The following is a 55503-nucleotide window of genomic DNA, read 5'->3' as shown; positions in this document are numbered from 1 at the left end:
CGACGGCGATAGCACCAAGATTCGTCAACACACCTCGCTCGTATCCTTCCAGTGCTGGATTGAGCTCCTCCTGATACAGCGTATCGTAATCGGGGTTGTAAACGAGTTCCTGGACGTCGTGAATGCCATAAGCCTTGAGATCTTGCGAGGTTATACCTTTAACGCGCATGTCACTGCTCCTTAGCCAATATGTACTGCCTGAAATTGTAGGGTTTTTCTTAGGTTGTTAACCGGGACGGGGCTCATAGATTTACGTATCTGGACAAAACCCTTACTAACGGAAAACGCTGCGACTCCAGCCACAGGGCGGGCAGATTATCGCAGGAATCGCTTTTTGGTTGGGGAAAATGTTCTTAAAAGGTTAATTGTCGGTGAATTTATCGGAAGGAATGTGAATGTAATCGCATACATGTAGGAAAATTACGTAAGGGTTACAGTGTGAATACGATTCAGCTAATACGGGGGATTTGCCCTCCCCGGGAAGGGGAGGGCACGAGGGAATTAATGAACCTGCGGATCCGCCGGGGAGGCGTTATTGCGGATCTCCGCGATATCCATCGCGTTGAACACGTAATGCGTACCGCAGTAGTCGCAGTGCATATCAATTTCACCGTCTTCCGCCATGATGCTGTCGATCTCTTCATCCGGCAGGGTTTTCAGCGCGCCCGCGCAGCTCTCACGGGAACAGGTGCATTTGAACTCAACCGCCTGCGGGTCGTAAACCGTCACCTCTTCTTCGTGATACAGACGCCACAGCACGTCGGTCGCGGACAGGGTGAACAGCTCTTCGGCCTTAACGGTTTCGGTCAGGGTCGCCAGGTGCTCGAAGTCGTTCGTCTGTGCGTCCTGCGCTGGCAGAACCTGCAACAGCATACCGCCCGCCGCCGGCTGGCCGTCCACTTCACCGGTGCGGATGAACAGACGCGTCGGCAGCTGCTCGGAGCGCATGAAGTAATCTTCCAGGCATGCCGCCAGGGTGTCGCCTTCCAGACCGACCACGCCCTGATAACGCTCGCCCTCTTCCGGGGAGATGGTGATGACCAGATAGCCATTGCCCACCAGCGTTTTCAGATCCGCGTTTTCAGGCACGTCGCCCTGAACGCGCGCCACGCCGCGCATCTGCTGCTGGTTATTCCCGTTGATCACCGCCAGCGTCATCGGGCCGTCACCCTGCAACTGCACGGTGATATCACCGGCAAACTTCAGCGTCGCGGTCAGCAGGCTGGTGGCAACCAGCAGTTCGCCCAACAGGGTTTTTACCGGCAGCGGGTAGTTGTGGTTTTCCAGGATCTGTTTCCAGGTCTCGGACACGGTGACCAGCTCGCCGCGCACGGCGAATTGTTCAAACAGATAGCGGTGTAATTGGTCGTGTTGGGCCATAATAGTCTCTCGTGCGGGTGAGGGGTTAGTCGCTCTCACCGTGTTTAAATTTCATCAGTTCACGGCGCTCTTTTTTATCCGGACGCCGATCCGGGTGCGGCATGGTCAGCGCGTTCATTTTGCGTGCCAGTGCCGTCTTCTCGCGTTTTTCGACGCTTTCCACCGTTTCTTCATAGAGCAAAACGGCTTCGGTTGCGGGCCTTCGCTGTTCGGTAATGGCTTTGATCACCACCGTTTTTTCATCGTTGCCCTGACGCAGGGTTATCGTGGCATTCAGCTCAACCAGCTTGCTCGGCTTGCCGCGCTGGCCGTTGTAATGCACTTTTCCGCCGTCAATCATCTCCCGGGCAAGCGCGCGCGTTTTGTAAAAACGGGCGGCCCACAGCCATTTATCCAGTCTTACCCCGTCGGAGGGTTTTTCTTTCATGGCGACTCCTTCACGGTGAGTGAGGGGATCATCCGGCGATAGTCGTTCAGCCCCGGATGACGCAGATAGCTTTTTTCAGCCAGGCCGGAATCAGGGTTCGTCACGCCCACGCAGTAGCGAATGCCAAAGGTGGCGGCAGAATCCAGAATCGCTTCGCTGTCGTCAATGAACAGCGTTCTTTCCGGCTGTAAGTCGGTCTCTTCCGCCACGGCGTGCCACAACCGCTGATCTTCTTTCGGATAACCAAATGTGTGGGTAGAAAGTAATAAATCAAGGTGTGATGCCAGTCCGGTGTGTTCCAGCTTCACGGCCAGGTTGTGCGGGTGCGCGTTGGTCAGCAAAATCCGGCGCTTGCCGCTGGCTTTCAGCGCGTCCAGGAACGGCACGGTGTCTTCACGCAAAACGGCGCGCGGCCCCTGGGCAGTGGTCATGGCGCAAATATCCAGGCCGAGGCGCTCGCTCCAGTAGTCGAGACAGTACCAGTTTAGCGTATGCTGCACGGCGCTATACTGCGAACGGATGAATTCCTGCGCCTCTGCCGGGGAGATCCCCTGCTGTTTGCCGTAGGTTTCAGGCACCAGCGTTTGCCAGAAAAAGTTATCGAAGGCGAGATCGAGCAGCGTGCCGTCCATATCCAGCAGGACGGTATCCACGTCCTGCCAGGCGATATCAAGATGCATAAGGGGAACTCTTTAGCCAGAAGTTACGTGCGCGACAGGGTAGCATAAGTTGTCGCGCCGTGACGTTATCCGATCAGGCTCTCCGGGGAGGAGATGAGCTTAGGATTGAGGCAGTTTTCGTAGTATTGCTGGATCTCAGCCAGACGCGTGCGCGAGCGCTGGTAGCGGCGCACGGCCATATAGCCGTTCCAGAGCATACAGGCGAGCATGGCGATCATCAGCAGGGAAGTGCCGACGTAGCGCCACAGCCCCGCGCTGTCCGGCATCCGGTGCAGATCGATATGGCGCGTGCCGTTGGCGTCGGTCACGATCCGCGTAACGATCCCTTCGGCGCTGAACGGCGTTTGCATCAGCATTTGCGCCAGACGCTGGAACTCGCCCCACTGCTCCTGGGCCGGGTAATCATACAGCGCGACCTGCGGATACGGCTGATCGACCAGGTCGCTCCCCTCGTCGCTGGCAATCACAAACCCGCCCGGTGCCGGGCTGTTCAGCGACTGCGCGGCGCGGGTGGTTTCGCGCATCACGAACGGCGCGGTGGAGGTGGTGACCAGATTATCCAGAGATTCGGCGCTGACCGGGCGCAGCAGCACGTTCACGCCGTCCAGCTTGCCCGCGTTTGCGCGCTTCACCAGCGCTTCCCAGTCTTTGCTGTTGCCGAGGTTAACCAGCGCGTTCTTCAGGCGCACGCACTCGTCCGGTGCGGAGCACAAATCCTGGGTTTTCTGCACGATTTCACCGAAGTCGTCCAGCAGGATCATGCCGGATTTCTGAATGGCGGAACGCAGGGCCGGGCTAACGCGGGAATCATCATCCGCCTTCGGATGCAGCTGGCGGCTTACCGCCTGGCTAAGGGCGGCGGCTTTACCCACCACGTCAGACTCGGGCAGCGGCAGCGGCGGCGCGTCGTTCCAGATAATCTGCGAGCAGTCAAACGGGGCGAACGGCGAGTTTTGACGCATGTTCCAGCTGCCCGGCGCATGGATGTTACACATCCCGGTGCCTTTCAGGCGCAGCGTATCGCCCACCCGCACGCCGGCCTCGTCCAGCTCTTTTACGCTGGTGGCTTCGACGGTTTGCGCCCCTTTGATCCACGACAGGGTGAATTTGATGGGCATATCGAGCGGCACGAAGAAAATCAGCATTATCAGCACGGCGGCAGCGCCTCCGGCGATCACGCTGCTGCGCAGCCAGTGCTGGAGCGGGAAGTTCTTCACCTCGTCGTGCAGGGAGAGATACCGCCCCTGACGCACCACCTGACGGTCGAGATAGATATCGATATCCGTTTTATGACCCAAATCCTGGGCGATCCACGGCTGCCAGTGGCGCGGGTAAATCAGGTCGATAATGCCGAGGGAGATATTGTTGATATGTTCCTGATCGTTCTCACCGAACAACCCCCAGCGCTTCGGCGTGCCGCGCAGGCAGTGGATTTCCCGCAGGGCGGTTTTAGACGGTGGCGCAAACAGCCCCCACAGACCCGCAGCCAGCAGCAGCACCGCGCCGCCAGCCAGCCAGGGCACGAAGACGTCCGGGGAGAGCAGGCAGATAAAGAACAGCAGGAAGGCGGCGACGATCAGCACCGCCTCGCGGATGCCGTCCGGGCGGCTCAGGGCGTACTCTTCGTGCGTTTCCTGACGGATATTGAGCAGCTCAATCTGCTCAGTCTCTTCGCCACGAATAGACGCCTGCGTTGAACTCGCGCGCTCCAGCGCAAAGCGCGGCGCTTCCTGAACATACTCGTTCAGGGTGTGTCCGTTAAGGGTGATCACCAGCGGCAGAGAGTCGGTATGGATAAGCTCAACGCTGTTTTCGTCGTTGATATACTGCTCCCAGAACGGCGGAAGATGCACTTCAACGGAATCAAGATAGTAACGCCACTTGTTGGGATCGTCGGTGGTGATACCGTAGCGGGTAATCGAGCGCGTGACGCAAATGACGGTGTCGCTCTGCGCGTTAAGCGTCAGGGACACGGGCGCAGTGCTGGCGCCGGTTGGCCCGGGCGTCTGCTGCGAACGGTTTAGCGTGTCGAGGTAGCTTTCAACGGCGCTGCGTTCTTCCGGCGACAGTTTACGGGTGTTCGCACCGGCAAACGCGTTCAGGAAGGGCAACCGATATCGGCGCCGGGCGCGACCCCTGTATACCCACCCTGCAATCAAAGCGCAGGCCAGCATAGCAGCGAGAAAAATCAAAATGGTGCTCATGCTTTCCCCATCTTACTTATCTTCTTACAGGTGTATACCCGTCATACTTCGAGTTGTCTGTGGTTGGCTATCGGCAAGTATGGAGTCGAACTTGAGCGTTCTGAAGCGCATCCCAGTAATCGACGATGATAGCAAAGCCTGCCAACGCGCGATATCAGCAAATTCCTGGAGAGATTTCAACCTCTTGACTTTTGTTTTGAAATGAGAGTTTATTCTCGTAACGTTGCAAAAATGTAAATAAAGAACGATTGACATTGCCCAAACCGTGCGGCGTATCGCACAATAACCCCAGTTCACACAGTAAAGACCCATCAAGATGAGCAAACCATTACAAAAACCCACCATTCTGAATGTTGAAACAGTCGCCAAGTCGCGCCTGTTTAATGTCGAGAGCGTGGATCTGGAGTTCAGCAACGGTGTGCGTCGCGTTTATGAACGTATGCGCCCCTCTGCGCGCGAAGCGGTGATGATTGTACCCATCATCGACGAGCATCTGATTTTAATCCGCGAATATGCAGTGGGAACAGAATCTTATGAGCTTGGGTTCTCAAAAGGGCTGATTGACCCAGGCGAAACCGTGTTTGAAGCCGCCAACCGCGAGCTCAAAGAAGAGGTCGGGTTTGGGGCGAACGAGCTGTCGTTCCTGAAAAAGCTCAGCATGGCGCCCTCTTATTTCTCCAGCAAAATGAATATCGTGGTGGCGGAAGATCTCTATCCAGAAAAGCTGGAAGGGGACGAGCCGGAACCGCTGCCGCAGGTGCGCTGGCCGCTGGCCCACCTGATGGATTTACTGGAAGATCCAGACTTTAACGAAGCCCGTAACGTGAGCGCGCTGTTCCTGGTGCGCGAGTGGCTAAAAGGGCAGGGGCGTTTGTAGGCCATAAAAAACGGCAACCAGACGTTGCCGTTTTGCGTTGACGTTGTAGGCCGGGTCAGGCGAAGCCGCCACCCGGCTTTTTTGTGCCCATCAGAACAGCTCGTGCGTTTCGCCGTTATCAATCAGCTCCGTACCCACCTCTTGCACCGCCTGCGTGGTAGGCTGCGTACCTTCGATGAAATACTCCGCACGGCTATTGCCGCCGTTGGCTAACTGCCCGGTGCTGCGATCGATATTGACCGTGACAATACCCGGCGGTGGCGTCAGCGGCTGTTCAGGCACGCCGTCCAGCACCGCTTTCATGTAGGCATCCCAGGCCGGTTGCGCACTTTTCGCGCCGCCTTCGTAACCGGAAATCTGATCTTTAATCGCGCCAGACGCCGTGGTGCGGCCTAAATCACGGCGGTGATCGTCAAAGCCGATCCAGACCGAAGTCACCACGCCAGGACCGTAACCCGAGAACCAGGCATCTTTCGAGCTGTTGGTCGTTCCGGTTTTGCCGCCGATATCGTGGCGCTGCAAATCACGCCCTGCGCGCCAGCCCGTGCCCTGCCAGCCCGGCTCGCCGAAGATGTTGGTGTTCAGCGCGCTCTTGATCAGGAACGACAGCGGGGTGTTGATCACATGCGGTGCATACTCCGGCGCGCCGCTCTGCGCGACCAGCGCCTGATTCGCCTGCTCCAGCTGCGGCTGAGGCACGGTGGAGTTCTGCTGCTCCTGGGAAATCGCAACGTCCTCCATGTCCTTGTTCTCAAGCACGTTGGATTTTGGCGTATCGCCGTAAATCACCGGAATATCGCATTCGGCACAGGCAATTTTCGGATTCGCTTCAAACAGCACGCCGCCCTGGTCGTTCTCGATTTTACTGATGTAGTACGGGTCAACCAGGAAGCCGCCGTTGGCCATTACCGAGTAGCCGCGCGCCACCTGCAACGGCGTAAAGGAGGCCGAGCCGAGCGCCAGCGATTCGGTATGCACGATGTTCTGCGCCGGGAAGCCGAAACGCTGCAAATATTCAGCCGCGTAGTCAACGCCCATTGCACGCATCGCGCGTACCATCACCACGTTCTTCGACTGCCCCAGACCCTGACGCAGACGAATTGGCCCCGCGTATTGTGGCGGAGAGTTTTTCGGCTGCCAGTCTGAGCCCGCACCCGCATCCCAGCGCGAAATCGGTACATCGTTAAGAATGCTGGCGAGCGTCAGCCCTTTGTCCATCGCCGCGGTGTAGAGGAACGGCTTGATGTTCGAGCCCACCTGGCGCAGCGCCTGGGTGGCGCGGTTAAACTTGCTCTGGTTGAAATCAAAGCCGCCCACCAGCGCCATCACCGCCCCGTTTTGCGGGTTGATGGAGACCAGCGCGGAGTTCACGTCCGGCACCTGCGCCAGCCACCAGGCGTCGCCGACCTGGCGTACCCAGATCTGCTCGCCGGTCTGGATCGCGTCGGTGACCTTACGCGGCGTTGGCCCTTGCAGGGTGTCAGAGCGGTACGGACGCGCCCAGCGAACGCCGTCCATGCGCAGCGACACCGAGGTGCCATCTGCCAGCATCACTACCGCTTCCTGCGGGCTCGCGCTTATCACCGCCGCAGGCAACAGCGGCCCGTAGGTCGGCAGCGACTTCAGGGTCGAGGTGATTTTTTTGCTGTCCCACGCGCCTTCGCCCACTTTCCACAGCACGTTCGACGGGCCGCGATAGCCGTGACGCATATCGTAATCCATCACGTTATTGCGTACCGCCTGCTGCGCCGCCTGCTGCACTTTGCGGGTGATGGTGGTGTAAATGCGATAGCCGTCTTCATAGGCGGTCTCACCGTAGCGGCTGACCATATCCTGACGCACCATTTCCGTGAGGTACGGCGCGGAGAAGGCGATTTCAGGGGCGTGATAGTTAGCGTCAATCACGTCGTTACGCGCCTGCTCGTACTCGGTCTGGCTGATGTAGCCTTCGCTCAACATACGCGACAGCACCACGTTGCGACGCGCCGTGGCGCGATCGAGCGAGTAGAGCGGGTTGAACGTGGAAGGCGCTTTCGGCAGACCGGCGATAGTCGCCATCTCGCTTAAGGTGAGCTGCTCGACGGGCTTACCGAAATAGACCTGCGCCGCCGCCCCCACGCCGTAGGCGCGGTAGCCGAGGTAGATCTTGTTGAGGTAGAGCTCGAGGATCTCGTCTTTGCTCAGCAGCTGCTCGATGCGGATCGCGAGGAACACCTCTTTGATCTTACGCATCAGCGTTTTTTCCGGGCTCAGGAAGAAGTTACGCGCGAGCTGCTGCGTAATGGTACTCGCCCCCTGGGACGCATGGCCGGAGAACAGCGCCACGCTGGCGGCGCGGAAAATACCGACCGGATCGACACCGTGGTGCTCGTAGAAACGGCTGTCCTCGGTGGCGATAAAGGCGTTCACCATCACGGGTGGGATCTGTTTTAAGGTCAACGGGATACGGCGCTTTTCGCCATATTGCGCTATCAGCTCGCCATCGGCGCTATAGACCTGCATTGGGATCTGGAGTCGAACGTCACGAAGCGTGGCGACATCAGGTAGCTGCGGCTCAATGTACTTGTACAAACCATAAATCGAGCCTGCTCCCAGCAGAATGCAACAGACTGCAAGGATCAATAAATACTTTACGAACTTCACCGGAGATTTCCCATTTGGTTCCACTTGGGCAGTTTATAAACAATCGCGCGGTAGTATAAAGGCAAGCCTGATGCATTGATATAGCCGTCAACCCGATGGTCGATAAGGAGATCGTGACTCATGGCTTTCAAAACCTGGCATACGGGCGTTCATATTCAACAAGATAGGGTGCAGATCGTCGCCCTCACCAAAGAGAAGCTGGCCTGGGGGCTACGCTGCTGGTGGTCGATTCCGCTGGCGGAAGGCATTATCCGCGACGGGCAAATTCTTAAGCCCGACCTGCTGGTCGTTGCCCTGCGCGGCTGGCGGCGGATGCTGCCGCTGCATCATCGGGTTTTCCTCGCCTTCCCGGCGGCGCGCACCCTGCAAAAGACCCTGCCTCGCCCGGCGATGACCCTGCGCGATAGCGAGCAGGTGAGTTGGGTCAGCTCCGCGCTGGCGCGCGAGCTGGAGATGCCCCCGGAGTCGCTCTGCTTCGACTACGCGCAGGACACCTTCAGCCACGCTTACCACGTCACCGCCGCGCAAAACAAAGAGGTCGCTACCCTGCTGTCGCTCGCCGAAACCCTGCGTCTGCGGCTGGTGGCCGTCACCCCGGATGCGGGCGCGCTGGTGAGCTTACTCCCGTCCATCGCCCCGGCCCGGTGCGTTGCCTGGCGCGATAAAAACCAGTGGCTCTGGGCGATGCGTCACCAGTGGGGGCGGCGCTTAACCTGCGAAGCGGACAATGTTGCTGAGCTGGCGGCGCTGCTGGCGCTCTCTGCTGACGATATCGTCCTGTTTGACGATGACGACCGCGATCCCTTTGCGCTGCTTTCACGCTGCCAGCCGCCGCTGCCGGAATGCGGCGCGGCCTTTACCGTTGCGCTGGCGCTGGCCATGAGCGAGATGCCCGTATGAGCGGCGTCAATCTTCTGCCCTGGCGAGCGCAGCGCCGGGCGCGGTGCATACGCTTCTGGGCCGTTCTGCTGGCGGGATGGCTGGTGCTGATCCTCGCGATGACGTTCGGCCTGCGCGCGAGCCAGACGCTCGCCGTGCGTGCGCTACAGCTGGAGTTAACGGCGATCGCCACCGTTCAGCAGGCGCTTGACGCGCGTCGGAAGCAGGCACCGCAAACGCCGCTTGTGATGCCGCAAACGCCCGCAACGCCGTTATGGCAACCGGCGCTGGTGTCGCTGGCGCAGGCGTTTCCGCCGCAGGCATGGCTCACGGCGCTGCGCTATCACGCGTCCACCCTGACGCTCACCGGGTACGCCGCCACGCTGCCCGCCCTGACGGAAATGGCGGGTGCGCTCTCGCAGGTGACGGGGCTTACGCCGGGGCCGGCAGGGGAGTTGCAGCAGGATGAGCAAGGCCGGTGGATGTTCACTTTCAGGCTTAAGAGTCAGGGGTAGACGGTGAATATTCTCGTTGAACGCTGGTGCGCGAGTCGTGCCAGAACGCGTGCGCTCATTGCGGGTCTGCTGGCGGGCATTATGGCGCTGGCTGGCTGGGGGCTGCTGGTCAAGCCGGTGCAGAGGCAGCACGTCGCGCTCGAAGCACGGCGCGCTGAGGCAATGCAGGCGACTTCTTCGCTCTGGTCTGCGGTCAGACGCTTTCCTCCGGTCGTAACGCCAGACGCGCCGCAGATAAAAGCGCCTTTTTCACCGCTGGATTTTCAGGGCAGCGGCACGCGGCTGGTTCACTGGAAGCCCGCCGGGGGCGGTGGCGCGCTGACGCTGGAGGCGGACTGGGCGCAGATCCCGGTGGTTTTTGCCCGGCTGGCACAGCGGGAGGCCGTCGTGGGGGAGTTTGACATCCACCCGCACGGCGCGCGGCTGCGGTTGAATCTTCAGCTGGAGCTGCCCCATGCACGGTAATTTGCGCCGTTTGATCCTGTGCTCCGTATTGATGCTGACCGGGATGCGCGATCCCTTTCAGCCGCCGGAAGACCGCTGCGCGAGCAGGCAACTGGCGCAGTGGCGGTATCAGGGCACGATTAACCAGGTCGGTCTTTTGCTGGACGGGCAAAAGCGCTGGCATCGCGTGAAAGCGGGAGATGCCCTGCCGACAGGCTGGCAGGTGGTGTCTGTGAATGAAAAGGAACTGATCGTCACGCTGGATAAGGCCTGTGAGCCGACGCAGTGGCGATGGCAACGACAAGGAACGAAGAATGAAAACAGGGATGACGCTTTTACTGATCCTGCTCAGCAGCCTGGCCCGGGGCGCCGCGCCAAAGCCGGTCACGCTGGTGGTGGATGACGTGCCCGTGGTTCAGGTGCTCCAGACGCTTGCCTCGCAGGAGGGGCGCAATCTGGTGGTGTCGCCGGACGTCAAAGGCTCGCTCTCGCTCAATCTTACCCGCGTCCCCTGGCGGCAGGCGCTTCAAACGGTGATCGCCAGCGCCGGGCTGGTGGTGCACGAGGATCGCGGGATTTTTTACGTCCACACGGCGGCGTGGCAGCGTGAGCAGCAGACGCGTAAAGCGCAGGAGCAGGAGAAGCGGCGGCTGGAGGCGCCGTTGATATCGCGAAGTATTGCGCTCTCGTGGGCGGATGCCGGTGAACTGCAAAAGGCGGCCGAGAAGCTTCTCAGTCCAAAAGGCAGTTTGTCGGTGGATAAGCGCACCAATCGCCTGCTGGCGCGGGATAACAAGGCGGTGCTTGATGCCCTACAGCACTGGGCGACGCAGATGGATATCCCCGTTGAGCAGGTCGAGCTGGCGGCGCATATCGTCACCATCACCGAGAAAAGCCTGCGCGAGCTGGGTGTGAAGTGGAATCTCGCCGGGGCAGCGCAGGGCGGCAGCGTGGGGCAGGCGAGCACCCTGAGCGCCGGGCTGTCGGCGCTACAGGCGACGACGCATGTCGGTTTTAACATCGGGCGGATCAACGGCAGGCTGCTCGATCTGGAGCTGTCGGCGCTGGAGCAAAAACAGCAGGTGGAGATCATTGCCAGCCCGCGCCTGCTCGCCTCGCACATGCAGCCCGCCAGCATCAAGCAGGGGAGCGAAATTCCGTATCAGGTCTCCAGCGGCGAAAGCGGTTCTACGTCTGTGGAATTTAAAGAGGCGGTGCTCGGCATGGAGGTGACGCCCGTGGTGTTACCGGGCGGGCGCGTGCGGCTGAAGTTACACATCAGCGAAAACATGCCGGGGCAGGTATTAAAGCAGGCCGACGGCGAAACGCTGGCGATAGATAAGCAGGAGATACAGACGCAGGTTGAGGTAAAGAGTGGGGAAACGCTGGCGCTGGGCGGTATTTTCTCGCAGAAAAACAAAACCGGGAGCGACAGCGTGCCGGGGCTTGGAAAAATCCCCTGGCTCGGGCAACTTTTTCGCCATAACGGAAAAGATAATGAAAAGCGCGAGCTGGTGGTGTTTATCACGCCGCGTCTGGTCAGCGTTCAATAATGGGTAACGATCCCCGCAATGATTTTGCATTCAGTTTGTTGCAGATGTTTGACGTGGGACATGAATTAGCATACAAGGAGTACCGATTTGAGTTGGACTTGCGTGTTATTGCCCTATGCACCTGGCGCGGTGATTTAATCAGTTGCCAAACAAGCCGGAGTATTGAGATAATTTTTAGTCTGACTCTCGCTCAATTGCATATGAGGTTTCAGTTCATGTCCTGCTACGCCGGGTGTCTGCGAAGCGGGGATTACCATTAACGAATAGTCTTAGTAGTACCGAAAAAATGGCAGAGAAACGCAATATCTTTCTGGTTGGGCCTATGGGTGCCGGCAAAAGCACTATTGGGCGTCAGTTAGCTCAACAACTCAATATGGAATTTTACGATTCTGATCAAGAGATTGAGAAACGAACCGGAGCTGATGTGGGCTGGGTCTTCGACGTAGAAGGCGAAGAAGGTTTCCGTGACCGAGAAGAAAAAGTGATCAACGAACTCACGGAAAAACAGGGCATCGTTCTGGCGACAGGCGGCGGCTCCGTAAAATCTCGCGAAACCCGCAACCGTCTTTCCGCCCGTGGCGTGGTGGTCTATCTCGAAACGACCATCGAAAAACAGCTTGCCCGTACGCAGCGTGATAAAAAACGCCCGTTATTGCAGGTTGAAACGCCTCCGCGCGAGGTTCTGGAAGCCCTGGCCGGTGAACGCAATCCTCTGTACGAAGAGATTGCTGATGTGACCATTCGTACCGACGATCAGAGCGCTAAAGTGGTTGCAAACCAGATTATTCATATGCTGGAAAGCAACTGATTCTGGCTTAAAATACACTCGCCTGCGGGTAAAAGTAATAAAGGTGGATGTCGCGTCATGGAGAGGATTACCGTTACTCTCGGGGATCGTAGTTACCCTATCACCATCGCGGCTGGTTTGTTTAACGACCCAGCTTCCTTCTTACCACTGAAAGCGGGTGATCAGGCGATGCTGGTCACCAACGAGACATTGGCTCCGCTTTACCTCGATCGCGTTCGCCACCTGCTTGAACAGGCGGGCGTGAAAGTTGACAGTGTGATTCTTCCCGATGGCGAGCAGTATAAAAGCCTGGCGGTGCTCGATACCGTCTTTACCGCATTACTGCAAAAACCTCATGGTCGCGATACGACGCTGCTTGCCCTCGGCGGCGGTGTTGTCGGCGATCTGACGGGTTTTGCGGCCGCGAGTTACCAGCGTGGCGTTCGCTTTATTCAGATCCCGACCACGCTGTTGTCGCAGGTCGACTCCTCTGTTGGTGGCAAAACTGCCGTCAACCATCCGCTTGGCAAAAACATGATTGGCGCGTTCTACCAGCCCGCTTCGGTGGTGGTGGATCTCGACTGTCTGAAAACCTTGCCAAAACGCGAGCTGGCTTCTGGTCTTGCAGAAGTCATCAAATACGGCATCATTCTCGACGGTGAATTCTTCCAGTGGCTGGAAGAGAATATCGATGCGTTGCTGCGTCTTGACGAGCCTGCGCTGGCGTACTGCATTCGCCGTTGTTGTGAACTGAAGGCAGAAGTGGTTGCCGCAGACGAGCGTGAAACCGGCTTACGTGCTTTACTGAATCTGGGGCATACGTTTGGTCACGCCATTGAAGCCGAAATGGGTTATGGCAACTGGCTTCACGGCGAAGCGGTTGCCGCCGGTATGGTGATGGCTGCGCGTACATCTGAACGTCTTGGCCAGTTCACCCCGGAAGAGACCCAGCGCATTATCACGCTGCTTGAGCGCGCTGGCTTGCCGGTGACCGGGCCGCAGGAAATGTCTGCACACGCGTATTTACCCCACATGATGCGTGATAAGAAAGTATTGGCAGGTGAGATGCGACTCGTACTCCCGCTTGCAATAGGGAAGAGTGAAGTGCGCGGCGGAGTTCCGCACGATGTCGTTCTTGGCGCTATCGCTGATTGTCAGCAGGCGTAACAACTAGAAAGGTCAGGCCACCGTTAAACGTGGTCGTTTAGCTTCAGGTGAAATGCAAAGTCGTTGGCATAAGCCTTTGAGTGGGGTGTTAAATGGATGAATTCAAACCAGAAGACGAGCTGAAACCCGATCCCAGCGATCGTCGCACTGGTCGTTCTCGTCAATCTTCAGAACGTGATAACGAGCCGCATATCAACTTTGACGAGGTTGAAGTGGACGCAGACGATCGTCGCCCTGCGCGCAGCCGTAACGTGCGCGATGAGCGAGAAGAGGATTATGAGTCCGAAGAAGATTCAATGGACGAAGAGCCTGTCGTAGAGCGTCGCCCGCGTAAGCGTAAAAAAGCGGCGGCTAAACCGGCTTCCCGCCAGTACATCATGATGGGCCTGGGCGTGTTTGTTCTGCTGCTGCTGATTATCGGCATCGGTTCCGCGCTGAAAGCACCGTCTACAGATTCCTCGTCACAGACCGCGTCTGCTGAGAAAAGCATTAACCTGTCCGGCAACGATGCCGCTGACCAGGCGAACGGTGCGCAGCCAGCGCCGGGCACCACCTCCGCAGAGCAGACCGCCGGTAACCCTAACTCGCCGCAGGATATCTCTCTGCCGCCAGTCTCTTCTACCCCGACCCAGGGTCAGACGCCAGCGACGCCAGACGGCCAGCAGCGTGTGGAAGTGCAGGGTGACCTGAATAACGCGCTGACCCAGCCGCAGAGCCAGGAGCAGGTCAACACTGCCGTCGCGAGCTCTACGCTGCCAACCGAACCTGCAACCGTGGCGCCGATTCGTGGCGGCAACGCGCAGCAGCAAACTGCTGCGACGGAAACGAAGCCGCACAATACGCAGGCTGCGCCTAAGCAGGAGCGTAAGCAGGCCGTGATTGAGCCGAAGCGTGAAACCAAACCGCAAGCGGTAGTGAAAGCGCCAGAATCAAAACCGGTCACGCAGCCGAAACGCACTGAAACCGCAGCAGCGAAAGAGCCTGTGAAAGCGCCAGCCGCGACGGCAGCACCGAAAGCAACGGCGACCACTGCGGCTCCGACCACAACGGCACCTGCGGCGACAACCTCAGCGCCTGCTGCAACCGCAGCGGCATCCGGTGCGGCGTCAGGTAAATCGGCGGGTAACGTCGGTTCTCTGAAATCTGCGCCATCCAGCAACTACACCCTGCAACTCAGCAGCTCGTCTAACTACGACAACCTCAACGGTTGGGCGAAGAAGTCGAACCTGAAAAACTACGTGGTCTATCAGACGACCCGTAACGGGCAGCCGTGGTATGTGCTGGTCAGCGGTGTGTATGCCTCTAAAGACGAAGCGAAGCGTGCCGTAGCGGCGCTGCCAGCGGATGTTCAGGCGAAAAACCCGTGGGCGAAGCCGATTCATCAGGTTCAGGCCGACCTGAAGTAATGTTTAAAGCGCAGGATGCTGTCGGAGCTTTCTCCACAGCCGGAGAAGGTGTAATCAGTTAGTCAGCATGAAAAAAAATCGCGCTTTCCTTAAATGGGCAGGGGGGAAATACCCCCTGCTCGATGATATTAAAAAGCACCTGCCAAAGGGCGAGTGTCTTATCGAGCCTTTCGTAGGCGCTGGATCGGTATTCCTGAATACCGATTTTTCTCGTTATATCCTTGCGGATATCAACAGCGATCTTATTAGCCTCTACACCATCGTAAAGCTGCGTACCGACGAGTATGTCGACGAGGCGCGCAAGCTGTTTACGCCAGAGCACAACGATCCGGACGTTTACTACCGACTGCGCACCGAGTTCAACCAGAGCCAGGATCCGTTCCGTCGCGCGCTGCTGTTCCTCTATCTCAACCGTCATGGCTACAATGGCCTGTGTCGGTATAACCTGCGCGGCGAGTTCAACGTGCCTTTTGGCCGCTACAAGCGCCCGTATTTCCCGCAGGCCGAGCTGTACCATTTTGCAGAGAAAGCGCAGAACGCCGAGTTCCTTTGCCTCTCCTATGAAGAGTGTATGGACAAAGCAGACGCCAGCTCGGTGGTCTACTGTGACCCGCCCTACGCGCCGCTGTCTGCGACGGCGAACTTTACCGCCTATCACACCAACAGCTTCAGCCCTGCCGAGCAGGCACGGCTGGCGGAAATGGCGGAAAAGCTGGTCAGCAAAAGAATTCCAGTGTTAATTTCGAATCACGATACGCCGGACACGCGCGAATGGTACAAGGCCGCGGAGCATTTCCAGGTCAAAGTACGGCGCAGCATCAGCAGCAACGGCGGCACACGTAAAAAGGTGGACGAACTTCTGGCTCTTTATCGACCCTGAGCCGTTTTGCCCGCCGGTAAACACATTTCAAGGAGATGCGGATGAAACAGTTTTTGATTGCCCCCTCAATTCTGTCGGCCGATTTTGCCCGCCTGGGTGAAGACACCGCGAACGCGCTGGCCGCGGGTGCGGATGTCGTCCATTTCGACGTTATGGATAACCACTACGTTCCCAATCTGACCATCGGCCCGATGGTGCTCAAAGCGCTGCGCAACTACGGCATTACCGCCCCGATCGACGTGCACCTGATGGTGAAACCCGTCGATCGCATCGTGCCGGATTTTGCCGCGGCGGGTGCCAGCATCATTACCTTCCATCCTGAAGCCTCCGAGCATGTGGATCGCACCTTACAGCTCATCAAAGAGCACGGCTGTAAAGCGGGTCTGGTGTTCAACCCGGCCACGCCGCTGAGCTACCTCGATTACGTGATGGACAAGCTCGACGTGATCCTGCTGATGTCCGTAAACCCGGGCTTTGGCGGCCAGTCGTTCATTCCGCACACGCTCGATAAACTGCGTGAAGTTCGCCGCCGTATCGACGAGTCGGGCTACGACATTCGTCTGGAGGTGGATGGCGGCGTGAAGGTGAGCAACATTGGTGAGATTGCGGCGGCGGGTGCAGACATGTTTGTCGCCGGCTCGGCTATCTTCGACCAGCCGGATTACAAGAAAGTGATTGATGAAATGCGCAGTGAACTGGCAAAGGTAAGTCATGGATAAATTTCAGGCAATTCGGGGCGTCGCATTCGACCTTGACGGCACGCTGGTGGACAGCGCGCCGGGCTTAAGCAGCGCGGTCGATCGGGCGCTGTACGCTCTTGAACTCCCGGTGGCGGGCGAAGAGCGCGTCGTCACGTGGATCGGTAACGGTGCGGATGTGCTGATGGAGCGCGCGCTGACCTGGGCGCGCCAGGAGCGTGCGGTGCAGCGTTCCGCGCAGGGCAAGCCGAGCGTGGATCACGCGGATATCCCGCAGGACGAGCAGCTGCGTATTCTGCGTAAGCTGTTTGACCGTTACTACGCAGAGACCGTAGAAGAGGGCAGCTTCCTGTTTCCGGAGGTTGCCGACACACTGAGCGCGCTGCATGCCAAAGGCATTCCGCTGGGGCTGGTGACCAACAAGCCGACGCCGTTTGTGGCGCCGCTGCTGGACGCGCTCGGTATCGCTAAATTCTTCTCGGTGATTGTCGGCGGCGATGACGTGCAGAATAAAAAGCCGCATCCGGAACCGCTACTGCTGGTGGCAGGAAAATTATCCTTAACGCCTGCGGAGCTGCTCTTTGTCGGTGATTCCCGCAATGATATTCTGGCCGCCAAAGCGGCAGGCTGTCCTAGCGTGGGATTAACCTATGGCTACAACTACGGTGAAGCCATTACGGTCAGTGAGCCGGACGTCGTGTTCGATCGCTTCAACGATATTTTGCCCGTCCTCGGGCTTTCGCACAGTGAAAATCAGGAATTGAAAAATGACTAAGCCCATCGTTTTTAGTGGCGCACAGCCTTCAGGTGAACTGACCATTGGTAACTACATGGGTGCGCTGCGTCAGTGGGTCAACATGCAGGATGACTACCATTGCATCTACTGCATCGTGGATCTTCATGCCATCACCGCACGTCAGGATCCTGAGAAGCTGCGCAAGGCCACGCTGGATACGCTGGCGCTCTATCTGGCCTGCGGCATCGACCCGGAAAAGAGCACCATCTTCGTGCAGTCTCACGTGCCGGAACACGCACAGCTTGGCTGGGCGCTGAACTGCTACACCTATTTCGGCGAGCTGAGCCGTATGACCCAGTTCAAGGATAAATCCGCGCGCTACTCTGAAAACATCAACGCCGGTCTGTTTGACTATCCGGTGCTGATGGCGGCGGACATCCTGCTGTATCAGACCAACCAGGTTCCCGTGGGTGAAGACCAGAAGCAGCACCTGGAGCTGAGCCGCGATATCGCCCAGCGCTTCAACGCGATTTACGGCGACGTGTTCAAAGTGCCTGAGCCGTTCATTCCGAAATCCGGCGCGCGCGTCATGTCGCTGCTGGAGCCTACCAAGAAGATGTCCAAGTCAGACGATAACCGCAACAACGTGATCGGCCTGCTGGAAGATCCAAAATCGGTGGTGAAAAAGCTCAAGCGCGCGGTGACGGACTCCGACGAGCCGCCGGTGGTGCGCTACGACGTGCAGAACAAAGCGGGCGTGTCTAACCTGCTGGACATTCTCTCTGGCGTAACGGGCCGTACCATTCCTGAGCTGGAGCAGCACTTCGAAGGCAAGATGTATGGTCACCTGAAAGGGGAAGTGGCGGAAGCCGTTTCCGGCATGCTGACCGACTTGCAGGAGCGTTATAACCGCTTCCGTAACGACGAAGCCTTCCTGCAAAAAGTGATGAAAGACGGCGCGGATAAAGCCAGCGCACGCGCGTCTGAAACGCTGAAAGCGGTGTACGAAGCGATTGGGTTTGTAGGTAAACCTTAACCCTGCTTTGCCGGGTGGCGCTAACGCTTACCCGGCCTACGGGATCGTGTAGGTCGGGTAAGGCGCAGCCGCCACCCGACAAAAAACCGATACAAAAAAACCGGGAAATCCCCGGTTTTTTTACGCCTGAAAATCGCTTACTGCTGAGCCGCCGGGCCGCAGCCACCGATGATCTTGGAAATAGAGATCGCCGGGTGCAGCAGGTAGTCGTAGCTACAGTTGTTTTTGGTGTTCTCTACGCGACCGGTGCAGGCAGTCAGGGTGGTTAATACGCCGACCAGAACGGCGGCTTTTGCCAGTTTGAACATACTCATTCCTTGTAATGAAATTCGACATTTACGGTGAAACACGAGGGAATAAATGGAAAAGCTCCATTTTTGCGAGCGGTATGTTATCGGCGAGTGGTGCGGGGGAGTAGTCCGGTTAAGGACTACTCCGGGAAGGGATAGTGTGCGTTAGTGATGGGAGAACCAGTTCAGCTTTTCACGCAGTTCAACCACGCGGCCGACGATAATCAGCGCCGGGCTTTCAACCTGCTGCGCCAGCTCGCCAAGCTCCGTCAGCACGCCGTCCACCACGCGCTGCGTCACGGCGGTGCCGTTTTCCACCAGCGCCACCGGCATGGTTTCTTCCATGCCGTGCTCCAGCAGCTTGGCCTGAATGGTCGCCGCCTGATTCAGCCCCATATAAAACACCAGGGTCTGCTTTTCCGCGGCCAGATTGTGCCAGTCCAGTTCGCGACCGGTTTTCAGATGGCCTGTGACCAGACGTACGCTCTGGGCGTAATCGCGATGAGTAAGAGGAATACCGGCGTAGGCTGAACAGCCGGACGCGGCGGTAATGCCCGGCACTACGGAGAACGGAATGCCCGCGTTGCACAGGGTTTCCAGCTCCTCGCCGCCGCGGCCAAAGATAAAGGGATCGCCGCCCTTAAGGCGCACCACGCGTTTCCCTTTTTGCGCTTCGCGCAGCAGGATCTGGTTGATCTCCTCCTGCGGCACGCAGTGGTAGCCCGCGCGTTTGCCCACGAAGACGCGATCCGCGTCGCGGCGCACCAGGTTCATGATGTCATCGGACACCAGACGGTCATACACCACGATATCCGCCTGCTGGATCTGCTGAAGCCCTTTAAGCGTCAGTAACCCCGCGTCGCCCGGCCCGGCACCCACCAGCACCACCTCGCCGCGATGCTCCAGCGGTTCAGCCAGCAGCTGTTCGGTGGTTTCTTCGACGGCGCGGCGATCCTGATTCGCCAGCGACTGCGCCAGCCTGTCGTTCACGAAGAATTTTTCCCAGAAGCGACGACGTTCCCCCACGGTGGCGAAGGTTTGCTTCACCCGCGCGCGCAGCTGCCCGGCGTAGCTTGCCACCTGGCCGAGGTGCTGGGGCAGGATCGCCTCCAGCTTTTCACGCAGCAGGCGCGCCAGCACCGGGGAGCGGCCGCCGGAGGACACCGCCACCATCAGCGGGGAACGGTCGATAATCGACGGCATGATAAAGCTGGCCTCTTTCGGCGCGTCCACCACGTTACAGAAGATGCGGCGCGCTTCGCAGGCGTCGCTGACGCGCTGGTTCACGGCGTCATCGTCGGTGGCGGCGATGGTCAGCCAGCAGGTATCCAGCAGCGCTTCGTTAAATTCGCCCTTCGCCAGGGTCAACATGCCTTCCTGCGCCCAGACCTCAAACTGCGGGGCGAAGGCGAGGGCGTTTACCGTGAGCCGCGCGCCAGCCTCTAACAGCAGACGCGCTTTACGTTCAGCCACGTCGCCGCCGCCTACGAGCAGGCAGTCGCGATGGCGTAATTGACAGAAAATCGGCAGGTGATCCACGGCTTTACCTCACAGCATTCATGGCGGGGGAGAAGAATTGACGTCAGGATAACAGCAGGAAATGTACAGAACATACGGTTTTTCCTGCCGTTACCCATAAGGGGTCATAAGCCTTTCATATTGATAAGGCGGGGGCTAGCCTCTCAGCTGCACCTGGCCGTCCTTCACGCGGGCGTCGTAGTGCTTCACGGACACGCTGGCGTCTTCCAGGCAGCGCCCGTCGGTTAAGCTAAAACGCTGCTTTTTCAATGGGCTGGCCACCCATAGCTCGCCCTGATGTTCCGCAATCAGCCCACGCGACAGCACGCTGGCCTCAAAGAACGGGTCAATATTGCTGATGGCAAAAACCTGTTCGTCGTGGCGAGGACGGAAAATCGCGACCTGCTCGTTGCCCAGCAGCGCACAGACGCCGGTGGCGGGCAGGATGTCGTTAATGTTGCAGATATTCACCCACTGGCTCATGCGTTTTCCTCCACCAGAGTCACCGGAATACGTTCATACGGCGTTGCCGGACGATGCTGCTCGCGCTCAGGCACAACCTGCACGTTCGGGTCGCGCTGGTCGCTGTTGATAAAGTGTCTGAAGCGGGTTTGCGCCGCCGGAGTGTTCACGGTTTCGGTCCACTCACAAATCACCGCGTCGCGCAGGCGGGCCATCTCTTCTTCCAGATGGGCGTTCAGGCCCAGCTTGTCGTCGATGATGACCGACTTCAGGTAGTCGATGCCGCCTTCCAGATTGTCCAGCCAAGAGGCGGTACGGGTCAGCTTGTCGGCGGTACGGATGTAGAACATCATGAAGCGGTCAAGATACTGAATCAGCGTATCGCGATCGAGGTCGGCGGCCAGCAGGTCGGCGTGGCGTGGTTTCATCCCGCCGTTACCGCACACGTACAGGTTCCAGCCTTTTTCGGTGGCGATGATGCCCACGTCTTTCCCCTGCGCTTCCGCACATTCGCGGGTACAGCCGGACACGCCAAACTTCATTTTGTGCGGGGTACGGATGCCTTTGTAGCGGTTTTCCAGCTCCACGCCGAAGCCCACGCTGTCGCCCACGCCGTAGCGGCACCAGGTGCTGCCCACGCAGGTTTTCGCCATACGCAGCGCTTTGGCATACGCGTGGCCGGTTTCGAAGCCCGCCTCAATCAGCTGACGCCAGATTTCCGGCAGGTCGTCTTTCTGCGCGCCGAACAGGCCGATGCGCTGGGAGCCGGTGATTTTGGTGTACAGATTAAATTCACGGGCGATACGGCCCACGGCAACCAGCCCTTCCGGGGTGATTTCGCCGCCGGCGGAGCGTGGAATGACGGAGTAGGTGCCGTCTTTCTGGATGTTCGCCAGGAAGTTGTCGTTGGTGTCCTGCAACGGCGTGTGTTCCGGCTTGAGCACGTACTCGTTCCAGCAGGAGGCCAGCAGGGAGCCGACGGTCGGTTTACACACTTCACAGCCGTAGCCCTGGCCGTGTTTTTCCAGCAGCTCGTCGAAGGATTTGATCCCTTCCACGCGGATCAGGTGGTAAAGCTCCTGGCGAGAGTAGGAGAAGTGCTCGCACAGGTTGTTGTTCACTTCGATGCCCTGTTTCGCCAGCTCGGCGTTCAGCACCTGCGTGACCAGCGGGATACAGCCGCCGCAGCCGGTCCCGGCTTTGGTTTCCGCCTTCAGCGCCGCCACGGTGTGACAGCCCTTGTTGATGGCGGAGATCAGCATTCCTTTAGTGACGTCGAAGCAGGAGCAAATCTGGGCGCTGTCCGGCAGTTTATCCACGCCGATGGACGGCTTGCCGCTGGAGGCGTGCGCCGGGAGGATCAGCGCGTCCGGGTTTTCCGGCAGTTCGATGGCGTTCAGCACCAGCTGGAGCAGGTTGCCGTAGTCGCTGGTATCGCCGACTAGCACCGCGCCGAGCAGGGTTTTGTTGTCCTGGCTGACGATCAGGCGTTTATAGACCTCTTTGCTCTCGTCGAGATAGACATAGCTTCGGGCGTTCGGGGTGCGGCCGTGCGCATCACCGATACCGCCCACGTCCACGCCCAGCAGCTTCAGCTTGGCGCTCATGTCCGCGCCGGTGAAGACGTTTTCGCTGCCGAGGATATGGTCAACGGCGACCTGCGCCATTTTGTAGCCAGGGGCGACCAGACCGTAGACGCGGTTGTTCCAGCTGGCGCATTCGCCGATAGCGTAGATATCCGGGTCGGAGGTCTGGCAGGCGTCGTTAATCATGATGCCGCCGCGCTGGGCCACGGCCAGACCGCACTGGTTGGCCAGCTTGTCGCGCGGGCGAATACCGGTGGAGAAGACGATAAAGTCGACCTCCAGCTCGCTGCCGTCGGCAAAACGCATGGTTTTGCGCGCTTCGGTGCCTTCCTGGACGATCTCTTTGGTGTTTTTGCTGGTGTGAACCTTCACGCCCATGCTTTCGATTTTACGGCGCAGCTGGTCGCCACCCATGTGGTCAAGCTGCTCTGCCATCAGCATCGGGGCAAATTCGATAACGTGGGTTTCCACGCCGAGGTTTTTCAGCGCGCCTGCGGCTTCAAGACCCAGCAGGCCGCCGCCAACCACCGCGCCGCGCTTGCTGCGACGCGCGCAGTTTTCGATCGCTTTGAGATCTTCGATGGTACGATAGACGAAGCAATCCTGAGTTTCAGAGCCCTTGATCGGCGGGATCCACGGATAAGAGCCCGTCGCCATAATCAGCTTGTCGTAAAAAACCGTGCGTCCGGCGCTGGAGTGGATCACCTTTTCCTGGCGGTTGATGGTGATGGCGCGTTCGCCCACCAGCACGTTGACGCCGTGCTTCTCGTAGAACCCTTCGCGCACCAGAGAAAGCTCTTCGGCGGTGTGGTGGGAGAAGTAGGAGGAGAGGTGGACACGGTCGTACGCCCTGCGGGGTTCTTCACAGAACACGGTAATATCGAACCGGGCAGCGTCGGCTTTATCGAGAAGGTCCTCAATAAAGCGGTGGCCGACCATGCCGTTACCGATAATGGCGAGTCTGATTTTGCTCATTTTTGCCTCGATTTCTTTTCTATTACTGCCTACCTTAACGATTCAGCACGGGGGGTTATTGATGCAAATCAAATACGCCTTCGCCTACTCCTTAGGTGGTATATGACTGATTTGTCAGGATTTTTATAAGTTCTGGAAATCACTCGCTTTTCGTCGCCGTCGATTTTGTGTACAAATTAGATGGCTATTTTTTAAAAACGCGTACTCCTAAAGTGCAGCCGCGTTTTTCGGGGGAAGATATGTCTACAGCACCACTTTGGCTCGTTCAGAATGTCCGCTTACCGGGTCGCGAAGGGCTATGGCAAATCGCGATTGAAAATGGCCGCTTTGGCGACATCACGCCGATGAATGACGGCCACGCTGAAAGCTATGAAGTCTTAAACGGCCGCGGCGGCCTGGCGATCCCGCCGTTCATCGAGCCGCATATTCACCTCGATACCACCCAGACCGCCGGGGAGCCGAGCTGGAACCAGTCCGGGACGCTGTTTGAGGGCATTGAACGCTGGGCGGAGCGCAAGGCGCTGCTCAGTCATGAAGACGTCAAGGCCCGCGCCTGGAAGACGCTGAAGTGGCAGATCGCCAACGGCATTCAGTTTGTGCGCACGCACGTGGACGTTTCCGACCCGACGCTCACCGCGCTAAAAGCGATGCTTGAAGTCAAACAGGAGGTCGCGCCCTGGGTGACGCTGCAAATCGTCGCCTTCCCGCAGGAGGGGATTCTCTCTTATCCGAACGGCGCGGCCCTGCTGGAAGAGGCGCTCAAGCTGGGCGCGGACGTGGTCGGTGCGATCCCGCATTTCGAATTCACCCGCGAATACGGCGTGCAGTCGCTGCACATCGCCTTTGAGCTGGCGAAGAAGTACGACCGTCCGCTGGATATCCACTGCGATGAGATCGACGACGAACAGTCGCGCTTTGTCGAAACGGTCGCCACGCTGGCCTATGAGGCGGGGATCGGCCCGCGCGTGACCGCCAGCCACACTACCGCGATGCACTCTTACAACGGCGCCTACACCTCGCGCCTGTTCCGCCTGCTGAAGATGTCCGGCATTAACTTTGTCGCCAACCCGCTGGTGAATATCCACCTTCAGGGGCGCTTTGACGACTATCCGAAGCGCAGGGGCATTACGCGGGTCAAGGAGTTGCAGGAGGCGGGCATTAACGTCTGCTTCGGGCACGATGACGTCTTCGACCCGTGGTATCCGCTCGGCACCGGAAACATGCTTCAGGTGCTGCATATGGGGCTGCACGTCTGCCAGATGATGGGCTATCCGCAAATCGACAGCGGGCTAAACCTGATCACCCACAACAGCGCCCGCACCTTTGGCCTGAGCGATTACGGCATTGAGCAGGGCAACCCGGCGAACCTGATTATTCTGCCTGCGGAGAGCGGATTTGAAGCGGTGCGCTGCCAGGTGCCGGTGCGCTGGTCGATTCGTCAGGGGCGGATTATTGCGACCACGCAGCTGGCGCAGACGTGGATCCAGATGGACAGCGGAGGAGAAGAGATTAGCTTTGCCAGAAACAGCCCCTCTGCATAGCGCAAAGGGGCGTGGGGATTAGTGAGAGGTCGCCGCCACGTTGTGCTGGCGGTGGCGGGTCACGAAGCCCAGAACGAAGCACATGATGAACACCACGGCGTACAGGCCGTTAGCGGTGTGCAGCGCCGCCAGCGGGCCGCTGTGCGCTACGATCGGGCCGGTCACCACGAAGGTCAGCATGGTGCCGATGGTGCCGCAGGTCAGGACGAAGTTCACCAGCTTCGGTGACGCCACTTTGGTTTGCAGCGAACCCAGGGTGATGATTGAGGTGTAGATCGCGCTGGAGAAGAAGCCCAGGGTCAGAATGAACCACGGCATATGCTCCGGCGAACCGTTGATAAACAGGTACATCAATACCGTCGCCAGACCCGCCAGCACGGTCAGAATGCGCTGAAGGTCGAAGAAACGCAGAATAAAGCTAAACGCCCACATGCCGAACATGTACGACATCCAGAAATCGCTCACCAGCTGGCCCGCGTCGTTCAGGCTCATACCCAGACCTTTCGCGTATTCCGGCACCCAGGAGATAAAGCCCAGCTGACCGAGGATGTAGCACAGCGCCGCGATAGAGAGGAACAGTACGCCGATCCCCCATTTTTCCTTCGTCACAGGCTCCGCAACGGTCTGCGCCTTTTTGCCCAGCACCGGGAACTCACAGCCGAAGGTCAGAATGAAGATTGCCACGTACACCAGACCGATGCAGGCATAAACCCAGTACCACTCGATGCTGCGCGCCAGCAGCGCGGCGGCGACCATCGGGAAGATCATCCCGGCCATGCTGAAGAAGGAGTCGGTGAACAGCAGACGCGCGCCGCGCTGGCGGCCTTCATACATGTGGGTGATCAGGAACGTACCGATCGACATGGTGATCCCGCTCACCAGACCGAGCACGAACATGGCGGCAGAGAACAGGGCGATGCTGTGGCTCAGCATCAGGCCCGCCACGGCGGCGACCATCAGCACAAAGCCAAAGCGCAGCTGGGTTTTCAGCGGGACGATTTCCATCAGCCAGGCGTTAAGGAAAATGGAGATCAGAATACCGGCGTTGAGGAAGGTAAAGGTGTTACTCATGCTGGAAACGGGCAGCTGGAAGTAGTCTGCGATATTTCCCATCACCATCCCGGTGACGATCACCAACGCGCCGGTCAGGGCGTAGGAGAAAAAGCTGATCCATGTGAGCTTAATGCGGTTGCTGTTAGTCATGTCTGGCCTGTTCAAAGTAAAGTAAAACGCATTGACTGCGTTCGAGCGGGCAGATTTTAGACTTGTACGTGATCTATTTAAACGTTTTCGGAAAATTTCGCGTCAATTTGCAGAGTTTAGTGTGATCTAAATCACATAAAGCGGGGCTAAAACCAATCGTTTGCGTCGTTACAACTGTTTCAATTTCGTAAAATTAGGTAAAAGGCTGGCCTCGGTCCATACTGCTCTTTAGAATCAAGCCACTCGCTCTTCTTTACTGCGCTTTGTTAAGGAATTCTCATGCTCAAATCAACGCTGGCGGCTGTCGCAGCTGTGTTTGCTCTTTCTGCCGTCACTCCTGCTGCGCTGGCAGCAAAAGGCGATCCTCACGTTCTGCTGACCACCTCCGCCGGGAATATTGAGCTGGAACTGAATAGCCAGAAAGCTCCCGTTTCTGTGAAAAACTTCCTCGACTACGTGAACAGCGGCTTCTATAACAACACCACCTTCCACCGCGTGATCCCAGGGTTCATGGTGCAGGGCGGCGGCTTCACCGAGCAGATGCAGCAGAAACAGCCTAACCCGCCAATCAAAAACGAAGCGGACAACGGCCTGCTGAACACCCGTGGCACCATCTCAATGGCGCGCACTGCGGATAAAGACAGCGCGACCAGCCAGTTCTTCCTGAACGTAGCGGACAACGCCTTCCTCGACCACGGCCAGCGCGACTTCGGCTATGCGGTGTTCGGTAAAATTGTGAAAGGCATGGACGTGGCTGACAAGATTTCTCAGGTCCCAACCCACGACGTCGGCCCGTACCAGAACGTGCCGTCAAAACCGGTTGTGATCCTCTCCGCGAAAGTCCTGCCGTAACTCCCCCCGCGCGGGTATCTTCTGCCCGCGCTGTTGCACCCTCCCTGCGAAAGCGCGTTTTGCCGCTTATACTTGTGGCAAACGGATATTTCAGGGAGGCATTACGTGAAAAAACTGACCGACAGGCAAAAAACGCGTCTTTGGGAGCAGCAGCGAGAGGCGAATTTCGAGGCCAGCTGTCTTCTTGAAAAAGGGCGAGGTCCTTCTGACCCCGAGATCGACACGCTGGAGCTTGGGCCATCGGCGCCCGGTTTGCCGCATCTGAGCAAGCTTCACCGCCATCTTTATCGCAATCAGATGAAAGAGGCGGGTGAGTTTCGCACGGACGATATTTCTAAAGGCGACATTCCGTTCTGCCACTTCGAGTACATCGAAAAAGTGGGCAATGAAATCATGGCGGAGCTGGAGAGCGAGCGCTATCTGGCAGGTCTTGAGAAAGCGGAATTTATCGAGCGGATTAGCCATTACTACTGCGAAATCAATATGCTGCATCCCTTCATAAGCGGTAACGGCATCGCCCAGCGCGTATTCTTCGAGCAGCTGGCGATCCACGCCGGTTATCTACTGCGCTGGAACGATATCGACCCAGCCGCCTGGGCCGAGGCCAACCGCAGCGGGGCGACGGGGGATCTCACCGCCCTGACGGACATCTTTAGCAAAGTGGTAAGCGAAGCGCGCGAAACTGAGTAGAATAGGGCGGCCTTTTTGTCCTGGAGCCGCCATGATCCTGCTGATTGATAACTACGATTCCTTCACCTGGAACCTGTACCAGTATTTTTGCGAGCTGGGAGCGGAGGTGGTTGTCCGCCGTAACGATGACATCACCCTCGACGAGATCGCGGCGCTGGCTCCGCAAAAAATCGTGATTTCGCCGGGGCCGTGTACGCCGTCCGAGTCCGGCATTTCGCTGGACGTTATCCGCCACTACGCCGGAACGCTGCCGATCCTCGGCGTCTGCCTGGGGCACCAGGCGATTGCTCAGGCGTTCGGGGCGACCATCGTGCGCGCCGCCCAGGTGATGCACGGCAAAACCTCCCCCGTGACCCATAGCGGCATGGGCGTCTTCAGCGGGCTGAATAATCCGCTGACCGTCACGCGCTACCACTCGCTGGTGATCGACCCGCCGACCCTGCCCGACTGTTTTGAGGTCACCGCCTGGAGCGACACGCGGGAGATCATGGGCATCCGCCATCGCGAATGGGATCTTGAAGGGGTGCAGTTCCACCCGGAAAGCATCCTCAGCGAACAGGGGCACGCGCTGCTGGCGAATTTCCTCAATCGCTGAATATCTATTGCCTTGCTGTGATTTTTTATGCATATTTTGTGATTATATTTTCACAATCAATGTGACATGAAATGGATGGGCATGAGATGGCAACTGAACAATCAGCAATTACCCGCGCGACTTTCGATGAAGTGATCCTGCCGATTTATGCACCGGCTGAGTTTATCCCGGTTAAAGGGAAGGGCAGCCGCGTGTGGGATCAGCAGGGCAAAGAGTACGTTGATTTCGCGGGCGGTATTGCGGTGACGGCGCTGGGCCATTGCCATCCTGCGCTGGTGGAGGCGCTGAAAACCCAGGGCGAAACCCTGTGGCACACCAGCAACGTTTTCACCAACGAGCCGGCGCTGCGCCTGGGTCGTAAACTTATCGATGCCACCTTCGCCGAGCGCGTGCTGTTTATGAACTCCGGCACCGAAGCCAACGAAACTGCCTTCAAGCTGGCGCGCCTTTACGCCAACACGCGTTACAGCCCGTACAAAACCAAAATCATCGCCTTCCATAACGCCTTCCACGGGCGCTCGTTCTTCACCGTGTCCGTGGGCGGCCAGCCCAAATATTCCGACGGCTTCGGCCCTAAACCGGCGGATATCGTCCACGTGCCGTTTAACGATCTTCACGCGGTAAAAGCGGTAATGGACGACCACACCTGCGCGGTGGTGGTCGAGCCGATTCAGGGCGAGGGCGGCGTGACGGCGGCGACGCCGGAATTCCTTAAAGGGCTGCGCGAGCTGTGCGACGAGCATCAGGCGCTGCTGGTGTTTGACGAAGTGCAGAGCGGGATGGGGCGCACCGGCGACCTGTTCGCCTATATGCACTACGGCGTGACGCCGGATATTCTGACCAGCGCCAAAGCCCTCGGCGGCGGCTTCCCGGTCAGCGCGGTGCTGACCACCCAGGAGATCGCCTCCGCGTTCCACGTCGGTTCTCACGGTTCGACCTACGGCGGGAACCCGTTAGCCAGCGCCGTGGCCGGGGCCGCGTTCGATATTATCAACACGCCCGAGGTGCTGAACGGCGTGAATGCGAAGCGCGAGCTGTTTGTGAAGCACCTGCAACAGATTGACGCGCAGTTCGACGTGTTCAGCGAGATCCGCGGGATGGGGCTGCTGATTGGCGCCGAGCTGAAGCCGCAGTACAAAGGCCGCGCGCGCGATTTCTTCCACGCCGCCGCCCACGAAGGGGTGATGGTGCTCAACGCCGGGCCGGACGTGATGCGTTTTGCGCCGTCGCTGGTGGTGGACGAGAAGGATATTGAAGAAGGATTAACGCGGTTTGCGGCGGCGGTCGCCAGGGTTGTTCGCGGGTAAATTAGTACGGCGTTCGCTTTAAAATCCGCGTTAACCACACGCCGTGATGCGGGCGCTGTCGCCATGCCACCGACGAAATGGTGTGCATGGTGCTCAGATGCCCGAGAATGCGCTGCAAATGCTGCTCCAGCGTGCTCATCGGCCCGTGGGTCAGCGTTTCCGGCGCTTCCAGAATGTTCGAATCCCCCGCTTCCCCCGGCGCATCGTACTCCAGACGCTGCTGACACCGCTGCAACGCAATCTCGCAGGACTGTAAATAGCGCTGCGCCAGATCCGGCGTCAGCATCGTGTGCTCGCGCGCCAGCGTGGTCATGGCGTTAATGTGCTCGACGATAAACTGGCTGTGCGTCACCCACAGCCTCATGTCTGCCAGATAGTGCGAGTTAAAGCCCGGCTCCTGCATCGCCTGGTTGAGCGAGTTAAACAGGGCGTTGTGCGCCTGGTTCACCTTCATGCGCTGATACGCCAGCGGGGAGGGCTGCGGATCGTCGCTCAGGATCAGACGAATCGCCTGCTGATCTGCCTCCAGCGCGTCGTGGGCGTTCTGGCGCAGCAGCCCGCTCTGCCACTGCGGCCACAGCCAGACCATGCCGCCAAAGGCAATCAGGCAGCCAATCAGCGTATCCACCAGCCGGGCGACAATAAACTGCTCGCCGTTGAGGGTCAGCAGTTGCAGGGTGTACACCGCCGTCACCGTAAAGCCCACCATCGCCCAGCCGTAGTTCTTGCGGATAATCAGGTAGCTCACCACCGTCACCACCAGCATTCCCATCAGCGTGTACCCGTCCGGGACGTGGAAGTGCAGCGTTATACCGGCAATGATCAGCCCCGCCATGGTGCCGCCCGCCCGGTGCAGAATGCGCACCCGCGTGGCGCCGTAGCCGTTTTGGGTCACGAACAGCACGGTCATTAAGATCCAGTAGGGCTTAGGCAGGTGCAGCGCCATCCCCATCAGGCTGGCGATGCTGAGCATCACGCTTATCCGCGCGGCGTTGCGCAGGGCGGCGGACTTAAGGGACAGATAGCTTTTCAGCGCGGGCAGCAGCGGCAGACGTTTTTGCTTGTCGGCCATCAGATCGCGCGGATAGAGCGGACGCTGGGTGCGCAGCACGCGCGCAATGCGGCTGAAGTGCCACGCGGCGAACTGCCCGACCGGGTTATCCGCGTGCTGACGGGCAATTTTCTCCAGCGCGCCAAGCTGTTTGTCCATGTTAAAACGCGTGGGGTAGCGGTGATAAAGAATGTCGTCCGCCAGCGTGCGCAGGCGTGCGGAAACGGTCTGGGCGTTCCAGCGGATCACCGCTTCGGCGTGGCTGCGCTCCACCAGCTTTTGCACCTCCTGCGGATGGTGAAGGCTGACGGAGATATGCTCCTGGAGATCGAGCCCCACCTGGAAAATGCGCAGCAGGCGCTTGTAGTCCTGGTTTTTATTGGCGGCGAGCATATGCAGCTGCTGATAACACTGGCTGATGAGATCCACCACCTTCTGCTGGCGGGTGAGCAGCGGCGGCAGCGACTTTTCCGGATCGGCGTGCTGGGTGAGCAGGGTATATTTCGCCTCGCAATAGTCCGCAAGCTGAACGTACAGCAGGCTCAGGGATTCGCGCAGCGGCTGTTCGCGCCACAGCCAGAACCAGAACCAGTTAAACAGCCCGTACCACAGCGTGCCGAGCGCGTAGATCAGCAGCGGCTCCCATATCGGCATGTTCCCGGCGAGGCTCAGGGTGAAGATGGCGGCAATCAGCGAGGCGGGCAGCAGCCGGGCGTGCAGCGAGCTAATTTCTGCCGTCACGCCGAGCGTCATCGCCAGCACGGTTAAGATCAGCGGGAGCGGGATATCGCGGGCCAGCAGCAGCTGCACGGCGAGGCTACAGCCTGCAAACAGGCAGCCGCCAATAATCAGGCGTTTGAAAAAGCGTTTGTGCGGCGTGTCCAGACCGGCAATGTTGCAGCAGGCGGGAACGAGGGAGAACAGCAGACCTTGTTGCAGATGGCCGAGCATCAGCCCCACGGCCACGGGAAGACATAACACCAGCGTTTGTCGCAGTGCATAGTTAACTTCCGGGTGATAGATCAGCCTGCGCCACATGGGGAATAGAGACAAAAACGGCGTGGCACCTCGCGATGCCACGCCGTTTGACCGGAATTAACGGGTCCCGTAAACCACGATAGTTTTACCGTGGGCGGAAATCAGGTTCTGGTCTTCGAGCATTTTCAGGATACGGCCAACCGTTTCACGAGAACAGCCGACGATCTGACCAATTTCCTGACGCGTGATTTTAATTTGCATACCGTCAGGGTGGGTCATGGCGTCTGGCTGTTTCGCCAGGTTCAGCAGCGTCTGTGCGATACGGCCTGTCACGTCCAGGAAGGCGAGGTTACCCACTTTCTCGGAGGTCACTTGCAGACGGCGCGCCATCTGGGAAGAGAGACGCATCAGGATGTCAGGGTTAACCTGAATCAGCTGACGGAATTTCTTGTAGGAGATTTCAGCCACTTCACACGCGGTTTTCGCACGAACCCAGGCGCTACGTTCCTGGCCTTCTTCAAACAGGCCCAGTTCACCGATGAAATCGCCCTGGTTCAGATAAGAAAGGATCATTTCTTTGCCTTCCTCATCTTTGATCAGCACTGCCACCGAGCCTTTAACGATGTAATACAACGTTTCCGCTTTTTCACCCTGGTGAATCAGCGTGCTCTTTGATGGATACTTATGAATATGGCAATGAGACAAGAACCATTCAAGTGTCGGGTCTGTTTGCGGTTTGCCAAGCACCATGCGCTGTTATCCTCTGTTATAAGCTGTCACCAGAGTCATAAGATGCATCCAGACTCTGGGGTTGCAATCGAATTCTTACCCATACCCTGGGAAGTCGGCTGTCGTAACATTATCGCAGCCAGTAAAGTTTGATGTCCTCTGCATACATGTGTAACGTCAATGTATTACTGTAGCATCCCGAGTGTTTTAGCATAGCTTTTGCCGCGTGTCTCCTGGTGTCTCGCTTCAGCATGATGCATGTCGCCTTCCGTTGCGAGAAATGTAACGCACGCGTAATCTGTCACCAAAAATGCAACGTTGGAGTTAATGAATATGCAAGCGCGTGTGAAATGGGTTGAAGGTTTAACGTTCCTGGGCGAATCCGCTTCCGGACACCAGATTTTGATGGACGGCAACTCCGGCGATAAAGCCCCAAGCCCAATGGAGATGGTGCTGATGGCGGCGGGCGGTTGCAGCGCGATTGACGTGGTGTCGATTTTGCAAAAAGGGCGTCATGACGTCACCGATTGCGAGGTAAAGCTTACTTCAGAACGTCGCGAAGAGGCTCCACGCTATTTCACCCACATTAATCTGCATTTTATCGTGACCGGAAAAGCGCTCAAGGACGCGGCGGTATCGCGCGCGGTTGACCTTTCTGCGGAGAAATACTGCTCTGTGGCGTTAATGCTGGAGAAAGCGGTAAAAATTACGCATTCGTTTGAGGTGATCGAAGCGTAACAAATTGGGCATCGTGCGCGTTGATGCCCTCACCCTGGCCCTCTCCCACAGGGAGAGGGAAAATGATCACTCGATCTGCTTCCCTTCCATCAACCGCTGCACCAGCGGGGTCATGATCAGCTCCATCGCCAGCCCCATTTTCCCGCCCGGAACCACTAAAGTATTCATATGAGAAATGAAAGAGCCTTGCAGCATCGCCAGCAGCCAGGGGTAATCGATGTTATCCAGATTGCGGAAATGGATGACCACAAAGCTCTCGTCCAGCGACGGGATGCCTTTGGCGGCAAACGGGTTTGAGGTGTCCACCGTCGGGACGCGCTGGAAGTTGATGTGGGTGCGGGAGAACTGCGGGGTCAGGAAGTTGATGTAATCTTCCATGGAACGCACCACCGAATCCATCACCGCCTCGCGGGAGTGCCCGCGCTCGCTCATATCGCGCGTCAGCTTCTGGATCCACTCCAGGTTCACAATCGGCACCACGCCCACCAGCAGATCCACATGGCGCGCCACGTCGTGTTGCGCGGTCACCACGCCGCCGTGCAGCCCTTCATAAAACAGCACGTCGGTCGGCTCAGGGAGCGGCTGCCACGGGGTAAAGGTCCCCGGCACCTGGTTCCAGGGCACCGCTTCATCGTAGGTGTGCAGATACTTGCGCGACTGGCCAGTGCCGCTTAAGCCGTACTCGCGAAACGTCTGCTCCAGCAGGCTAAAGTCGTTGGCGTCAGGGCCGAAATAGCTGATGTGCTTGCCGAGATCGCGCGCCTTGCGAATCGCCATATCCATTTCAGGACGGGTGTAGCGGTGAAAGCTGTCGCCTTCGACCTCTGCGGCCCGTAAATTCAGCTGGGCGAAAATCTTGCGAAAGGCGAGGCTGGTGGTGGTAGTGCCCGCACCGCTGGAGCCTGTAACGGCAATAACCGGATGTCTGGCAGACATAGCAACTCCCTGACTGAAAAGGTTTAAGGGTCAGCCGTGAAAGGCATTGCGGGGCATGATATTGACCGTTTCGTGCAGCTCAGACCATACCAGCACCACGTCGCCGCTTTTAAGCTGGCGCTTCACATCGTTGACCTTTTGTTCGAGCGAACGCTCCTGCTCACCATAATCGGTGCCTTCGCGTAATACAAAGCTTTCAATCAGATTATCGAGCGTTTCGGGAGACAGATCCTGCCAGGGAATAATCATTTTGCACCGTCCAGGAAAGCGGTTAGCCAGTCGGGAATGCGCGTTTCCAGCCACATCTGCGGGCGTCTTAAGGTGCCGCCCACAAAGCCAACGTGGCCGCCGTGCTCGGTCAGCTGGTACGTCACGTTTGCGGGCAGAAACGCCTGCGCGGGGATGGAGTGATGATCCATAAACGGGTCATCTTTCGCATGGATGATAAGCGTCGGTTTGGTGATTTTGCTGAGCAGCGGCATGGCGCTGCACTGGCGATAGTAGTCGATCGCATCGGCAAAACCGTGAATTTTGGCGGTGATCAGATCGTCGAACTCGCGGATGCGCCGCACTTTTTTGAGCTGTTGCAGGCTTACCGGCAGGGTATCCGGGTAGGCCTTCAGTTTGCGCGCGGCGTTGGCTTTTAGCAGGTTCAGCAGATAGCGCTGATAGACGCGTGAAAAGCCCTTTTCCATGTGGTTGCTACAGTGCTCCAGCATAAACGGCGCGGAGACAATCACCGCAGCGTCCAGCGGGATGGTGTCGCCCTCTTTCGCCAGCAGGCAGGCCAGCATATTACCGCCGAGGGAGTAGCCCACCGCCGCCGTCGGCACGGTGCCGAACTTCTCGTTCAGCCAGCGCAGGAACCAGGTGCCGTCTTCGGTTTCGCCGGAATGATAGATACGCTTCTGGCGATTTGGCTCGCCGCTGCATCCGCGAAAATGCATCACCACGCCCAGCCAGCCGCGCGCTTTCGCCGCCTGGATCAGACCGTGCGCGTAGGGGCTGTGCAGACTGCCTTCCAGACCGTGAAACACCACCAGACGCGGCTTGTCTTTGGCCTGCTCGGGATCTTCGCTCCAGGCGAGATCCACAAAATCACCGTCCGGCAGATCCAGGCGCTGCCAGTGTGGGGTGAACTGTAGCCTGCGGCGAATAAGGCGCGGCAGCATGGTTTGCAGGTGGCGGTTAGCCACGCCGCGCATGGGCACGAACGCTGCGCTCTCTTCGGCGGCAATGTCGAAGTCTGATGGGATGATTTGGGTCATAAAGGCGAAGCTAATTATTGTCTGTTATTTACGATACCTTCCTGATTGTACCCCGTTTAGTCCGCTTTTCCGAAACATGAACTGATCCCGATCACATTTTCTTACGTTGATTATTACTCTCAGGCTAACGATCACGCACTACGCTTAATTGATGCCTTTCTCGCCAGCGTGCAGACTTTACTCAACGTTAAGCAAATCAGAATGATTAGCTGAATCAGGAGGTTAATAATGTTATCTGGGCAAACACCGACCCGGCAATGGAACACGCGACGCACCGAAAAAGCGCGTCGCCTGGCTTCCGTACCGGTGCAGGGCAAGGTACTGCCAACCGGCGACCTTGTCGCCATGCTGGAAAAACTGATTGCGCCGGGCGATAAAGTCGTTCTGGAAGGCAACAACCAGAAGCAGGCAGATTTTCTTTCCCGTTCGCTTGCTGAAGTGAACCCGCAAATCGTTCACGACCTGCATATGATCATGCCAAGCGTGGGCCGCAGCGAGCACCTCGATATCTTTGAAAAAGGCATCGCCCGCAAACTCGACTTCTCCTTCTCCGGTACTCAAAGCCTGCGCATTTCGCAGCTGCTGGAAGACGGACAGCTCGAAATCGGCGCCATCCACACCTACATCGAACTTTACTCCCGCCTGTACGTCGATCTCTCGCCAAACGTGGCGCTGATTGCGGGCTTTAAAGCCGACAGCAAAGGTAACCTTTATACCGGTGCCAGCACCGAAGATACCCCAGCGCTGGTGGAAGCCGCCGCGTTCCACGACGGAATTGTTATCGCCCAGGTCAACGAGCTGGTGGATGACGAAACCGATCTGCCGCGAGTGGACATCCCTGGCTCCTGGATTGACTACGTGGTTGTCGCCGACAAGCCGTTCTTTATCGAACCGCTGTTCACCCGCGACCCGCGTCTGATCAAGCAAGAACACATCCTGATGGCGATGATGGCCATCAAAGGCATCTACGCCGAGCACCAGGTGCAGTCTCTGAACCACGGGATTGGCTTTAACACGGCGGCGATTGAGCTGCTGCTGCCAACCTACGGTGAACAGCTCGGCCTCAAAGGCAAAATCTGTAAACACTGGACGCTCAACCCGCATCCAACGCTAATCCCGGCGATTGAAAGCGGCTGGGTCGAAAGCGTTCACTGCTTCGGCGGCGAGCTGGGGATGGAAGAGTACATCCGCGCCCGTCCTGACATCTTCTTTACCGGGGCCGACGGCTCCATGCGCTCTAACCGCGCCTTCTGCCAGCTGGCAGGCCAGTACGCGGTAGATATGTTTATCGGTTCGACCTTGCAGGTGGACGGCTACGCCAACTCCTCTACCGTAACGCGCGGTCGTCTGTCCGGCTTCGGCGGTGCGCCAAACATGGGTCATGACCCGCACGGTCGCCGTCATGCAACGCCAGCCTGGCTGAACATGATCACCGAGCCTGACCCAATGCAGCGCGGTAAAAAACTGGTCGTGCAGATGGTCGAAACCTTCCAGGCGGGCGTGAAGCCAACCTTCGTCGAAAAACTCGATGCCGTTGACGTTGCCAAAGCCTCCGGAATGCCGCTGGCGCCGGTGATGATTTACGGTGACGACGTGACCCACGTGCTGACGGAAGAGGGCATTGCTTACCTCTACCGTGCGAAAGATCTGGAAGAGCGTCGGGCGATGGTCGCCGCCGTAGCGGGTATCACCGATATCGGCCTCGGCGTTGACGCCAAACGGGTGGCGGAACTGCGCCAGAGCGGCAAAGTGGTCTACCCGGAAGATATGGGCATTCGCCGTACCGACGCCACCCGCTCTCTGCTGGCGGCCGGTAGCGTGTCGGATCTCGTGGAATGGTCCGGCGGCCTTTACAACCCACCTGCGAAATTCCGGAGCTGGTAATGAAACTTCTGCCCCAGATTCAGGTTGAAGGCGGTGCCGAATGGCTGGCGCGAACCGCCACGCAGTGTCTGATTGACGAAGCACGTTTAAGCCCGAAACCCGGTCTGGTGGACAGTCGGGGGAACGGCGCGCACCACGATCTCACGCTTGCGTTGATGGAGCGTTCCGCGCACAGCCTCACCCCTACGTTTCAGGCGCTGGCGCAGCAAAGCTGGCAGCGTCCGGCGGATATCTCTCTGCGCCAGACCGTCGGTCGACTGGGCCGTGAAGGCGAACAGCAGATGATGGCCGCCACCAGCGGGGTTAACACCCACCGTGGCGCAATCTGGGCGCTCGGGCTGCTGGTCAGCGCCGTGGCGATGCAGGGCGGTAGCGCAACCGCGCAGGCCGTCGCGCAGACCGCCGCAGGGCTGGCGAAGCTGCCGGACGACGCCGCACCGAAAGTGTTCAGCAAAGGGCTTCGCGCCACCCACCGTTATCGGGTGCCGGGCGCGCGCGAAGAGGCGCAGCAGGCGTTTCCGCACGTAATGCAGCGGGCGCTGCCCCAGCTTCGTCTGAGCCGCCTCAACGGCAGCAGCGAAACCCACGCCCGGCTCGACGCGCTGATGGCCATCATGACCTCGCTCACCGATACCTGCGTGCTCTCACGCGCCGGGATGGAGGGGTTAGACGCCATGCAGGACGGGGCGCGTGCGGTGCTGAGCGCCGGCGGGTGTGCCACGCCGGCAGGCCAGCTTGCGCTGGCGGCGTTAGACCGTCAGATGCTGGCGCTCAACGCTTCGCCGGGCGGTGCCGCTGATTTGCTCGCCGCCACGCTGTTTCTCGACCGTATCGAGATGCCTAATTCAAAGCATTAAGAGGATGTTATGGAAAAAATTACTTTGACCGTGCCAGCCAGCCGCGCGTTAAGCGGCAGGGCGCTGGCAGGGGTTGTCGGCTCCGGTGATATGGAGGTGTTATTCACCGCCGAACCGGGCGAGACCTTAACCATTGATATCACCACCTCCGTAGACAACAGCCGTGGTCGCTGGGAGGCACTCTTCAACCGCCTGGAAACCGTCAGCAGCCTGCCCGCAGGCAAACTGACCATCCACGACTTCGGCGCAACGCCGGGCGTGGCGCGCATTCGTATCGAACAGGTTTTTGAGGGGGTGAATCATGCGTGATGACAGCAGCTTTATTGAACTGAAAGCCCGCCAGCGTGCGCAGGCGCTGCTGGACGACGGCAGCTACCGCGAACTGCTGGATCCGTTTGAAGAGATTGTCTCCCCGTGGCTTGGGCCGCAGGGCATCGTTCCTCAGGCCGACGACGGCATGGTGGTCGCCAAAGGCACCATCAACGGTCAGCCTGCGGTAGTGGTAGCCATCGAAGGCGCGTTCCAGGGCGGCAGCATGGGCGAAGTGTCCGGCGCCAAAATGGCGGCGGCGCTGGAGCTGGCGGCTGAAGACAACCGCAACGGTATTCCAACGCAGGCGGTGCTGTGCCTCGAAACCGGCGGCGTGCGTTTGCAGGAGGCCAACCTCGGGCTGGCGGCGATTGCCGATATCCACGCGGCGATTGTTGACCTGCGTCGTTACACCCCGGTGGTCGGGATTGTGGCGGGCACCGTGGGCTGCTTCGGCGGTATGTCTATCGCGGCGGCGCTCTGTAGCTATCTGATTGTGACCCGCGAAGCGCGTCTGGGTCTGAACGGCCCGCAGGTTATCGAGCAGGAAGCGGGGATTGAAGAGTACGACTCCCGCGACCGTCCGTTTATCTGGAGCATGACCGGCGGCGAAGTGCGCTATGAAAGCGGGCTGGTGGATGCGCTGGTGGGCGACGGCGTTCACGCGGTGAAATCGGCGATGAACGAGGCGATTGCCAAAGGCGTTCCGGCGAAACATCGCACCGATAACTACGACGATTACCTGAACCGTCTGACCAATTTCGACACCCGCAAGCAGGCCGATGCCGAACAGATTAAAGCGCTTTTTGCCCGGGAGGTGAAATGATGAGTAATTCAATAAGCCGTGGCGAACTCTGGCTCGAAACCCTCGCCCCGAACGCCAAACGTCTGGAGGGGTTATGCCCGTCCGTGCAGGCGGCAGACGGTGAGCTCAACGGTGAAGCGGTGCGATTTGTCGCCGTGGTGCCGGATGCCAACAACCACTTCCCGCGCGCGGCGCAGGGTGAAGTGGGTCTGCTGGAAGGCTGGACGCTGGCAAAAGTGGTTAGCGAAACCGTGGCTGCCGATGCGGACAAAGCCGTGAAGCGCCCGATTGTGGCGGTGATTGACGTTCCAAGCCAGGCCTACGGTCGTCGTGAAGAGGCGTTCGGTATTCACCAGGCGCTGGCCGGTGCGGCGGCAGCCTATGCCAACGCGCGTCTGGCGGGCCATCCGGTGATTGGTCTTATCGTTGGTAAAGCGATGTCCGGCGCGTTTCTGGCGCACGGCTACCAGGCTAACCGCCTGATCGCCTTCAACGACCAGGGCGTGATGATCCACGCGATGGGCAAAGAGTCCGCCGCGCGTATCACCCTGCGTACCGTTGACGCGCTGGAAAAACTGGCGGCGACCATTCCGCCAATGGCCTACGACATCAGCAACTACGCCACGCTGGGGCTGCTCTCCGACCTGCTGAACATCAGCAACCCGGATGCCCCATCAACCGCCGACCTGGCGCAGGTGACTGCCACTCTGCAACGGGCCATCAGCGATGCGCGCCAGGATGCCACCCTGAAAAACCGTCTGGGTGCCGACAACCGCCGCAGCTCAGCCCTCGTACGCGAACGTATGCGAGCAAGCTGGTAAGAAAACATAAGACCTGCCAGAAGATGTACACCCCGCGGGCGCGCACGCTGCGTCCGCGAGGGGCGATGCATCCTGAAAAATTATAAACATCGCGCCAGTGCTTAAACTTTTTTACTACAGGTGAATTTATGACTTACGTAATTGTTCATGCTCTTGCTCCGATTTTCGTCATCATGCTGCTGGGATTTTGGGCCGGTAAAGCAAAGATGGTTGATAACAAAAATGTCTCCCTGCTCAATATCTTCGTAATGGACTTTGCGCTTCCGGCTGCGCTGTTTAGCGCCACCGTGCAAACGCCCTGGACCGGTATCGTGGCGCAGTTGCCGCTGATCCTGGTGCTGACCCTGGCGATGTGGATCACCTATGCGGCCATCTACTTCCTCGCCACTAAAGTCTTTAAAAAATCTCCGCAGGATGCGGCCGTGCTGACGCTCACCGTCGCCCTGCCAAACTATGCGGCGCTCGGCCTGCCGATTCTGGGCAGCGTGCTGGGTGAAGGCCCGTCTACCTCACTGTCCGTGGCGGTCTCTATCGCCTGTGGTTCAGTGCTGATGACCCCGTTCTGCCTGCTGATCCTGGAGCGCGAAAAAGCGCGCGCCGACGGCAACAACACCGGCTCTACGCTCTCTATGCTGCCGGTGCTGATGTGGCGTTCTATTAAGAAACCGATCGTGATGGGCCCGCTGCTGGGTGTGATTTTGTCCGCTATCGGCATCAAAATGCCGGAACTGGTACTGGCGTCTATTAAACCGCTGGGGCTGGCTGCGACCGCGGCAGCGCTGTTCCTGACCGGGGTGATCCTCTCTGCCCGTAAGCTGCAAATCAACACTATGGTTATCACGTCGACCATTGCCAAACTGCTGATCCAGCCTGCGATTGCCTGGGGTATCGTTTTGATCTTCGGTCTGCACGGCTCCGTGGCGATCACCGCTATCCTGATGATTGCGCTCTCTGCGGGCTTCTTCGGCGTGGTGTTCGGTAACCGCTTTGGCGTGCAGTCGCCGGATGCTGAAGCCGTGCTGCTGTTAAGCTCCGTACTGTGTATCCTGTCGCTGCCGCTGTTTATCTCGCTGACTTCAGGAATGTAATTATGACCACAACGTTACGCCCCCACGACCTAATCTGGCTGACCGCGCGCGATGCGCTGGAAGGGATAACCGAATCCTGGGTCGATGCCGTCTGGCATAGTGGCCTGCCGGTAGTGGTAAGGCGTGATGTTGATAACGCTGGCCGAATCCCCGTTGGCGTGCGCGGTTTACGCCGCGACCAGCGGGCGGCCGGATGGGTGAAGCCCGAACATGTTGTGCGCGTGGTTTCACCGGAAGATTTGAGCGTCACCGCCGTCCTGCTGCGCTCGCCGTTTGTGACGCAGCCACCGGTGCAGGTGGCGCTTCAGCTTTCTCAGCAGCCCTGGCCGTGGACGTGGGGCATTACCGGCAGCACCGGCTACGCGCTGGCGACCGGGATCCCGGTGATTCACGCCGACAGCGATCTCGACCTGCTGATCCGCGCGCCACTGCCCGTTTCCCCCGACGCCTTCGCTGCGTGGCAGTCTCAGCTGAGCCGCGCCCTGTGCCGTGCCGATACCCAGGTGGATACGCCGGAAGGGGGGTTTGCGCTGGCGGAGTGGCTGCGCGACGGCAAAACGCTGCTGAAAACCCGCCGCGGGCCACGTCTGGTGGCGGATCCGTGGCGCAGGGAGGAGTAATGAAAATACTGTTTACCTTTCCGGGGCAGGGGACGCAGCACGCAGGTATGCTGCAAAATCTGCCGGGGAACGAACTGACCCAGGCGCGCGAGGTGCTGGGCGATGAGGTCGATCGTCTGGATACCGCCGCCGCCTTAACCCACACCCGGGCGGTGCAGCTTTCCCTGCTGATTGCAGGCGTGGCCTGGGCGCGCGAGCTTGAACGCCGCGGCGTGTCGCCGGATATCGTCAGCGGGCTGTCCATCGGTGCGTACCCGGCGGCGGTTGTCGCAGGCGCGCTGGACTTTACGGACGCGTTAAACCTCGTCGCCCTGCGCGGCGATCTGATGGAGCAGGCGTATCCGCACGGCTACGGCCTGACGGCGATTATGGGGTTGACCCTGCCGATGGTGGAACAGCTTATCGACGGCACCGGAACCTACATTGCGAACCTGAATGCCGAAACGCAGATCGTGATTGCCGGATCCGATGACGGCATGGCGGAAGTGGCGAAACGCGCGCTGGCGAAAGGGGCGAGCAAGGCGAAACGGCTGGCGGTCAGCGTGCCGTCGCACTGCGAACTGCTGGCAGAGCCTGCGCAAAAGCTGGTGGCCGCGTTTGAGTCGGTCACGCTTTCGCGACCGCGCCTGGCCTATTTGAGCGGCAGCACCGGGCGCGTGCTCTGGCAGCCGGAAAGAATTGCCGACGATCTGGCGCTGAACATGGCGCGCACCGTGCGCTGGCAGGAGGCGGTGATTTCCGCCAACGAGCGCGAAGCGCGGCTGGCGATAGAGATGCCGCCCGGCGGCGTGCTGACCTGCCTGACGCGTCAGGCCGCGTGGGAAGGGGAGACTATTTCGCTGGAGCGCAGCGGCGTGGACGTGGCGGTGCATTTAGCACGTCGACTTCGTGCGTGAGTTTTTTGCCGGGTGGCGGCTTCGCCTTACCCGGCCTACGGGTTCGGTTGTCTTGTTTTGTATCACGCACCTTCTCGCCTTACCCGGATTACGGCCAACGTGTAGGCCGGGTAAGACGCAACGCGTCGCCACCCGGCACGGCATTACGCACCTTCCTGCAAACTGCGCGCATACATCCGCCCCTCGGCGGCTAACGCCCGCAGGCTCGGATCCTGCTCGCGGTTGCGGGCAAACACAATCGCGATAAGCTGCTGCATCTGATACGGCTGCGCCAGCTTTAACAACTGCACCGAATTCTCATACACCTTCTTCATCCTGCCCGGCATCAGCGTATACCCCACGCCCGCCTGCACCAGGCTCAGCATCGAGAAAATATCGTTTACGCGGGTGACGATCTCCGGCTCGAATCCGGCGATATGAAACGCCTCCTGGAACCCGGCGTAGGTGGCAAACCCCTCCGCCAGCGCGACAAACTTCTGATGCTTATAATCGCGCAGATCCGCCGGGCCGGAAGTATCCAGCGTGGCAGAGGCGGGGGCGGCAAGGAAAATATCGTCGTGGAACAGCGGCAGCACTTCCAGGCTGTTGCGGTCGATATCGCTCTCGGAAATGGAAATCAGGATCGCATCCAGCGAGCCTTCGTCCAGCATGTGTAGCAGGGTGTCGTTTGAGCCCATCGTCAGATCCATCTCCAGATCCGGACGACGCAGCTTCATGCCCATAATCAGGCGCGGCACCGTTTCCAGGGTCAGGGAATAGAGCGTGCCGACGCGCAGACGGCCCTGGCCGATCCCGGCGATTTTGCGCGACTCTTCCAGCCCGCGCTCCATCACCTGCATCACCTCCTGGCAATACTCCAGCAGCGTCCAGGCGGAGGGGAGCGCAATCAGGTTGCGCCCTTTATGGGTAAACAGCGGGCAGCGCACGTTCTCTTCCAGCGTATGCAGCGCGCGGTGAACGCTCACGCCGCTCAGGCCCAGCGCTTCGGCGGTGCGGGCGATATTGCCCTTCTCCATAAACGTCATGAAGATGCTGAGCTTGCGAAACGTAATCTCGCTCGTGATATCGAAACCCATAACCCTCCCGGTGGTTTAGTCGGCCTGAAGCATCGCTTCCAGCTGCTCCTGCGCGTCCAGCCACGCCATTTCGCACTCTTCCAGGCTTGATTTTGTTTTGGCCTGCGTTTGCAGGCAGTCAGTCAGCTCAGCCTTGCGGCTCTGATCGTACAAATCGCTGTCGCCGAGCTTCTCTTCAACGGTCGCCAGCGTCGCGTTAAGTTTTTCCATCTCTTTTTCAAGGCGGGCGATCTCTTTACGCAGCGGCTGCGTCTGGGTGCGCAGCTCGGCTTCACGACGCTTCTGATCTTTACGCGACTGCGCGCTGTTGGCGTTCTCTTTCGCCGACTCTTCCGGCTGGTTTTCCTGCTTTTGTACGTCCGTCAGCCACTGCTGGTAATCTTCCAGATCGCCGTCGAACGGCTCCACTTTACCGCCGTGTACCAGATAAAGATCGTCGGTGGTGGAGCGGATCAGGTGGCGATCGTGCGAGACCACCACCAGCGCGCCTTCGAACTCAATCAGCGCTTCGGTCAGCGCCTGACGCATGTCGAGATCCAGGTGGTTGGTCGGTTCATCGAGCAGCAGCAGGTTCGGGCGCTGCCAGACGATCAGCGCCAGCACCAGACGGGCCTTTTCGCCGCCGGAGAAGCGCTCGGTGTTTTCCGTCACCTTGTCGCCCTGGAAACCAAAGCCGCCGAGATAGTCGCGCAGCTTCTGCTCCATCTCCTGCGGGGCCAGGCGCGCCAGATGCTGAATAGGGGATTCATCCGCGCGTAAAAATTCCAGCTGATGCTGGGCGAAGTAGCCAAGCTTAATGCCCTTCGCCAGCCCGATTTCGCCGCTAACCGGGTTAAGCTCGCCCGCCAGCAGCTTGATCAGCGTGGATTTACCGGCACCGTTACGCCCGAGCAGGCCGATACGTGAACCTGGCACCAGGTTGAGTTTAATCGAGTCGAGAATAGTGCGATCGCCATACCCGGCGCTGACCTTTTCCATCTTCAGCAGCGGGTTCGGCAGGCTCTCCGGCGCGCGGAAGCTAAAGTGGAACGGGTTATCCACGTGCGCCGGGGCAATCATCTCCATGCGCTCCAGCATTTTGATGCGGCTCTGGGCCTGCTTGGCCTTCGAGGCTTTCGCCTTGAAGCGGTCGACGAAGCTTTGCAGATGCGCCACGCGCTGCTGCTGGCTTTCATACATCGACTGCTGCTGGGCCAGACGCGTCGCGCGCTGGCGCTCGAAGGAGCTGTAGTTGCCGGTGTATTCGAACATCGTCTGCTGTTCGATATGAATGATTTTATCCACCACCGGATCGAGGAAGTCGCGGTCGTGGGAGATCAAAATCAGCGTACCCTGATAGCTTTTCAGCCACTTTTCCAGCCAGATCACCGCATCGAGATCGAGGTGGTTGGTCGGTTCATCAAGGAGCAGTAAATCGGAGCGGCAGATCAGCGCCTGCGCCAGGTTGAGGCGCATACGCCAGCCGCCGGAGAAGTCGCTGACCGGGCGTTCGAGCTGTTCGTTGCTGAAGCCCAGACCGTGCAGCAGGCTGGAGGCGCGGGAGCGGATGGTCCAGGCGTCGATGGCGTCGAGCTTGCCGTGAACGGTGGCGATGGCGTTACCGTCGTTGCGCTCGTTGGCGTCGTTCAGCTCACGCTCCAGCTTGCGGTATTCGCGGTCGCCGTCAATCACATAGTCGAGCGCGGGTTCGCTCAGGGCGGGCGTTTCCTGGTTCACCCAGGCGAGCTGCCAGTTACCGGGGAAGGTAAAGTTGCCGCCGTCGGCGCTAATCTCGTTTTTCAGCAGCGCGAGCAGGGTGGATTTACCACAGCCGTTTTTGCCGACCAGACCGACTTTCTGGCCTGGATTGATGGTGGCCGTTGCGTTGTCCAGCAGGACGCGCACGCCGCGACGAATTTGTAACGAGGAGAAAACAATCATAGAAGCGCCGTATGTTCCGACTATGTTAATTTGTCATTATGATAATGTAAGGTGCGGGCCGTTTTCCGTACCGGGCCGCCATGGTAGCCCAAAACCGCAATCAGACACAAAAACAGAAACCGTACCGGGAGGGAATTGATGTCTCAGACAGCAAAGGTGCTGCTGCTGTATGCCCATCCGGAATCTCAGGACTCGGTGGCGAACCGGGTGCTGCTTAAGCCGGCAACACAGCTCAGCAACGTGACGGTGCACGATCTCTACGCGCACTATCCTGATTTCTTTATTGATATTCCTTACGAGCAGGAGCTGCTGCGTCAGCATGACGTGATTGTGTTCCAGCATCCTCTGTATACCTATAGCTGCCCGGCGCTGCTCAAAGAGTGGCTGGACCGCGTCCTGAGCCGGGGGTTCTCCAGCGGGGTGGGGGGCAACGAGCTGGCGGGAAAGTACTGGCGTAGCGTCATTACCACCGGCGAGCCGGAAAGCGCCTACCGCTACGATGGCCTGAACCGCTATCCGATGAGCGATATTCTGCGCCCTTTTGAACTCACCGCCGCCATGTGCCACATGCACTGGATGAGCCCGATTATTGTCTACTGGGCGCGCCGCCAGGAACCCCGCGAGCTGGCGAGTCACGCCAAAGCCTACGGCGACTGGCTGGCCTCGCCGATCCCGGCGGGAGGCCGCTAATGGAAGGATCGAATTTACTGCTGGCCGGGGTGCTGTTTTTATTCGCGGCGGTTGTCGCGGTGCCGCTGGCCGCGCGTCTTGGTATTGGCGCGGTGCTGGGCTATCTGCTGGCGGGGATCGCCATCGGGCCGTGGGGCTTAGGCTTTATCAGCGATGTGGACGAAATCCTCCACTTCTCCGAGCTGGGCGTAGTGTTCCTGATGTTTATCATCGGCCTAGAGCTGAACCCGTCCAAGCTGTGGCAGCTGCGCCGCTCTATTTTTGGCGTCGGGACGGCGCAGGTGCTGTTTAGCGCCACCCTTCTCGGCGGGCTGTTGATGCTCACCGACTTCGCCTGGCAGGCGGCGGTGATTGGCGGGATTGGTCTTGCGATGTCGTCGACGGCGATGGCGCTCCAGCTGATGCGCGATAAAGGCATGAACCGCAACGAGGCCGGGCAGCTGGGCTTTTCGGTGCTGCTTTTCCAGGATCTGGCGGTGATCCCCGCGCTCGCGCTGGTGCCGCTGTTGGCCGGGTCGGGCGATGACCATTTCGACTGGGTGAAGATAAGCATGAAGGTGCTGGCCTTTGCCGGGATGTTGATCGGCGGGCGTTTCCTGCTGCGCCCGGTGTTCCGCTTTATTGCGGCCTCCGGCGTGCGCGAGGTCTTTACCGCCGCAACGCTGCTGCTGGTGCTCGGCTCCGCGCTGTTTATGGATGCGCTGGGGCTGTCGATGGCGCTCGGCACCTTTATCGCTGGGGTGCTGCTTGCCGAGAGCGAGTACCGTCACGAGCTGGAAATTGCCATCGATCCTTTTAAAGGGCTGCTGCTGGGGCTGTTCTTTATCTCCGTGGGGATGGCGCTGAATCTTGGCGTGCTCTATACCCATCTGCTGTGGGTGATTGTCAGCGTGGCGGTGCTGGTGTCGGTGAAAACGCTGGTGCTGTACGGGCTGGCGCGCATTTACGGGCTGCGCAGCTCGGAGCGAATGCAGTTCGCCAGCGTGCTCAGCCAGGGAGGGGAGTTCGCCTTTGTGCTCTTCTCCACGGCATCGTCGCAAAAATTGTTTAAAGATGACCAGATGGCGCTGCTGCTGGTGACGGTCACCCTGTCGATGATGACCACGCCGCTGCTGATGAAGCTGGTGGATAAGGTTCTTTCGCGGCGCCTGAACCCGGCGGACGATGAAGACGAAGCGCCGTGGGTCGAAGACGACAAACCGCAGGTGATCGTGGTGGGGTTCGGGCGCTTTGGTCAGGTTATCGGACGCCTGCTGATGGCCAACAAAATGCGCATTACGGTGCTGGAGCGTGATATCAGCGCGGTGAACCTGATGCGTAAATATGGCTATAAGGTCTATTACGGCGATGCTACGCAGCTGGAGCTGCTGCGCTCGGCGGGGGCTGAAGACGCCGACTCGATCGTCATCACCTGTAACGATCCGGAAGACACCATGAAGCTGGTGGAGCTGTGCCAGCAGCACTTCCCGCATTTACATATTCTGGCGCGCGCCCGGGGGCGCGTAGAGGCGCACGAGCTGCTCCAGGCGGGGGTGAAAAACTTCACCCGTGAGACCTTCTCGTCGGCGCTGGAGCTGGGGCGTAAGGCGCTTATTTCGCTCGGGATGCATCCGCACCAGGCGCACCGCGCCCAGATGCACTTCCGCAGGCTGGATATGCGCATGTTGCGCGAGCTCATGCCTGTTCATACCGATACGGTGCAGATTTCCCGCGTGCGGGAAGCGCGACGGGAGCTGGAAGAGATCTTCCAGAGAGAGATGCAGCAGGAAAGACGCCAGCTCGACGGCTGGGATGAATTTGAATAAAGGGTAACTATCATGGCGGTACGTAAACGCTTTATCGCGGGGGCAAAATGCCCGAGCTGTCAGGCGCAAGACACGCTGGCAATGTGGCGTGAGAATAATGTTGATGTTGTAGAGTGTGTTAAGTGCGGTCACCAGATGCGTGAGGCCGATAAAGAGGCCCGCGAGCACGTTCGCAAAGAAGAGAAAGTGATCGGCATTTTTCATCCGGACTAGCGATATGCCCTGAGTTTTTTTAAGCTAAAGGGTACACGGGTGCAGATTTTCGCTACAATCTGCGCCAGCAATTTTCCCACGCTCAGGAGATATCATGAAAGTAGCAAAAGACCTGGTGGTCAGCCTGGCCTATCAGGTACGTACAGAAGACGGTGTGTTGGTTGATGAGTCTCCGGTGAGTGCGCCGCTGGACTATCTGCATGGTCACGGCTCCCTGATTTCCGGCCTGGAAAGCGCGCTGGAAGGTCACGACGTTGGCGATAAATTCGACGTTGCTGTAGGCGCGAACGACGCTTACGGTCAGTATGACGACAACCTGGTGCAGCGCGTTCCTAAAGACGTGTTCATGGGCGTTGACGAACTGCAAGTGGGTATGCGTTTCCTGGCTGAAACTGACCAGGGTCCGGTTCCTGTTGAAATCACTGAAGTTGAAGACGACCACGTTGTGGTTGACGGCAACCACATGCTGGCTGGCCAGAACCTGAAGTTCAACGTAGAAGTTGTTGCTATCCGCGAAGCGACCGAAGAAGAGCTGGCCCACGGCCACGTTCACGGTGCGCACGGTCACGACCACGATCACGATCATGGCCATGACGGCTGCTGCGGTGGTCACGGCCACGATCACGACCATGGTCACGACCACGGTAAAGGTGGTTGCGGCGGTAACGGCGGCTGCGGCTGCCACTAATACCCTCGTATCATCGGGCACAAAAAAAGCGGGATAATCCCGCTTTTTTTTCGCCTCAATAATGGGGCGGGGGTGTCTCTTCCGACTGGGAAGCAATATGTGACGACTGGGTTGCTTTCACTTTTTCGGTTAACAGGCGCATCAGATCCCGCAGTTTCGCCATTTCAAGCTCGTGGGCGGTCACGGTCTGATTCAGCTCTTCGATGGTGATGTCCTGAAACGCCAGGCGGCTTTCCAGCTCTTCCAGTCTCGCTTCCAGCATTGGGTCCGTCATGATCCACCTCGTTTATTTCTCGGTCGCCACTCTGGGCGGGGCGGCGAATTTTAACTGAGTTTATGCCTGAGTGCAGTATTCATCCCAGGAGTAAGAAACTTATTTAAACAAAAATAGTCTGAAAAGTGGTGAGAATAGGGAGAGTCCGTCTGTAGATTTCTTCCGCAACGATTTATAGTACGCTACTCATTTACGTTTAACGCTGGGGTGAGAGTCCCCAGGCCCTGGAGATATGGATGAAATCACTGTTTAAAGCAACGCTGCTCGCAACCACCATGGCGGTTGCACTGCACGCACCGCTGACTTTCGCTGCTGATACCGCTGCGAAGCCTGCTGCTGCGGCAGACAGCAAAGCGGCGTTCAAAAATGACGACCAGAAATCCGCCTACGCACTTGGCGCATCTCTGGGTCGTTACATGGAAAACTCTCTGAAAGAGCAGGAAAAACTGGGCATCAAACTGGATAAAGCTCAGCTGATCGCCGGTGTTCAGGACGCGTTTGCAGACAAGAGCAAACTGTCTGATCAGGAAATCGAACAGACTCTGCAAGCCTTTGAAGCGCGCGTGAAAGGCGCAGCGCAGACCAAAATGGAAGCAGACGCAAAAGATAACGAAGCGAAAGGCAAAGCCTACCGCGACAAATTTGCTAAAGAGAAAGGTGTGAAAACCTCTTCTACCGGCCTGGTCTACAAAGTAGAGAAAGAAGGTACCGGCGACGCGCCTAAAGACAGCGATACCGTTGTGGTGAACTACAAAGGTACGCTGATCGACGGTAAAGAGTTCGACAACTCCTACACCCGTGGTGAGCCTCTCTCCTTCCGTCTGGACGGTGTTATCCCTGGCTGGACTGAAGGCCTGAAGAACATCAAGAAAGGCGGTAAAATCCAGCTGGTTATCCCACCGGATCTGGCTTACGGCAAAACCGGCGTTCCGGGTATCCCTGCGAACTCTACCCTGGTCTTCGACGTAGAGCTGCTGGATATCAAACCAGCACCGAAAGCGGATGCGAAACCAGAAGCGCCAGCTGACGCGAAAGCCGCGGCAGACGCCAAGAAGTAATCGAATGAAAACCGCCGCCTTTAAGGCGGCGGTTTTTTTTATTGTGGGGCAGGTATAATTAACACTGGAAAGCGTTATACACGCTGTATTAATTTAGTTGTCCGTGTAAATACTGAGCCTGCCCTGAGAACCTAACGACAGGCTCCTGAAAAGGAGTGTTTTTTTCATGTCCAGGTCGCTTTTAACCAACGAAACCAGTGAGCTTGATTTACTGGATCAACGTCCTTTCGATCAGACCGACTTCGATATTCTGAAATCCTACGAAGCGGTGGTGGACGGGTTAGCGATGCTCATTGGGTCCCACTGCGAAATCGTATTGCACTCCCTGCAAGATCTGAAATGTTCCGCCATCCGCATTGCCAATGGTGAACATACCGGCCGTAAAATTGGCTCCCCGATTACCGACCTTGCGCTGCGTATGCTGCACGACATGACCGGCGCCGACAGCAGTGTCTCCAAATGCTATTTTACGCGAGCGAAAAGCGGCGTGCTGATGAAGTCAGAAACCATCGCTATTCGTAACCGCGACCATCGGGTAATTGGACTGCTGTGCATCAACATGAACCTTGATGTGCCCTTCTCGCAAATCATGAGCACCTTTATTCCGCCAGAAACCCCGGACGTTGGCTCCTCCGTCAACTTTGCATCTTCCGTCGAAGATCTCGTGACGCAGACTCTCGAATTTACGATCGAAGAGGTCAATGCCGATCGCAACGTATCTAACAACGCCAAGAATCGTCAGATCGTGCTGAACCTCTACGAGAAAGGGATTTTCGACATCAAAGACGCCATTAACCAGGTGGCGGATCGTCTGAACATCTCCAAACACACCGTCTACCTCTATATCCGCCAGTTCAAAAGCGGTGATTTCCTGGGACAAGACAAGTAATGCGTTTTGCCTTAATGGTGACAGGCCCGGCCTACGGCACCCAGCAGGCCAGCAGCGCGCTGCAATTTGCCCGGGCGCTGCTGGAGGCGGGACACGAGCTGATAAGCGTCTTCTTCTACCGGGAAGGGGTCTACAACGCCAATCAATTTACCTCGCCCGCATCGGATGAGTTTGACCTCGTCCGCGCGTGGCAAGCGCTGCACGAAGAGCAGGGCGTTGAGCTGCATATCTGCGTGGCGGCGGCACTGCGTCGCGGCGTGGCAGATGCCACCGAAGCCGCCCGTCTGGGGCTGCCTGCGGCCAACCTCCAGCCCGGTTTCTCTCTGAGCGGTTTAGGCGCCCTGGCTCAGGCCGCGCTAACCTGCGATAGAATGGTACAGTTTTGATGAATCGCGTGGCATTTGTCTTCTCTTCTGCGCCGCACGGCAGCGCGTCCGGCCGTGAAGGGCTGGATGCGCTGTTGGCAACATCCGCATTAACCGAAGATATCGGCGTGTTCTTCTTGGGCGATGGGGTGTTCCAGATCCTGGCCGGGCAGCAGCCTCAGGCCGTGCTGGCGCGGGATTACATCGCGACCTTTAAGGTGCTTCCGCTCTACGATATTGAGACTTTCTACGTCTGCGCCGACTCGCTGGCCGCGCGCGGGCTGACTGAACGCTCTACCTTTGTGCTCGACGTGATGACGCTCCCGGCAGACGCCGTGCGCGAAAAGCTCGCTCACTACGACACCATTCTGACTTTTTGAGGCCGCCATGCTCCATACCTTGAGCCACTCGCCTTGGCAGTGCGACATTGATGCGTTGCTCAGAATGCTGCGCGAAGGCGATGCTCTGCTACTGATCCAGGACGGGGTGCTTGCCGCAATAGAAGGCAGTCGCTTCGTTGAAATTCTCAACAACGCCCCCATCTCTGTCTACGCGCTGAAAGATGATCTGGATGCGCGAGGGCTTATCGGTCAAATTTCAACCAAAATTGACGTGGTTGGCTATACTGATTTCGTCAATCTTACTGTGACGCACACCGGTCAAATGAACTGGTGATTTGAGATCGCTGTATATTTCTTGACACCTTTTCGACGTAGCCCTAAAATTTCGCGTCCTCATATTGTATGAGGTCGTTTTATTACGTGTTTACGAAGCAAAAGCTAAAACCAGGAGCTATTTAATGGCAACAGTTAACCAGCTGGTACGCAAACCACGCGCACGCAAAGTTGCAAAGAGCAACGTGCCTGCGCTGGAAGCCTGCCCGCAGAAACGTGGCGTATGTACTCGTGTATATACCACCACTCCTAAAAAACCAAACTCCGCACTGCGTAAAGTATGCCGTGTGCGTTTGACTAACGGTTTCGAAGTGACTTCCTACATCGGTGGTGAAGGTCACAACTTACAGGAACACTCCGTGATCCTGATCCGTGGCGGTCGTGTTAAAGACCTTCCGGGTGTTCGTTACCACACCGTTCGTGGTGCGCTCGACTGCTCCGGCGTTAAAGACCGTAAGCAAGCTCGCTCCAAGTACGGCGTGAAGCGTCCTAAGGCTTAATGGTTCTCCGTTAAGTAAGGCCAAACTGATTTATCTTAATGTCACACTAAACTCTTTGAGTTTTGGACAATCCTGAATTAACAACGGAGTATTCCCATGCCACGTCGTCGCGTCATTGGTCAGCGTAAAATCCTTCCAGATCCGAAATTCGGATCAGAGCTGCTGGCAAAATTTGTAAATATCCTGATGGTAGATGGTAAGAAATCTACCGCAGAAGCAATCGTATACAGCGCGCTTGAGACCCTGGCTCAGCGTTCTGGTAAAAATGAACTGGAAGCTTTCGAAGTCGCTCTCGACAACGTTCGCCCAACCGTAGAAGTTAAGTCCCGCCGCGTTGGTGGTTCTACTTATCAGGTTCCAGTTGAAGTTCGTCCGGTTCGTCGTAATGCCCTGGCAATGCGTTGGATCGTTGAAGCTGCTCGTAAACGCGGTGATAAATCCATGGCTCTGCGTCTGGCGAACGAACTTTCTGACGCTGCGGACAACAAAGGTACCGCAGTTAAGAAACGTGAAGACGTTCACCGTATGGCAGAAGCCAACAAGGCGTTCGCACACTACCGTTGGTAATCCCTTCGGAGTCATAGTCACCAGACGGGCGCTTCAAAGTAAGCTGCCCGCTCTGGGTTACTTAACTGAACGCCAAAGAAATAAACGAGGAATCAAATGGCTCGTACAACACCCATCGCACGCTATCGTAACATCGGTATCAGTGCGCACATCGACGCCGGTAAAACCACTACTACCGAACGTATTCTGTTCTACACCGGTGTAAACCACAAAATCGGTGAAGTTCATGACGGCGCAGCCACCATGGACTGGATGGAACAGGAGCAGGAGCGTGGTATTACTATCACCTCCGCAGCGACTACTGCATTCTGGTCAGGTATGGCTAAGCAGTACGAACCGCATCGCGTAAACATCATCGACACCCCGGGCCACGTTGACTTCACCATCGAAGTAGAACGTTCCATGCGTGTTCTTGACGGCGCGGTAATGGTTTATTGCGCAGTTGGTGGTGTTCAGCCACAGTCTGAAACCGTATGGCGTCAGGCTAACAAATATAAAGTTCCACGCATCGCGTTCGTTAACAAAATGGACCGTATGGGTGCTAACTTCCTGAAAGTTGTTGGTCAGATCAAATCCCGTCTGGGCGCGAACCCTGTTCCGCTTCAGCTGGCAATTGGTGCTGAAGAAGGCTTCACCGGCGTTATCGACCTGGTGAAAATGAAAGCCATCAACTGGAACGAAGAAGACGCAGGCGTTACCTTCACTTATGAAGATATCCCAGCAGATATGCAGGACCTGGCTGACGAATGGCACCAGAACCTGATCGAATCTGCGGCGGAAGCTTCAGAAGAGCTGATGGAAAAATACCTGGGTGGTGACGAACTGACTGAAGAAGAGATCAAGAAAGCTCTGCGTCAGCGTGTTCTGAACAACGAAATCATCCTGGTAACCTGTGGTTCTGCGTTCAAGAACAAAGGTGTTCAGGCGATGCTGGATGCGGTAGTTGACTACCTGCCATCCCCAGTTGACGTTCCGGCGATCAACGGCATCCTGGACGACGGTAAAGACACCCCGGCTGAGCGTCACGCAAGTGATGACGAGCCGTTCTCTTCACTGGCGTTCAAAATCGCTACCGACCCATTCGTGGGTAACCTGACCTTCTTCCGCGTGTATTCTGGTGTGGTTAACTCTGGTGACACCATCCTGAACTCCGTGAAATCTGCACGTGAACGTTTCGGTCGTATCGTACAGATGCACGCGAACAAACGTGAAGAGATCAAAGAAGTTCGTGCAGGCGATATCGCAGCAGCAATCGGTCTGAAAGACGTGACCACTGGTGACACCCTGTGTGACCCGGATCACCCGATCATTCTGGAACGTATGGAATTCCCTGAGCCGGTAATCTCCATCGCTGTTGAGCCAAAAACCAAAGCTGACCAGGAAAAAATGGGTCTGGCTCTGGGCCGTCTGGCTAAAGAAGACCCGTCATTCCGCGTATGGACTGACGAAGAATCTAACCAGACCATCATCGCTGGTATGGGTGAGCTGCACCTCGACATCATCGTTGACCGTATGAAGCGTGAATTCAACGTTGAAGCTAACGTGGGTAAACCTCAGGTTGCTTACCGCGAAGCGATTCGCGCGAAAGTTACCGATGTTGAAGGTAAACACGCTAAGCAGTCTGGTGGTCGCGGTCAGTACGGTCACGTTGTGATCGACATGTACCCACTGGAGCCGGGCTCTAACCCTAAAGGTTACGAGTTCATCAACGACATCAAAGGTGGTGTAATTCCTGGCGAATACATCCCAGCCGTTGATAAAGGCATCCAGGAGCAGCTGAAGTCTGGCCCTCTGGCTGGCTACCCTGTTGTTGACATGGGTATCCGTCTGCACTTCGGTTCTTACCACGACGTTGACTCCTCTGAGCTGGCGTTTAAACTGGCTGCGTCTATCGCCTTTAAAGAAGGCTTTAAGAAAGCAAAACCAGTTCTGCTTGAGCCGATCATGAAGGTTGAAGTAGAAACTCCTGAAGAGAACACCGGTGACGTTATCGGTGACTTGAGCCGTCGTCGCGGTATGCTGCGTGGTCAGGAATCTGAAGTAACTGGCGTTAAGATCCACGCTGAAGTTCCACTGTCCGAAATGTTCGGCTATGCAACTCAGCTGCGTTCTCTGACCAAAGGTCGTGCATCATACACCATGGAATTCCTGAAGTATGATGATGCGCCGAACAACGTTGCTCAGGCCGTTATTGAAGCCCGTGGTAAGTAATCCACAGGATTAAAACCTAAGTCCCGTGCTCTCTCCGAAGGGGAGAGCACTATAGTAAGGAATATAGCCGTGTCTAAAGAAAAATTTGAACGTACAAAACCGCACGTCAACGTTGGTACTATCGGCCACGTTGACCACGGTAAAACTACCCTGACTGCTGCAATCACTACCGTTCTGGCTAAAACCTACGGCGGTGCTGCTCGTGCTTTCGACCAGATCGATAACGCACCAGAAGAAAAAGCTCGTGGTATCACCATCAACA

The 55503-nt window shown here is 58.0% G+C and carries 59 protein-coding genes (1 of these 59 only partly in view); 40 read left to right on the top strand and 19 right to left on the bottom strand.

Annotated features, from left to right (window positions below; translation table 11 throughout):
• The 5 genes from pckA to ACSVHP_RS20065 all read right to left on the bottom strand — a co-directional run.
• On the bottom strand, nt 1-169 hold the start of the coding sequence (gene pckA / locus ACSVHP_RS20085) for a phosphoenolpyruvate carboxykinase (ATP) (RefSeq protein WP_447552821.1). It extends 1451 nt beyond the left edge of the window; 169 of the gene's 1620 nt are visible here — the first part of the coding sequence; the start codon lies at nt 167-169; the stop codon falls past the left edge of the window.
• 332 nt (nt 170-501) lie between these two features.
• Nucleotides 502-1380, bottom strand: a complete 879-nt coding sequence (gene hslO, locus ACSVHP_RS20080) for an Hsp33 family molecular chaperone HslO (protein ID WP_447552820.1) — start codon at nt 1378-1380, stop codon at nt 502-504.
• A gap of 25 nt (nt 1381-1405) precedes the next feature.
• On the bottom strand, nt 1406-1807 hold the full coding sequence (hslR, locus tag ACSVHP_RS20075) for a ribosome-associated heat shock protein Hsp15 (protein ID WP_234671678.1): 402 nt from the start codon (nt 1805-1807) through the stop codon (nt 1406-1408).
• Entirely contained in the window at nt 1804-2487 is a 684-nt protein-coding gene (yrfG, locus tag ACSVHP_RS20070; RefSeq protein WP_447552818.1) for a GMP/IMP nucleotidase, read from the bottom strand. The genes hslR and yrfG overlap by 4 nt, the downstream gene beginning before the upstream one ends.
• 65 nt (nt 2488-2552) lie before the next feature.
• Nucleotides 2553-4691, bottom strand: coding sequence for an intracellular growth attenuator family protein (locus ACSVHP_RS20065; protein ID WP_447552816.1), 2139 nt, complete (start codon nt 4689-4691; stop codon nt 2553-2555).
• Nucleotides 4692-5007: 316 nt separating this feature from the next.
• Here ACSVHP_RS20065 and nudE point away from each other — a divergent pair, with 316 nt between their 5' ends.
• Entirely contained in the window at nt 5008-5568 is a 561-nt protein-coding gene (gene nudE / locus ACSVHP_RS20060) for an ADP compounds hydrolase NudE (protein WP_234671662.1), read from the top strand.
• A gap of 90 nt (nt 5569-5658) precedes the next feature.
• Here nudE and mrcA read toward each other — a convergent pair whose 3' ends face one another.
• Nucleotides 5659-8211: a peptidoglycan glycosyltransferase/peptidoglycan DD-transpeptidase MrcA gene (gene mrcA, locus ACSVHP_RS20055; RefSeq protein WP_447552815.1), complete on the bottom strand. Its 2553-nt coding sequence runs from the start codon at nt 8209-8211 to the stop codon at nt 5659-5661.
• 120 nt (nt 8212-8331) lie between these two features.
• Here mrcA and ACSVHP_RS20050 point away from each other — a divergent pair, with 120 nt between their 5' ends.
• From ACSVHP_RS20050 to trpS, 12 genes are all read left to right on the top strand, one after another.
• On the top strand, nt 8332-9111 hold the full coding sequence (locus ACSVHP_RS20050; RefSeq protein ID WP_447552814.1) for a DNA utilization protein HofM: 780 nt from the start codon (nt 8332-8334) through the stop codon (nt 9109-9111).
• Complete coding sequence (locus ACSVHP_RS20045; protein WP_447552813.1) at nt 9108-9605, top strand: PilN domain-containing protein; 498 nt, start codon at nt 9108-9110, stop codon at nt 9603-9605. The genes ACSVHP_RS20050 and ACSVHP_RS20045 overlap by 4 nt, the downstream gene beginning before the upstream one ends.
• 3 nt (nt 9606-9608) lie before the next feature.
• Nucleotides 9609-10070, top strand: coding sequence for a HofO family protein (locus tag ACSVHP_RS20040; protein WP_447552812.1), 462 nt, complete (start codon nt 9609-9611; stop codon nt 10068-10070).
• Nucleotides 10060-10452 (top strand): HofP DNA utilization family protein, encoded by a 393-nt coding sequence (locus tag ACSVHP_RS20035; RefSeq protein ID WP_447552811.1) that lies wholly within the window; start codon nt 10060-10062, stop codon nt 10450-10452. Before ACSVHP_RS20040 ends, ACSVHP_RS20035 begins: the two co-directional genes overlap by 11 nt.
• Nucleotides 10364-11602 (top strand): DNA uptake porin HofQ, encoded by a 1239-nt coding sequence (hofQ, locus tag ACSVHP_RS20030; protein ID WP_447552810.1) that lies wholly within the window; start codon nt 10364-10366, stop codon nt 11600-11602. The genes ACSVHP_RS20035 and hofQ overlap by 89 nt, the downstream gene beginning before the upstream one ends.
• A gap of 286 nt (nt 11603-11888) precedes the next feature.
• Nucleotides 11889-12410: a shikimate kinase AroK gene (gene aroK, locus ACSVHP_RS20025; protein WP_010436374.1), complete on the top strand. Its 522-nt coding sequence runs from the start codon at nt 11889-11891 to the stop codon at nt 12408-12410.
• Nucleotides 12411-12467: 57 nt separating this feature from the next.
• On the top strand, nt 12468-13556 hold the full coding sequence (gene aroB, locus ACSVHP_RS20020) for a 3-dehydroquinate synthase (protein WP_234671639.1): 1089 nt from the start codon (nt 12468-12470) through the stop codon (nt 13554-13556).
• 92 nt (nt 13557-13648) lie between these two features.
• The gene (gene damX, locus ACSVHP_RS20015; protein WP_447552809.1) at nt 13649-14962 is read left to right on the top strand and encodes a cell division protein DamX; all 1314 of its coding nucleotides are present in this window, start codon (nt 13649-13651) and stop codon (nt 14960-14962) included.
• Nucleotides 14963-15029: 67 nt separating this feature from the next.
• Nucleotides 15030-15842 (top strand): adenine-specific DNA-methyltransferase, encoded by an 813-nt coding sequence (gene dam / locus ACSVHP_RS20010; protein ID WP_234671635.1) that lies wholly within the window; start codon nt 15030-15032, stop codon nt 15840-15842.
• Between the two features lie 41 nt (nt 15843-15883).
• A complete protein-coding gene (gene rpe, locus ACSVHP_RS20005) occupies nt 15884-16561 on the top strand; it encodes a ribulose-phosphate 3-epimerase (RefSeq protein ID WP_234671633.1) in 678 nt (225 codons plus the stop codon).
• Nucleotides 16554-17315 carry a phosphoglycolate phosphatase gene (gph, locus tag ACSVHP_RS20000; protein WP_234671631.1) on the top strand — a complete coding sequence of 254 codons (762 nt, stop codon included), beginning with the start codon at nt 16554-16556 and terminating at the stop codon, nt 17313-17315. Before rpe ends, gph begins: the two co-directional genes overlap by 8 nt.
• Entirely contained in the window at nt 17308-18312 is a 1005-nt protein-coding gene (gene trpS, locus ACSVHP_RS19995; protein ID WP_447552808.1) for a tryptophan--tRNA ligase, read from the top strand. Before gph ends, trpS begins: the two co-directional genes overlap by 8 nt.
• Nucleotides 18313-18449: 137 nt before the next feature.
• Here trpS and ACSVHP_RS19990 read toward each other — a convergent pair whose 3' ends face one another.
• The 4 genes from ACSVHP_RS19990 to nirB form a co-directional block, all read right to left on the bottom strand.
• Nucleotides 18450-18620, bottom strand: coding sequence for a YhfL family protein (locus tag ACSVHP_RS19990; protein ID WP_234671627.1), 171 nt, complete (start codon nt 18618-18620; stop codon nt 18450-18452).
• A 147-nt stretch (nt 18621-18767) separates the two neighbouring features.
• The gene (cysG, locus tag ACSVHP_RS19985) at nt 18768-20141 is read right to left on the bottom strand and encodes a siroheme synthase CysG (RefSeq protein ID WP_234671617.1); all 1374 of its coding nucleotides are present in this window, start codon (nt 20139-20141) and stop codon (nt 18768-18770) included.
• Between the two features lie 135 nt (nt 20142-20276).
• Entirely contained in the window at nt 20277-20603 is a 327-nt protein-coding gene (gene nirD, locus ACSVHP_RS19980; protein ID WP_447552807.1) for a nitrite reductase small subunit NirD, read from the bottom strand.
• Nucleotides 20600-23143, bottom strand: a complete 2544-nt coding sequence (gene nirB, locus ACSVHP_RS19975) for a nitrite reductase large subunit NirB (RefSeq protein ID WP_447552806.1) — start codon at nt 23141-23143, stop codon at nt 20600-20602. Before nirB ends, nirD begins: the two co-directional genes overlap by 4 nt.
• 239 nt (nt 23144-23382) lie before the next feature.
• Between nirB and ACSVHP_RS19970 the strand changes: the two genes are divergently transcribed.
• Nucleotides 23383-24684: a cytosine deaminase gene (locus ACSVHP_RS19970; RefSeq protein ID WP_417314415.1), complete on the top strand. Its 1302-nt coding sequence runs from the start codon at nt 23383-23385 to the stop codon at nt 24682-24684.
• Nucleotides 24685-24702: 18 nt separating this feature from the next.
• On the opposite strand, the gene tsgA is transcribed toward ACSVHP_RS19970, so the two are convergent.
• Nucleotides 24703-25887 (bottom strand): MFS transporter TsgA, encoded by a 1185-nt coding sequence (gene tsgA / locus ACSVHP_RS19965; protein ID WP_447552805.1) that lies wholly within the window; start codon nt 25885-25887, stop codon nt 24703-24705.
• A gap of 279 nt (nt 25888-26166) precedes the next feature.
• Between tsgA and ppiA the strand changes: the two genes are divergently transcribed.
• The 4 genes from ppiA (at nt 26167) to argD (ending at nt 29331) form a co-directional block, all read left to right on the top strand.
• The gene (ppiA, locus tag ACSVHP_RS19960; RefSeq protein ID WP_234671606.1) at nt 26167-26739 is read left to right on the top strand and encodes a peptidylprolyl isomerase A; all 573 of its coding nucleotides are present in this window, start codon (nt 26167-26169) and stop codon (nt 26737-26739) included.
• Nucleotides 26740-26844: 105 nt separating this feature from the next.
• Nucleotides 26845-27429 (top strand): putative adenosine monophosphate-protein transferase Fic, encoded by a 585-nt coding sequence (locus ACSVHP_RS19955; RefSeq protein ID WP_447552804.1) that lies wholly within the window; start codon nt 26845-26847, stop codon nt 27427-27429.
• A gap of 31 nt (nt 27430-27460) precedes the next feature.
• Complete coding sequence (gene pabA, locus ACSVHP_RS19950; protein ID WP_447552803.1) at nt 27461-28024, top strand: aminodeoxychorismate synthase component 2; 564 nt, start codon at nt 27461-27463, stop codon at nt 28022-28024.
• Between the two features lie 86 nt (nt 28025-28110).
• Nucleotides 28111-29331 carry a bifunctional acetylornithine/succinyldiaminopimelate transaminase gene (gene argD, locus ACSVHP_RS19945; RefSeq protein ID WP_447552802.1) on the top strand — a complete coding sequence of 407 codons (1221 nt, stop codon included), beginning with the start codon at nt 28111-28113 and terminating at the stop codon, nt 29329-29331.
• A 1-nt stretch (nt 29332) separates the two neighbouring features.
• Here the strand turns inward: argD and ACSVHP_RS19940 are convergent, their stop codons facing one another.
• Nucleotides 29333-31420: a YccS/YhfK family putative transporter gene (locus ACSVHP_RS19940; protein ID WP_447552833.1), complete on the bottom strand. Its 2088-nt coding sequence runs from the start codon at nt 31418-31420 to the stop codon at nt 29333-29335.
• A 57-nt stretch (nt 31421-31477) separates the two neighbouring features.
• The gene (gene crp, locus ACSVHP_RS19935; RefSeq protein ID WP_000242758.1) at nt 31478-32110 is read right to left on the bottom strand and encodes a cAMP-activated global transcriptional regulator CRP; all 633 of its coding nucleotides are present in this window, start codon (nt 32108-32110) and stop codon (nt 31478-31480) included.
• 312 nt (nt 32111-32422) lie between these two features.
• On the opposite strand from crp, the gene ACSVHP_RS19930 reads away from it, so the two are divergent.
• Complete coding sequence (locus ACSVHP_RS19930; protein ID WP_054804341.1) at nt 32423-32827, top strand: OsmC family protein; 405 nt, start codon at nt 32423-32425, stop codon at nt 32825-32827.
• Between the two features lie 66 nt (nt 32828-32893).
• Here the strand turns inward: ACSVHP_RS19930 and ACSVHP_RS19925 are convergent, their stop codons facing one another.
• Genes ACSVHP_RS19925 through ACSVHP_RS19915 form a run of 3 tightly spaced genes read right to left on the bottom strand, consistent with a single transcriptional unit; the run spans nt 32894 to nt 35031 of the window.
• Nucleotides 32894-33763, bottom strand: a complete 870-nt coding sequence (locus ACSVHP_RS19925) for a phosphoribulokinase (RefSeq protein ID WP_234671596.1) — start codon at nt 33761-33763, stop codon at nt 32894-32896.
• 30 nt (nt 33764-33793) lie between these two features.
• Nucleotides 33794-34012, bottom strand: coding sequence for a YheU family protein (locus ACSVHP_RS19920; RefSeq protein WP_234671593.1), 219 nt, complete (start codon nt 34010-34012; stop codon nt 33794-33796).
• Nucleotides 34009-35031, bottom strand: coding sequence for a hydrolase (locus ACSVHP_RS19915; RefSeq protein ID WP_234671591.1), 1023 nt, complete (start codon nt 35029-35031; stop codon nt 34009-34011). Before ACSVHP_RS19915 ends, ACSVHP_RS19920 begins: the two co-directional genes overlap by 4 nt.
• 228 nt (nt 35032-35259) lie before the next feature.
• Here ACSVHP_RS19915 and mdcA point away from each other — a divergent pair, with 228 nt between their 5' ends.
• The 8 genes from mdcA (at nt 35260) to mdcH (ending at nt 42311) form a co-directional block, all read left to right on the top strand.
• Complete coding sequence (gene mdcA / locus ACSVHP_RS19910) at nt 35260-36915, top strand: malonate decarboxylase subunit alpha (RefSeq protein ID WP_234671589.1); 1656 nt, start codon at nt 35260-35262, stop codon at nt 36913-36915.
• Nucleotides 36915-37772, top strand: coding sequence for a triphosphoribosyl-dephospho-CoA synthase (locus tag ACSVHP_RS19905; RefSeq protein ID WP_447552801.1), 858 nt, complete (start codon nt 36915-36917; stop codon nt 37770-37772). The genes mdcA and ACSVHP_RS19905 overlap by 1 nt, the downstream gene beginning before the upstream one ends.
• Nucleotides 37773-37781: 9 nt before the next feature.
• A complete protein-coding gene (mdcC, locus tag ACSVHP_RS19900; RefSeq protein ID WP_447552800.1) occupies nt 37782-38081 on the top strand; it encodes a malonate decarboxylase acyl carrier protein in 300 nt (99 codons plus the stop codon).
• Complete coding sequence (locus ACSVHP_RS19895; RefSeq protein WP_447552799.1) at nt 38074-38907, top strand: biotin-independent malonate decarboxylase subunit beta; 834 nt, start codon at nt 38074-38076, stop codon at nt 38905-38907. Before mdcC ends, ACSVHP_RS19895 begins: the two co-directional genes overlap by 8 nt.
• Nucleotides 38907-39707: a biotin-independent malonate decarboxylase subunit gamma gene (gene mdcE / locus ACSVHP_RS19890; RefSeq protein WP_234671709.1), complete on the top strand. Its 801-nt coding sequence runs from the start codon at nt 38907-38909 to the stop codon at nt 39705-39707. The genes ACSVHP_RS19895 and mdcE overlap by 1 nt, the downstream gene beginning before the upstream one ends.
• A gap of 128 nt (nt 39708-39835) precedes the next feature.
• Nucleotides 39836-40795 carry an AEC family transporter gene (locus tag ACSVHP_RS19885; RefSeq protein ID WP_447552798.1) on the top strand — a complete coding sequence of 320 codons (960 nt, stop codon included), beginning with the start codon at nt 39836-39838 and terminating at the stop codon, nt 40793-40795.
• A 2-nt stretch (nt 40796-40797) separates the two neighbouring features.
• Complete coding sequence (locus ACSVHP_RS19880; RefSeq protein WP_447552797.1) at nt 40798-41415, top strand: malonate decarboxylase holo-ACP synthase; 618 nt, start codon at nt 40798-40800, stop codon at nt 41413-41415.
• A complete protein-coding gene (mdcH, locus tag ACSVHP_RS19875; RefSeq protein WP_447552796.1) occupies nt 41415-42311 on the top strand; it encodes a malonate decarboxylase subunit epsilon in 897 nt (298 codons plus the stop codon). The genes ACSVHP_RS19880 and mdcH overlap by 1 nt, the downstream gene beginning before the upstream one ends.
• A gap of 143 nt (nt 42312-42454) precedes the next feature.
• On the opposite strand, the gene ACSVHP_RS19870 is transcribed toward mdcH, so the two are convergent.
• Both ACSVHP_RS19870 and ACSVHP_RS19865 read right to left on the bottom strand, forming a co-directional pair.
• On the bottom strand, nt 42455-43387 hold the full coding sequence (locus ACSVHP_RS19870) for a LysR family transcriptional regulator (RefSeq protein ID WP_234671567.1): 933 nt from the start codon (nt 43385-43387) through the stop codon (nt 42455-42457).
• A gap of 15 nt (nt 43388-43402) precedes the next feature.
• Nucleotides 43403-45307, bottom strand: a complete 1905-nt coding sequence (locus ACSVHP_RS19865; protein ID WP_417313620.1) for an ABC transporter ATP-binding protein — start codon at nt 45305-45307, stop codon at nt 43403-43405.
• Nucleotides 45308-45445: 138 nt separating this feature from the next.
• Here ACSVHP_RS19865 and kefG point away from each other — a divergent pair, with 138 nt between their 5' ends.
• From kefG to slyD, 4 genes are all read left to right on the top strand, one after another.
• The gene (kefG, locus tag ACSVHP_RS19860) at nt 45446-45997 is read left to right on the top strand and encodes a glutathione-regulated potassium-efflux system ancillary protein KefG (protein WP_447552795.1); all 552 of its coding nucleotides are present in this window, start codon (nt 45446-45448) and stop codon (nt 45995-45997) included.
• Nucleotides 45997-47802, top strand: a complete 1806-nt coding sequence (gene kefB, locus ACSVHP_RS19855) for a glutathione-regulated potassium-efflux system protein KefB (protein WP_447552794.1) — start codon at nt 45997-45999, stop codon at nt 47800-47802. Before kefG ends, kefB begins: the two co-directional genes overlap by 1 nt.
• 12 nt (nt 47803-47814) lie before the next feature.
• A complete protein-coding gene (locus ACSVHP_RS19850) occupies nt 47815-48015 on the top strand; it encodes a YheV family putative zinc ribbon protein (protein ID WP_234671551.1) in 201 nt (66 codons plus the stop codon).
• A 94-nt stretch (nt 48016-48109) separates the two neighbouring features.
• A complete protein-coding gene (gene slyD, locus ACSVHP_RS19845) occupies nt 48110-48703 on the top strand; it encodes a peptidylprolyl isomerase (RefSeq protein ID WP_234671550.1) in 594 nt (197 codons plus the stop codon).
• A gap of 55 nt (nt 48704-48758) precedes the next feature.
• Here slyD and ACSVHP_RS19840 read toward each other — a convergent pair whose 3' ends face one another.
• Nucleotides 48759-48977 carry a protein SlyX gene (locus ACSVHP_RS19840; RefSeq protein WP_234671548.1) on the bottom strand — a complete coding sequence of 73 codons (219 nt, stop codon included), beginning with the start codon at nt 48975-48977 and terminating at the stop codon, nt 48759-48761.
• Between the two features lie 236 nt (nt 48978-49213).
• Here ACSVHP_RS19840 and fkpA point away from each other — a divergent pair, with 236 nt between their 5' ends.
• The 9 genes from fkpA to ACSVHP_RS19795 form a co-directional block, all read left to right on the top strand.
• Nucleotides 49214-50035, top strand: coding sequence for an FKBP-type peptidyl-prolyl cis-trans isomerase (gene fkpA / locus ACSVHP_RS19835; RefSeq protein ID WP_234671546.1), 822 nt, complete (start codon nt 49214-49216; stop codon nt 50033-50035).
• Between the two features lie 166 nt (nt 50036-50201).
• Nucleotides 50202-50924 carry a helix-turn-helix transcriptional regulator gene (locus ACSVHP_RS19830; RefSeq protein WP_023333674.1) on the top strand — a complete coding sequence of 241 codons (723 nt, stop codon included), beginning with the start codon at nt 50202-50204 and terminating at the stop codon, nt 50922-50924.
• Nucleotides 50924-51310, top strand: a complete 387-nt coding sequence (gene tusD / locus ACSVHP_RS19825; protein WP_234671543.1) for a sulfurtransferase complex subunit TusD — start codon at nt 50924-50926, stop codon at nt 51308-51310. The genes ACSVHP_RS19830 and tusD overlap by 1 nt, the downstream gene beginning before the upstream one ends.
• Nucleotides 51310-51669, top strand: a complete 360-nt coding sequence (tusC, locus tag ACSVHP_RS19820; protein ID WP_447552793.1) for a sulfurtransferase complex subunit TusC — start codon at nt 51310-51312, stop codon at nt 51667-51669. The genes tusD and tusC overlap by 1 nt, the downstream gene beginning before the upstream one ends.
• Nucleotides 51670-51676: 7 nt before the next feature.
• A complete protein-coding gene (gene tusB, locus ACSVHP_RS19815) occupies nt 51677-51964 on the top strand; it encodes a sulfurtransferase complex subunit TusB (RefSeq protein ID WP_234671529.1) in 288 nt (95 codons plus the stop codon).
• A gap of 124 nt (nt 51965-52088) precedes the next feature.
• A complete protein-coding gene (rpsL, locus tag ACSVHP_RS19810) occupies nt 52089-52463 on the top strand; it encodes a 30S ribosomal protein S12 (RefSeq protein WP_000246815.1) in 375 nt (124 codons plus the stop codon).
• 96 nt (nt 52464-52559) lie between these two features.
• A complete protein-coding gene (rpsG, locus tag ACSVHP_RS19805) occupies nt 52560-53030 on the top strand; it encodes a 30S ribosomal protein S7 (protein ID WP_004106370.1) in 471 nt (156 codons plus the stop codon).
• A 96-nt stretch (nt 53031-53126) separates the two neighbouring features.
• Nucleotides 53127-55241: an elongation factor G gene (gene fusA, locus ACSVHP_RS19800; protein ID WP_234671528.1), complete on the top strand. Its 2115-nt coding sequence runs from the start codon at nt 53127-53129 to the stop codon at nt 55239-55241.
• A gap of 69 nt (nt 55242-55310) precedes the next feature.
• The coding region (locus ACSVHP_RS19795) for a GTP-binding protein (RefSeq protein WP_001435786.1) at nt 55311-55503 on the top strand (193 nt) is incomplete at its 3' end.

The organism is Enterobacter sp. 186315, assembly GCF_053290175.1.
Note: the sequence above shows the minus strand (reverse complement) of the source record. Positions and strands in the feature narration are given on the sequence as shown.

What these genes read in the sequence shown, in the direction of transcription:
- ACSVHP_RS19920 (WP_234671593.1), bottom strand. Translation starts at nt 34,012, where the DNA reads ATGATTATTCCCTGGCAGGATCTGTCTCCCGAAACGCTCGATAATCTG.
- ACSVHP_RS19905 (WP_447552801.1), top strand. Translation starts at nt 36,915, where the DNA reads ATGAAACTTCTGCCCCAGATTCAGGTTGAAGGCGGTGCCGAATGGCTG.
- mdcA (WP_234671589.1), top strand. Translation starts at nt 35,260, where the DNA reads ATGTTATCTGGGCAAACACCGACCCGGCAATGGAACACGCGACGCACC.
- gph (WP_234671631.1), top strand. Translation starts at nt 16,554, where the DNA reads ATGGATAAATTTCAGGCAATTCGGGGCGTCGCATTCGACCTTGACGGC.
- yrfG (WP_447552818.1), bottom strand. Translation starts at nt 2,487, where the DNA reads ATGCATCTTGATATCGCCTGGCAGGACGTGGATACCGTCCTGCTGGAT.
- mdcC (WP_447552800.1), top strand. Translation starts at nt 37,782, where the DNA reads ATGGAAAAAATTACTTTGACCGTGCCAGCCAGCCGCGCGTTAAGCGGC.
- ppiA (WP_234671606.1), top strand. Translation starts at nt 26,167, where the DNA reads ATGCTCAAATCAACGCTGGCGGCTGTCGCAGCTGTGTTTGCTCTTTCT.
- damX (WP_447552809.1), top strand. Translation starts at nt 13,649, where the DNA reads ATGGATGAATTCAAACCAGAAGACGAGCTGAAACCCGATCCCAGCGAT.
- kefB (WP_447552794.1), top strand. Translation starts at nt 45,997, where the DNA reads ATGGAAGGATCGAATTTACTGCTGGCCGGGGTGCTGTTTTTATTCGCG.
- ACSVHP_RS19830 (WP_023333674.1), top strand. Translation starts at nt 50,202, where the DNA reads ATGTCCAGGTCGCTTTTAACCAACGAAACCAGTGAGCTTGATTTACTG.
- ACSVHP_RS19915 (WP_234671591.1), bottom strand. Translation starts at nt 35,031, where the DNA reads ATGACCCAAATCATCCCATCAGACTTCGACATTGCCGCCGAAGAGAGC.
- ACSVHP_RS19940 (WP_447552833.1), bottom strand. Translation starts at nt 31,420, where the DNA reads ATGTGGCGCAGGCTGATCTATCACCCGGAAGTTAACTATGCACTGCGA.
- slyD (WP_234671550.1), top strand. Translation starts at nt 48,110, where the DNA reads ATGAAAGTAGCAAAAGACCTGGTGGTCAGCCTGGCCTATCAGGTACGT.
- ACSVHP_RS19870 (WP_234671567.1), bottom strand. Translation starts at nt 43,387, where the DNA reads ATGGGTTTCGATATCACGAGCGAGATTACGTTTCGCAAGCTCAGCATC.
- ACSVHP_RS19880 (WP_447552797.1), top strand. Translation starts at nt 40,798, where the DNA reads ATGACCACAACGTTACGCCCCCACGACCTAATCTGGCTGACCGCGCGC.
- tusD (WP_234671543.1), top strand. Translation starts at nt 50,924, where the DNA reads ATGCGTTTTGCCTTAATGGTGACAGGCCCGGCCTACGGCACCCAGCAG.
- tusC (WP_447552793.1), top strand. Translation starts at nt 51,310, where the DNA reads ATGAATCGCGTGGCATTTGTCTTCTCTTCTGCGCCGCACGGCAGCGCG.
- nudE (WP_234671662.1), top strand. Translation starts at nt 5,008, where the DNA reads ATGAGCAAACCATTACAAAAACCCACCATTCTGAATGTTGAAACAGTC.
- aroB (WP_234671639.1), top strand. Translation starts at nt 12,468, where the DNA reads ATGGAGAGGATTACCGTTACTCTCGGGGATCGTAGTTACCCTATCACC.
- crp (WP_000242758.1), bottom strand. Translation starts at nt 32,110, where the DNA reads ATGGTGCTTGGCAAACCGCAAACAGACCCGACACTTGAATGGTTCTTG.
- ACSVHP_RS20050 (WP_447552814.1), top strand. Translation starts at nt 8,332, where the DNA reads ATGGCTTTCAAAACCTGGCATACGGGCGTTCATATTCAACAAGATAGG.
- ACSVHP_RS20035 (WP_447552811.1), top strand. Translation starts at nt 10,060, where the DNA reads ATGCACGGTAATTTGCGCCGTTTGATCCTGTGCTCCGTATTGATGCTG.
- ACSVHP_RS20065 (WP_447552816.1), bottom strand. Translation starts at nt 4,691, where the DNA reads ATGAGCACCATTTTGATTTTTCTCGCTGCTATGCTGGCCTGCGCTTTG.
- mdcE (WP_234671709.1), top strand. Translation starts at nt 38,907, where the DNA reads ATGAGTAATTCAATAAGCCGTGGCGAACTCTGGCTCGAAACCCTCGCC.
- ACSVHP_RS19970 (WP_417314415.1), top strand. Translation starts at nt 23,383, where the DNA reads ATGTCTACAGCACCACTTTGGCTCGTTCAGAATGTCCGCTTACCGGGT.
- dam (WP_234671635.1), top strand. Translation starts at nt 15,030, where the DNA reads ATGAAAAAAAATCGCGCTTTCCTTAAATGGGCAGGGGGGAAATACCCC.
- aroK (WP_010436374.1), top strand. Translation starts at nt 11,889, where the DNA reads ATGGCAGAGAAACGCAATATCTTTCTGGTTGGGCCTATGGGTGCCGGC.
- kefG (WP_447552795.1), top strand. Translation starts at nt 45,446, where the DNA reads ATGTCTCAGACAGCAAAGGTGCTGCTGCTGTATGCCCATCCGGAATCT.
- ACSVHP_RS19850 (WP_234671551.1), top strand. Translation starts at nt 47,815, where the DNA reads ATGGCGGTACGTAAACGCTTTATCGCGGGGGCAAAATGCCCGAGCTGT.
- hofQ (WP_447552810.1), top strand. Translation starts at nt 10,364, where the DNA reads ATGAAAACAGGGATGACGCTTTTACTGATCCTGCTCAGCAGCCTGGCC.
- fusA (WP_234671528.1), top strand. Translation starts at nt 53,127, where the DNA reads ATGGCTCGTACAACACCCATCGCACGCTATCGTAACATCGGTATCAGT.
- ACSVHP_RS19895 (WP_447552799.1), top strand. Translation starts at nt 38,074, where the DNA reads ATGCGTGATGACAGCAGCTTTATTGAACTGAAAGCCCGCCAGCGTGCG.
- trpS (WP_447552808.1), top strand. Translation starts at nt 17,308, where the DNA reads ATGACTAAGCCCATCGTTTTTAGTGGCGCACAGCCTTCAGGTGAACTG.
- ACSVHP_RS19885 (WP_447552798.1), top strand. Translation starts at nt 39,836, where the DNA reads ATGACTTACGTAATTGTTCATGCTCTTGCTCCGATTTTCGTCATCATG.
- ACSVHP_RS20045 (WP_447552813.1), top strand. Translation starts at nt 9,108, where the DNA reads ATGAGCGGCGTCAATCTTCTGCCCTGGCGAGCGCAGCGCCGGGCGCGG.
- pabA (WP_447552803.1), top strand. Translation starts at nt 27,461, where the DNA reads ATGATCCTGCTGATTGATAACTACGATTCCTTCACCTGGAACCTGTAC.
- ACSVHP_RS19840 (WP_234671548.1), bottom strand. Translation starts at nt 48,977, where the DNA reads ATGACGGACCCAATGCTGGAAGCGAGACTGGAAGAGCTGGAAAGCCGC.
- hslR (WP_234671678.1), bottom strand. Translation starts at nt 1,807, where the DNA reads ATGAAAGAAAAACCCTCCGACGGGGTAAGACTGGATAAATGGCTGTGG.
- tsgA (WP_447552805.1), bottom strand. Translation starts at nt 25,887, where the DNA reads ATGACTAACAGCAACCGCATTAAGCTCACATGGATCAGCTTTTTCTCC.
- rpsG (WP_004106370.1), top strand. Translation starts at nt 52,560, where the DNA reads ATGCCACGTCGTCGCGTCATTGGTCAGCGTAAAATCCTTCCAGATCCG.
- fkpA (WP_234671546.1), top strand. Translation starts at nt 49,214, where the DNA reads ATGAAATCACTGTTTAAAGCAACGCTGCTCGCAACCACCATGGCGGTT.
- nirB (WP_447552806.1), bottom strand. Translation starts at nt 23,143, where the DNA reads ATGAGCAAAATCAGACTCGCCATTATCGGTAACGGCATGGTCGGCCAC.
- ACSVHP_RS19865 (WP_417313620.1), bottom strand. Translation starts at nt 45,307, where the DNA reads ATGATTGTTTTCTCCTCGTTACAAATTCGTCGCGGCGTGCGCGTCCTG.
- argD (WP_447552802.1), top strand. Translation starts at nt 28,111, where the DNA reads ATGGCAACTGAACAATCAGCAATTACCCGCGCGACTTTCGATGAAGTG.
- ACSVHP_RS19925 (WP_234671596.1), bottom strand. Translation starts at nt 33,763, where the DNA reads ATGTCTGCCAGACATCCGGTTATTGCCGTTACAGGCTCCAGCGGTGCG.
- ACSVHP_RS19990 (WP_234671627.1), bottom strand. Translation starts at nt 18,620, where the DNA reads ATGTTCAAACTGGCAAAAGCCGCCGTTCTGGTCGGCGTATTAACCACC.
- ACSVHP_RS19930 (WP_054804341.1), top strand. Translation starts at nt 32,423, where the DNA reads ATGCAAGCGCGTGTGAAATGGGTTGAAGGTTTAACGTTCCTGGGCGAA.
- nirD (WP_447552807.1), bottom strand. Translation starts at nt 20,603, where the DNA reads ATGAGCCAGTGGGTGAATATCTGCAACATTAACGACATCCTGCCCGCC.
- hslO (WP_447552820.1), bottom strand. Translation starts at nt 1,380, where the DNA reads ATGGCCCAACACGACCAATTACACCGCTATCTGTTTGAACAATTCGCC.
- mdcH (WP_447552796.1), top strand. Translation starts at nt 41,415, where the DNA reads ATGAAAATACTGTTTACCTTTCCGGGGCAGGGGACGCAGCACGCAGGT.
- tusB (WP_234671529.1), top strand. Translation starts at nt 51,677, where the DNA reads ATGCTCCATACCTTGAGCCACTCGCCTTGGCAGTGCGACATTGATGCG.
- rpsL (WP_000246815.1), top strand. Translation starts at nt 52,089, where the DNA reads ATGGCAACAGTTAACCAGCTGGTACGCAAACCACGCGCACGCAAAGTT.
- rpe (WP_234671633.1), top strand. Translation starts at nt 15,884, where the DNA reads ATGAAACAGTTTTTGATTGCCCCCTCAATTCTGTCGGCCGATTTTGCC.